Here is a 55200-nt window from a genome sequence, read left to right on the forward strand (position 1 = left end):
TGCGCACCCTCTGGTGGAACTCGCCAATGGATGTCACCAGTACCTGGACGTGGCGGGTAGACCGGCTGGTACGGCTGATGATGCTCGCCAACCGGCGTGCAGTCTGGCATCGCTATCAGCTGGGGCGTCATCAACCACTTCAGCACCGCTCTACCAAGCTGAGTCCGCTTAAACCTGCCCACCGTTACCACCAGGCTCCACTCACCGATAGCGAGCTGGTGGCCCTCTACAAGTTCACCTGCTGCGCCCTGTACCAATCGAGCGAATGGACCGGGAGCCCTGAGCAGGCACCTCGGCTTGTGAAGGTACTACAGCAGTTGCAACAGGCTCTCGCACAAGACGTGCTGACCCGGCTGTCACTGTGGGAGCAAGCACCCTGGGGAGAGATGTGATGGATCTCTACATCACCCTGACAGTGGCAAGCTCGCCACCGAGTTCAATGGCCCACCTAGCCCAACGTGTCGCCGATGACATGGCACACCTGCATCACCGTCTAGGGGATGGGGTGAGCGATGAACTGGGCATCAGTATCAGCTATCTGGTCGAACAGTTTGCGCTGCTGGCAGCTGCTTACCGTTCACCGGAGGAAAAGGAGAAACACCCATGATCGAATTCAACGACAGCTTTAGCCAGGCCTCCGTAGCGGAGGCCATGTGTGCTCACTCAGGGCTTGCCAAGCTCATCAGTCAGCAGTTGATGCTGCCGGGCTTTGCCTATGCCCACGATGTGGAGGGGCGACGTATTGGTGGCCCGCTGGTGGCCCCCAACCCGGTGCTGTACAAGACCATGCTCTTTGTCAGTCCACGTGACATGCGTGAGCACCTGCCACGAGAGATTAACTTCGCCCGCTTTCGCTGCGCCTGTAATGCAGCGGGTCAGCCGGTCGGTGAGTGGCAACGGGTAATTGTCGGGGCCTACGTCAACCACGGTAGTAATGACAAGCCGGATTGGAGTAGTCACACCTGAGCCACGGCCACCAGCACACACAAGACCCCATACAGCCCCTCACTCCGAGGGGCTGTTTGCATTTGAAGGAAGCCCAACCATGCACGACCTGCGTGATTACAAGACCCTGACCGCTCGGCAGATCACCACTGCCATCGGTCAGCTCAACCACAACACCGCGCCGAAGATAATGACCCACCTGGGATTGCGGGCCAGGCAGCCGCAACCACTCGGTAATGGCCGTAGTAGAGCCAAAGCCCTCAAGCTGCTGCGCAGAGTCAAGAAGGCCCACAAGGCGGGGCGTATCCCGTTTGAACTTACAGTGACCGGCTGCCGCATCGACCGAGGGAGCCATCAGGCAGACCGCTACTACTACGACCGAACACTACTGGCCCAGGGCTGGCAGCAATACGACACCGAGGAGGACGCCTGGTACTACGGTATCTGGATTAACACAGAGAAGCTGGAGACCTTTGAATCGCCCCTACTTTCCTAGACACCTTAAGAGCCTCAAACTGAGGTCATTCAGGAGGTGTTATGAGCAAGCAGCAACGTTACACGGAAGAATTCAAACTGGCCGCCGTCAAGCAGGTGACTGAGCGCCATTACCCAGTGGCAGAGGTCGCCGAGCGACTTGGTGTTTCCAGCCACAGTCTCTACGCCTGGCTCAAACGCTACAGCCAGCCCGAAGTGCCGCAACAGCATGACTCCAGCCAGCAAGCAGAGATTCGGCGTCTCAAGGCTGAACTGCGCCGCGTCACCGATGAGCGAGATATCTTAAAAAAGGCCGCCGCGTACTTTGCCAAGCTGTCAGGGTAAGGTACGCCTTCATCCGGGAGCATGCGTCCACACATCCCATCCGCCGATTGTGTCGGATGATGAATGTCCACCCGAGCGGTTATTACGCCTGGCAGCACCAGCCTTTATCTGCCCGCGCGCTTGAAGACCAACGCCTTCTGGGCCAGATCAAGCAATGTTGGCTAGAAAGCGGCGGCGTCTATGGTTATCGCAAGATCCGGGACGACCTGCGAGAGATGGGCGAGACCTGTGGGAAACACCGAGTGGCGCGATTAATGCGTCATGAAGGTTTACGTTCACAAACCGGTTATCGTCGCCGTCCCGGTCATTATAGTGGCCGGCCAACGGTGGTTGCACCGAATCATCTTGAACGCCAATTCGATGTGACTGAGCCAAATAAGGTCTGGGTAACGGACATCACTTATATTCGAACCCATGAAGGCTGGCTCTATCTGGCCGCGGTATTGGATTTGTTTTCACGACAAGTCATTGGTTGGTCAATGGGGCCACGGATCGACCGAGAGTTGGCCATCAGCGCGTTACTGATGGCAGTGTGGCGACGGCGCCCCGAACAGGAAGTGCTGGTTCATTCTGACCAAGGGAGCCAGTTTAGCAGCTATGACTGGCAGGATTTTTTGCGGGATCACCGGCTCAAGGCCAGCATGAGCAGACGTGGCAATTGTCATGATAACGCGGTGGCGGAGAGTTTCTTCCAGCTCCTCAAACGCGAGCGGATCCGACGTAAAACCTATGCGGATCGCGAGGAGGCCCGGCAGGATGTGTTCGATTACATTGAAATGTTTTACAACCCCAAGCGTCGGCACAGTTTCAACAATGGGCTATCGCCAGTAGAGTGTGAGAAGCAATATTTCGAACGGCTCAAAAGTGTCTAGAGAAGCCGGGGCGATTCACTTTACCTATGCCGAGGGGGATACCAGTCATGTGATTGCGCCGAACATCGAGGCGTTTCGTGCCGAGCTGGCGCGGCTCTACCAGTACCACCCGCAAGCACCGGCCTTTATCAGCATCGACCCGAAAGCAGGTGTTGTGACCCACCACTTTGAACGCAAGCCGGAGGTGTGAGATGGCCAAACACATCACCATCAAGGTGCCCGGCAAACATCCACAAACCGGGGAACTCACAACCTTCGAACTCAAAGGCCAGCGCATGGATATCGACATCGGTGGGCAAGCGGTGCCCTTCCTGATTCACGGGAGGGGTATCGGCACCTCGCTCACCCACATCCCGAGTGGCTACCGCATTGCCCTGCTCGGCGGCTGGCTCACCGCTCGTTACGCAATTCCTGAAAATAAGCCCAGCAGAACAGCCTGTGCCCAGATAGCGATGGACCGGCTGGTGGCTCAATACGGCTCGCAGTACCTGCTCAATGGCAAACTGGTTATCAATGAGACAGCTGACTGCGCTCGTTGACGAAAGAGGTCAATGCACACGATGCAACACCGCTTAAGTGACAGATTAGGTCGTATTTAGATAGAAAATAGATTGGCCCCTTGAAGATCCAGACACTTCGCCCCTCTTAACTTAAGAGGTAGTCTTGGAGCTATGTTCAGTACTAGTCACAACGAGAAGATGGTCGAAGTGTTAACAGGGGCCGAGCGCCGTCGACGCCGGACTCCACAAGAAAAGATCGCCATCGTGCAGCAGACCTTTGAGCCCGGGATGACCGTCTCTCATGTTGCTCGCTTGCACGACGTCAACGCAAACCAGCTTTTCAAATGGCGTAAGCAATTCCAAGAAGGGTCTCTCACGGCGATCACCGCCGGTGAGGATGTTGTTCCTGCTTCCGAGTTGGCTGCTGCCATCAAGCAGATCCGAGAGCTTCAGCGTCTGCTCGGGAAGAAGACCATGGAGAACGAGATCCTCAAAGAAGCCGTGGAGTATGGTCGAGCAAAAAAATGGATTGCGCATGCGCCCTTGTTGCCGGGGGACGACGATTAAGTGCTGTGAGCCAGGCTCTTAATGTATCGCGTGCGCAGCTATCCGTTCGTGTTCATCGAAAACCGGGTTGGCAAGATGGTCGTCATCATCGCCAGCGTGATGATGCAGCCTTACTTGGCCGTATCATGGAGGCGATGGCAGAGCTTCCCTCCTATGGCTATCGCCGGGTCTGGGCGCTGTTACGGCGTCAGTCTGAGGCAACAGAACAACCTGTGGTAAACGCTAAGCGGGTATATCGCGTCATGCGCGAACATGGCTTGCTGCTGGAAAGAAAACCAGCTGCACCATTGGCCCAGCAGGCACATAAGGGGCGTGTTGCCGTCAAGGAGAGCAATCGACGGTGGTGCTCAGATGGCTTCGAGTTTCGCTGCGATAACGGTGAAAAACTACGTGTCACGTTCGCCATGGATTGCTGCGATAGGGAAGCGTTGGACTGGGCGGCCAGTACTGGGGGTTACGATAGTGACACTGTGCAAGATGTCATGCTGAGGTCTGTCGAACGTCGCTTTGGGGATTCGTTGCCGGCATCACCGGTGGAGTGGCTGACTGATAATGGCTCGGCGTATCGAGCCCATGAGACCCGCGCGTTTGCACGAGAAATCGGGTTGGAGCCCAGAACGACAGCAGTGAGAAGCCCACAGAGTAACGGTATAGCGGAGAGCTTCGTGAAGACGATGAAGCGAGACTATATCGAGATGATGCCAAAACCGGATAGCCGAACAGCGGTAGGCAATTTGGCCATCGCGTTTGAGCATTATAACGAGCACCACCCGCACAGCGCCTTGGGATACCGTTCACCACGGGAATTTCTGCGCAGTCGGGTATCACAACCCTAAGCGGGAAAAAGTGTCTGGACCTATGGGGTCAAATCCAGAAAATTGATCATTCTCAAGTTTTTTGTTTGTCAAAGCTGAATCAAGGTGTGTTGAAAAGTGCGCCGCTGTAGTATAGAGAGCCTATAGGGTCTGGTGCCAAACGGAGTTATTACTGCTGGTTAGAGGCATAGATTCATTTTTTACAACGTTCGGGGTTTTTGAAGATGAAAATTACTGCTAGACGCACAGCTATTTGTTTAATGGTTTCCGCCAGCCTTATTCTCTCTGGCTGTGCTAGCACTGGGAGCTCGATGACAGGGAATCAACCGGCAACAGATTCAAGACTCACTAATGGCCAAGAGGCTGAATTTTTTAGTGCATCTGGATTCCAGGCGTGTGCCGTTGCGGCAGGTATGGGTGTTGCAGCTTGCATGCTTTTGAAGTCAGAAGAAAAAACTCAGTGTGCAATAAAAGCGGGCATAGCTGCATGTGGTGTTGCGATGGGGGCTAACTACTATCTTGATAGTCGTCGCGCCGAGTATGCCAATACCACCGATCGTTTGCAGGCAATGAACAACGATATTCAAAAAGATACCGAGGTCGTGGTTGCTCGCACCAATACTGCAAAGCAGGTAATTGCTGACAATAGTAAAACCTTGACCCAAATTGCTAAAGATAAAGACCAAGCGGGTTTTGACAAGGCGGTAGCACAGCGCCAGCTCGGCAAAGTCGATGCAGATCTGGCTCAACTCAACAAAGAGTTGACCAATATGCGTAAGAAGGCGGCCGAGTACCAGCAAGTTGCCAAAAGTGAGCAGAGTGAGGCAACAGAGGCAGAGTTGGCGATGGTCAATACCAAAGTGCTTGAGCTGAACAAACAGATTGCAGTATTGGAACAAGAGGTCAATGGCCTTTATGACCAGCGCAGCGCCATCACTGTTGGTTGATTATCAACCACTGCATCATTACCGTTAAGGAAATCGTCAATATCTCGGGTTTACCGGGGTATTGACAGGAAAACGTCATGAAATTTAGAGCCGTCTATCTGAGTAGCTTGCTGGTATTAACTGGTTGTGCCACCACCCCTGCGGATTGCGATCCTGCCAACCGCAGCGCTAGTCTACTCACCAAAATGAGTTGTGATTCCTCTGGAGGATATCGCCAAAAGGTCAACGACCAAGAGCAACAGCTGCAACGAAATCAGGAACTCAATGCACTGTCGCATCAGATCTTGACCGACATGGAAAACCGCAAGCAGCGTTCAAACACGACTCTGGCACAAGAGCAAGCGGATCAGCAGGCACTGAAAGCCTCATTGAGCCAATTGGTGTCCCAACTGAAACTTAAAGTGAGCAACCAAGCCGGTTTACAGCAGCAGATCACCGAGCTGGAGCAGGCCGAACAGCAGTTCACCCCCTCCTCAAATGATAATGCCGCTCAAGTTGCAGCGAGACAAAAAGAAGCCGCAATCCTCGAAGCCAAGGTTAAAGAACTGAATCAGAGCCTGGGTTACTAGACCTGAAATATTCGACCTGGGTTACTGGATTAATCAGGCTTAGCGGACGAGTGATTGCTAGCCAGCACTCTCTAGCCGCCTCTTGGAAGTGAAGTCTCTTTATGCAGCGAATAATATCGGGTACTCCGATTGACGAACAAACGCTCGAAAATTATGAGCAGAGCCTTGCTGTGCTCTGTCGTCATTTTCCTCCCCTCATTACCAGCCTGTTTGCGACGGCGCGTCGTAGCTTTGATGGTAATCTGGAATGGTGGAGCGAGCGTGAAGGGCAACCCATACCGCTGAGTGCACTCCCTGCTACCGAACAAGCCTTGCTGCAGGAGAAATGTCAGCTTCGCCAAGAGGCGATCCGTCAACTGGCAGAAGAGCTGGCTCGCCGTGGTGAGCCAGCTCTTGCCGAGCGACTGCATACCTTACTTAAGCAGACGCCACAACTGTCATGCTACGGCATCAATGGCGAGCCGGTGCTGGTTCACTGGGGGATCCCGCCGCAGCCCGCTGAGCCAATGCGGCTAGAGGAGCCAATACGGTTAGCAGAACCCACCCCGAGGCTTAGCAAGGGGCGCTGGATTACCGCCAGGCATCTTGGCTGTCTGGCGGCGATGTTGTTGGCACTGCTACTCGGGATCCTGCTGCTGCGCTGTTGGCCCGCATTATTCCCATCGGATCTCCCATCTGGCAGTGAGCTGCTGACCGAGCTGACCAAAGAACAGCCCAGCGTCAGCCTAGCCAAACAACATGATTTTGGCCGTATTCGGGTCAACCTCAATTGGACCAATCCTAGCGCAGACAGCGCTATTGATCTGGATGTCGCGGCCTTAGTGCGACTGAAAAATCAGAAAAAAACCGGGGTTGAAGCGCTCAGTCGTTTGTTTGGTGATTATAACAATGCGCCTTATGTGGCGCTGGAAGGGGATGATCGCAGTGGGGACAACAGTCATGGGGAGTGGCTATTTATTAACGGCACTCATTGGCAGCAGATCGATGAGGTACTGATTTATGCCTTCATCTATAGCGGTGCTTCTAATTGGCAAAGTACTCATGCCACCATCACTATCCACATTCCCGATCAGCCATCCATTACGACTCGTTTGACCGAAGGGGGTGATGATAGACCCGTTGGTGTCATCGCCCGGCTAATCAATGTGGATGGCACCATCAAAGTTGAACGGATAAACCAGTATTTCGACGATCGAGAGAGCATCGATCAGGCGTTCGGATGGGGTCTTGAGTGGCACCCAACCAAGGGTAAACGCTGACCTAGCCTGCTGCAACGCAGACTAGATCTCGCAACAGCATAATTAGACTTTTCGAGGGTTTACAGATGCAGGGTTCCATTCAGGGTCCATTACTGCGCAGTGGTCATAATTCCGCGTTTAAGGCGCTCGGTGAGACCGGATTCCCTGTCTACCGCATGGCCTCCCAATTACGGGAGACCATTCGCCGCTTGGATACGGGCCACAATCTTGCGCGCCATTTGGCAATCCCGCAAAACGATCAGGGGGGAGATAGAACTGACTGGTACAGCAGCTTTGCGGGAGATGTGATCCCTTGGAACAGTGCCACGGAGTCTGAGCGAGCAGCGGCTTACTCGCAGTTTGAATCCTTCACGCTGGCGGTGTTGGCACTTAGCGAGCGGCTACTTACCACTGATGACAAGCACAGTGGTGGCGACAAACGGGTCTTCGCGAGTTTACTCAAACAGGTGGTCAATTTTCCGGATCAGGATTTTGTTTATCTGGTGGATGGGGTGTTAGTGATCACGTTTTGGGGATTTGTGCACGATAACGGCGAACAGCGCGACCCAATGCACTGGCTAAGGCCCGTTAGCTCGAGCTCGGTCATGCCGGGAGCGGCCGTTAGTCCCCCCGTCCCTGCGCTTGAGATTGTGCCTGCCACAGGCTCGGCGCAGACGATTCCCGTGTATGTCCAGCCGGTAACACCGACTATTCAGACAGAAGGCTGGTGGTGTCGCTGGCGCTGGCGTTGGTTGCTCTGGCCGCTGTTGTTGCTGGCACTGTTGGCGTTGTTGCTATTTGGTCTACGAGCTTGTGCCCCCAGCATCTCGCTGCCAGGCGTATCATCGACGGGCTTGCCGATGCTCGGGGATAGTACGGTAACGGTTCCATCATCAGGGTACTCGCTGCCTGCGCTGCATAGTGCTGGTGGGAGCGCTGATATGGCAGCTGCGGTGCCTGGCCGGGCATCAGAGCAGGATAAATCTGCGGCTAGCGCCGCTTTAGCGTCAGGTGATCCGCTCACGCCGCCTTCTGCCGCTTTGGCTAACAGTGAGGCATCCGCGCCATCCAATCCCCCGAAAACACCGATGCCAGTCGCGCCAGCCGCTAACCTCACGCCGCCAGCGAGTCCGCCCACCGCTGGCGAAGTGACGAGTAAAAGAGCCCCGCACGAGTTGGCTCCTCAAGATAAGGCGCTGGCGATACCGCCGACCATTGCCAATGGGCCAGCTCAGTTTTTAGACGGTGATTGGAAAGTCAACGGGGGTATTCAGGACACCCAGACCGGTAAGCCCTTGCAACTGCAATACAGCTTCAAAGATGGTAAAGGCCAAGTCAGCCTGCGTCAGTCCAATGGGGTTGTGTGTCAGGGGGCGGCAAACGGAGTGATGGCAGATGGCCAATTGAGTATTAACAATCAGGGGCCGGCTGAGTGCAGTGATGGATCCAGCTATATGATCCCCAAAATCGAATGCCAGCCGGGTACGGACAATGGTACCGACTGCGTGGGTAGCAATGACGGTGAGCAGCAGTTCCCCATCAAAATGCGCCAGAAAACTCCCTAAGGGCAGGAAGAGACAATCATGTTGCCAGAAATAAAACCATTTGATCGTCAGGTCACCCTGGTGGGTGATTCAGGGATCCAGTTTATGGATTTCGGTCTGACACTGGGTCGCGAACAGGCTGGCGAATTTGTGGAGCTGGCCAGCGGCGTGCTCACTCGTCTGCTGTACAACGAAGAGAAGGATTTCCATTTTTTCCAGCCAGGGCCCGACGCCATCGAAAAAGCACGCGCCAAGTACGATATCGCACTCAAGAATAGCCTCGAGTTGCTGGACGGGATCTGGCTGCCGCTACCGCTGTTCCGGTTTAATCCTCCCCACGTCTACAACGAGGGGCCGATCAACTGGTCACGTTTTCGACTGGTGAAACTGCAAGAACCGGATCTGGATGGCCATACCCATCGCCTGACCCTGGTTTTTGATACCCGGATCATGGCCAAGTTACACGGTGCCGCCGATCTGGGACCAAATCAGGAAGATGTCAGTGCGGGAGCCACGTTCCAGATAGCCACCTCGACCTATGCCCTTGGTTGGTATCTGACCCAGCCTTGGCTAAAGGAGTGGCTACTTGAGGTCTTTAATGATGCGAGCAAGGGGCGCGATAGAGAGGAGCGGGAGAGCGAGATACAGCAACAATACCCGGTTGCGCATTACCTTAATCTGCTCTCCTTGCTGGCCAAGCCGGTCGCCGATCAGCAAAGCAAGGAGCCGCCACGGGTCGAGATCCCACAATTCCGCATCATCGCTAACGGCGAAACCAATGCCATCAAACCGATCCCGGTAGATCTAGTGCTCGATGTGGGTAACTCTCGTACTTGCGGCATTTTGATTGAGGATCACGGTCAGTCCGGATCCGGCCTGATGCACAACTATGTGCTGCAACTGCGGGATCTGAATGCCCCCGAGCAGGTTTACAGCCAGCCCTTCGAGAGTCGCATCGAATTTTCACAGGCCTTCTTTGGCAAGGATCACTGCTCGGTACGCAGTGGCCGCCATGATGCGTTCCAATGGCCGACAATCGCTAGGATCGGCAACGAAGCTGGCCGATTGGCCAGCCGCCGTCGCGGCAGTGAAGGCTCTACTGGCCTGTCCAGTCCGAAGCGCTACTTGTGGGATGAGAAGTTCTATGGTCAGGGTTGGCGCTTCAACACGGCCTACCAGCAACACGATACCCATCCGCTGGCAACGGCAGCCCCGTTTGCGAATCTTATCAATGAAAAAGGGGAAGCGTTGCACACCATAGAGGATGAGATGGATCGCATCCCGGTGTTTACGCCGCGCTACTCACGCAGTGCCCTGATGACCTTTATGCTCGCAGAGGTACTGACCCAGACGCTGACCCAAATCAACAGCCCGGCCCAGCGCACTCGCCAGGGTCATGCCGGTATCCCGCGTCAGTTGCGCAATATTATCCTCACCGTACCGCCCGGCATGCCGATGGCAGAGCGCTGCATTCTTGATGAACGGATGCACCAGGCCGTGGGGCTGGTGTGGAAGGCGCTGCGCTGGCATCAGGGGGAACAAGACCCTTACCGTTGTCAGGAAGAGGGGAATGTGCAGGATAACATCCAGGTGCCACTGCCCCGCGTCCGGGTGGAGTGGGACGAGGCCTCCTGTGCCCAACTGGTCTACCTCTATACCGAGATCAACCAAAACTTTGCCGGTCATCCGGAGGAGTTTTTTGCCGCGCTGGGCCGTCCCGACAGAAAGAACCGTGAAAGCATCACCCTTGCATCCATCGATATTGGTGGCGGCACCACGGATCTGGTGATCACCGATTATGCCCTCGATCGCAGCGGGCAACATGGGGCAGGCGTGAATGCCCATATCGTTCCGCAGCAGCGCTTTCGCGACAGTTTCAAAATTGCGGGGGACGATATACTGCTCGATGTGATCCAATTGTTGGTGCTACCTGCGTTGGAGGCCGCGCTAAAGCAGACCGGCGTTGCATCAGTGGACACCCTATTGTCTCAGCTCTGTGGTGCCAACAACGTCAGTGCTGCGGAAGCGGTGCTGCGCCAGCAACTCAACTTGCAGGTATTTGTCCCGATTGCCCTTAATCTGTTGGGTCGCTATGAGCAGTACGATCCGCAGGGGCCTAGTGCGAAAGTGAACGAGAACCTGCGTTATGGCGACTTGCTGCCAGCCAATAATATCAGTGAGGCGGTCGAGGCGTTTGTGCGGCGGGAGGTACAAAAAGCGGGCGGTGGCAGTGATTTAAATTTGTGCGAGGTACCTATCACCTTCAATTTGGCGCAATTGCATCAGGCGCTGCTGTCTGGCCGTTTTAACATCTGTAAGGTGTTAACCGCGCTGTGTGAGGTGATGGCCAATTACCATTGCGACATGTTGCTGTTAACCGGGCGACCCTCTTTGCTGCCGGGCATTCAGGCCTTTATTCGGATGTGTCTGCCACTGCCGCCGGGACGCATTTTACCGCTTCATGGTTACCATACCGGCAACTGGTATCCGTTCCACAAGAATGGCCAAATCGATGATCCGAAGAGTACCGCCTCGGTGGGGGCCATGATCACCTTATTGTGTGCCAACCACAGTATTCCTAACTTCCATTTCCGCACGGCGGCGCTCAAGCCTTACTCCACCATCCGCCATATGGGGATCATCGATCTGCAAAATATCATCCGAGATCATGATGTGACCTACCGTGACATTCAGTCATACGAGGGCCAGATCCGACTGCCTAGCAGCGGTAGTTCAGAGACTGATACCCCAGCTTGGATCATGCGTGGTGATTTGCGACTCGGGTATCGCCAACTCGATACCGAACGCTGGACTGCGGCCCCCCTCTATACCTTGCGTTTCAGTGACGAGGGACGGGCCAAATATACCCAGGCCAAGTCCACGGATGGCAGCTCGCCTTATCTCGAGGTAAAGCTGGCCATTGGCAAGGATAACCGGGCCAGGGCATTGGGACTTATCAGTGACAAGCTGGTGGTCAGCGAGGTGAGCAGCAACACCGACAAAACGTTCAATAAGCGGGATCTCGAACTGGAGCTCAACACCATGCCAGATGCCGGACTCATCGATAGCAGACACTGGCTAGATAGCGGGAGTGTAAAACAACAATGAAGCCTCAACAGGAGATCCTAAGCCAGGGCTGGGCAACCATCGAACGCAGCGCCCTAGATGCACTTGCCTGGGTCGATGCAGTACGCCATGACTCCCATCGTCTCGACAACGAGGCGGATAAGCTCAACCTCAGTCTGCACAGGGCCCGCAATCTGGCTAGCAGCCTCAAACGGGTGGCTGGCACACCCATGACGGTGGGGTTTTTCGGCATTTCCCAAGCCGGTAAATCCTATCTGATCTCAGCCTTGGCTGCGGGCTGCAATGGCGCGCTGGAGGGACGCTATGGGGAGCGTCCGGTTGACTTCATCAAGGAAGTTAACCCGGTGGGCGGCGGCAAAGAGGCCACCGGTCTGGTCACGCGGTTTACCCGTGCCAAGACCACAGCCCCGGCGAATTACCCGGTGCCCTTGCAGCTGTTTAGCGAAATAGACTTGGCCAAGATCCTGGCCAACACCTGGTTCAACGATTTCAACCACGAGCTGCTGAGCTATCAGCTCGATGAAGCGCGCATCGAGGCGCGGCTGCGACCGTTTGAGGATCGCCCCATCAACCCAGTGGCCAACAACGGTGTCAGCCGTGATGATGTGGTGGCACTGTGGGACTATCTGAACGGCAGTTTTAGAAAATCGGTGGAAAAGCTCGAGCATGGCTATTGGCCGCGGGTATTGCAGCTGGCACCCACCCTGACGCCCACCGAGCGGGCCGAGTTGTTCTCCCTGTTGTGGGGGGAGCAAGCTGAGCTGACCGAGACTTATCGCAGCCTAGCGACCAGCCTTGCCAGACTGGGGCATGCCAAGACGGTCTATGCCCCCCTTGATTGCCTGTTGAATCAAGGTAGCGGCAGCGTCAGTATCATGAACGTGGATAGCCTCAGCTTGTTGGGATCCGCCCAGAACAGGAACATCGAGATCTGTTGCCAGGGGGATGATGGCCGGCACACGCCCGCATCGATTGCCCAGGCCCAGCTGGCAGCCCTTACCACCGAACTGATCTTTCCAATGGTCGAGGGGTCAGAGGATAGCTTGGTGGAGCAGGTGGATCTGCTCGATTTCCCCGGCTACCGAGGTCGCCTTGCTATTAGCAAGCTGGAGGAGGCCACCAGCGCAGGCGGCAGCCCTATTTCTCAGCTTTTGCTGCGCGGCAAGGTGGCATATCTCTTCGAGCGTTATACGGATAACCAGGAGATGAATGCCTTGGTGGTCTGTGCCAGTGCCGCCAAGCAGAGTGACGTGACCAGTGTGGGCCCCGTGCTCACTCGCTGGGTAGAGAAGACCCAAGGCAAGAGCGCCAATGAGCGGAAGAGTCGCAAACCCGGCTTGTTTTGGGCGCTGACCATGTTCGACATGCGAATCAACAGCGGGCTCAACTTGACGCAGGCTCAGCTCAAGGAAGGGTGGGATGGCCTGATGCAGCAAACCCTGCTGGAGCGTTTTGGCCAATATGACTGGATCCAGGAGTGGGCGCCGGGTCAGGCATTTAATAACTGTTTCTTGGTGCGTAAACCCGGTATGCCGGTCCCTTTCTTGAGCATGGAAGGGGGGCGAGAAGTGGATGTTGCGCCTCAATACGCCGGCGTCCTGCAACAGATGGCTACCTCCTTCGTGACAGGAAAAGGCGTGGCACAGCATCTGGCCGATCCCAAGGCGGCGTGGGAGGCCATGCTTTCGCTTAACGATGGGGGTATGACCCGGCTTGGCTGCGAACTGAGGGGGGTGGCTCATCTTGAATTCAAGCTCGACCGGATCCAACAGCAGCTGCACGCCAAGCGCAAAGAGCTGGCGGAGCACCTGCTGGGTCGTTGGTATGAGCAAGATGGTGACGGCCAACTGGCGAAAAAGCGGGAGATAGGCAAGCTGCTCTGGACCGGGCTCGGGGCCCGCGTTAACTCCCTCGGTGAGCTGATTAGCCAGCTGGATCTGCCCGCAGCGGAGTTGAGCAATATCTACCTCAGTATTCGCGAGGATGCATCCAGAGAGACAGGGGCAGAACCGACTGCTATTTCGCCCTATGGCAGTAGCCCTGCCAGTCCATTTGGGCAGATGCCATTTGGCACGAGTCCTTTTGATAGCAGCCCCTTCGAGCCGGCTGATGTCGCCGTGGTGAGCACCGCCGCCAAGGCTGAAGCTCGGGTAGGCCAGGATGATGGCTTCGCCCGTGAGGCGTTCAAGGCGTGGGTCGCTCATTTGCGTGATTTGCCCACGCAGAAAACCCTGCTGGCTCAGCTTGGTATCGAGACCGAATTGATCGATTTGCTCACCGAAGAGCTGGTGACAGCGGCCAACCGTTTGGATCTGGAAGGTATGTTGAAACTAACCTTGGCCGGGCAGGAGCAGGCGGGCGTGCGGCGAGAACAACAGCTGGCACGGCAAGTGATGAAGGCTCAGTTCACCTTGCGTGATTTCGTGGCTTGGTTTGGTTTTTTGGGCATGCCACCAGAGAAGGTGCCAAACAGCTTTACGGGCGTTAAGGGCAAGCTGTTTGCCCGTGGCGCTGAAATAGGCCCGAACGAGTTGCCTTGCCTACCCCCTACCCCGCTCAGCCCTGCCATGGCGTATTTGGGGGACTGGCTCTCTTCCCTGGTACTGATCACGCAAGATAACGCAGGCCACAGTGCCACACGGGACATTTCTCACGATCAGAATCAGCGTCTGGGTCAGATCATCCATCAATTAAAACAAGAGTAAGCACCATGCTAGCCAAAATAATTGCTACCGACCCCGCTGTGCCAGGCGAAGCCCAACTACTGATCCGGCTACGGGGCGTCACCGATCTGGTGGAGAGTCTCGAATTTGCCCTGCTCAATAATCAGCAGAACTATTTACAAGAGGGGGACCAGTGGAGCCCGGCTCCCCATTGGTTCAGCATCAGCGGCGGTTATCCACTGCAAAGCGGTAGCGGTTTTCGCGTGGGTGCCGCGATAGTGGATCCCTTGCTGGTCAACCAGAGTCCGATCCAGCTCCACGTCAAGCTGGCCTCTGGCGAAGACCGTCATACCACCTTGCAAGTAGCGCGCGAGGCAGTGCTCCCTTCCAGTGCCCGAGGAGAGGTGGGTGAATATGGCGGCAGTAGTGTCATTAGCACGCCCGTGGTTGAAGCTCCTCAGGTACCAGAGCTAGCGCCTGTTGGGGTGCCGGTTGAAATTGAGCTGCCAGCCTTCAGTGCCGAACCCGAACCCGAACCCGAACCCGAGGTCGAAGCAGAACCAGAGCCCGTGCCGGTGGCTACGCCCTTACCAATGGCCTCTACGGCTGCGCCCAAATCCAAGACCCCACTGATCCTTGGTGGTGTCGTGCTGTTGCTGCTGCTCGGTGCTCTGATCTTCTGGTTTAGCCGCCCGGCAGATGCACCATCCGCCGCTGCGCCGGTAACCGATTCCATTGCTGACACGGCTGCCGAACCGGTGACCGATCCCACTGCTGAAACAGCTGCCGAACTGGTTGCTGCAGAGCCGGTGGTTAATGAGGCCAGCGGTGAGGCAACGGATGATGGTTGCAGTGCAACTAACTTGGCAACCAAGAGCGAATTAGCGTTTGTGCAGGCCTGTATCGCAGAGCAACCGCCAACCGATGCCTTATTGGCAGTGATCCAGAACGCCAAGTCCGCCCAGAAATGTGGGGTGGCGCAGCGCCTTTATGCCAACCGTGCGCAGGGGGGGGACAGCAAGGTGGCCCTGGCCTATGCCCGTGAATATGATCCCAAGTTCCACCAGTCGAACGACTGCTTCAAAGAAGCCGACAACGCCACTGCCGCTTACTGGTATGACACCGCACTTCAGGTTGAGCCCGATAATGCCGAGGCAAAACAGCGCTATGAGGAGTTAAGCAAGTGATGGCAACAACCAGATCATTGCGTTGCTCGGCAGCACTCCTACTGCTGTTGGGCGGTACAGGTGCTGTCGTGGCCGAGACGACATCCGAGCATCGCCCGTTGTTACAGGAGGGAAAAAAGAGCCTTTATCAGCGAGTCTTGACCACCCCAGGTTGCGAGCTGGTGGCCGAGGCGGGTCAAGCGTCAGGGGTGCTGCAGCCAGCCTTCAGCAGCTTCTATGTCTATGAGCACGTAAATGCCAAGGGGGCCGGTTGGATTAAGGTCGGCCCTGACAGTTATGGTCAGAGTATCGGTTGGCTGCCCAAGTCTTGTACCGTGGATTGGAAGATGCAGCTGACCCTGGCTTTCACCAATCCTGCCAACCGGGATCGCCTGCTCTTTTTCAAGGAGCGAGATCAACTCAACCAGATCCTGGAGGCGGCGGATCCGGTCGCTAAGGTAGCACCGCTGCGCGCTGCATTGAAGAAGCAGGGCAACGCCGCCGGGGTACTGGCACAAGAGCCTGAATACTTTGTCGATCTGCAGCAACAGTTTTATCTGCTACCCATCCTCAGTGGTGAAGAGGTCATGACCGAGGATGGCTTCTACACCCGCTTGCTCAATGTGGCCTCGGTCAGTAAGGCTGATACGGCCACGGTTGAACCAAGCGCCAAGGTGAGCCAGCTCAAAGAGTTCAATGCCGCAGTGGTGTTCGTGGTGGATTCCACCATCTCGATGGGACCTTATATCGAACGTACCCGCGAGGCCGTGCGCAAGGTCTATGAGCGGATCAACAAGGAAAATCTGGGGCAGCAGGTGAAGTTTGGCATGATCTCCTTTCGCTCCAGTACCAAGGAGGTACCGGGTCTGGAGTACACCACCCGCATGTATGCCGACCCCAATGAAATCAAAGGCGGTGCCGATTTCTTGAAAAAAGTGGCCGACCTCAAGCAGGCTACCGTTTCTAGCAAGCTGTTCAATGAAGACGCGTATGCGGGGGTAATGCAGGCGATAGACCAGATCGACTGGAGCCGTTTTGGGGCCCGTTATGTGGTGCTGATCACCGATGCAGGGGCTATCGAAGGGGATAACAAGCTGTCTACCACTGGATTGGATGCCAAGCAGATCCGGTTGGAAGCCGCCAACCCTGGGGTGGCGATATATACCCTGCACCTGAAAACTGCGGCGGGTAAGAAAGATCACGCCAATGCCGCAAGCCAATATCAGGAGTTATCAACTTACAGTGGCACCAATACCTCGCTTTACTACCCGGTTAATGCTGGTGATGTTAACGAGTTTGGTAACAAGGTTGATGCATTGGCTACCGCCATTACCGATCAGGTGAAAGCATCCTATTTTGGTGAGCCGGCCGTAGGCAGCGCCAGTAACGCCAAAGAGGAGGGCACGCTCACCCCGGCGCAAAAATTGCTGCAAGATACAGCACTGATCGGTCATGCCATGCAACTCTCCTACCTCGGTAAAAAGAGTGGAACTCAGGCTCCCTTGGTGTTCGAGGCCTGGATCAGCGACCGGGATCTGATCAAGCAGAATATCCCTACCACCGAGGTCAGGGTGCTGCTCACCAAGGGCCAACTTAGTGACCTTAGCGATGTGGTGAAACAGATTTTGGATGCGGCCAATGAAGGTATGATCTCACCGGCCAAGATGTTCGAGCGACTACGCTCGGTGGCGGCGACCATGGGCGCAGATCCTAACCAGCTCAAGCAGTTGGATAACACCAGCATCACGGATCTTGGAGTGATGGGGGAATACCTTGCCGATCTGCCTTATCGCAGTGATGTGCTCAATCTGGATGAGGAGACCTGGAAGAGTTGGGATGGATTGGCACAGGAGAAGTTTATCCGCACCCTCGCGACCAAGCTGCGCCATTACCAGCGTTACAACGCCGATGTCGATCGCTGGGTGGCGCTAGCCAAGGATAGCGATCCCCGTGATCACGTCTATCCGATTCCCCTGGAAATGATGCCCTGATGCTATGTATCGAAGATATGAGCATAGTGCGGGGCAGCGGTGAACAGGCCCACCGGGTCTGTTTGCCCGCACTGACCTTGCCTCTGGGACAAGTAGTGGCCGTGACGGGCGAAAGTGGCTGCGGCAAGAGCACCCTGCTTGAGGTGATTGGGCTATTACTGAGCCCCAGTCGCGTTGGCCGTTTTGAGATGGACTTCATTGACGCCGCCCCAGCTGTTGTCGATATTGCCCACTTGCTGGCGGCTAACGATCAAGCGGCATTAGCCGACATCCGCGCCGCCAGAATTGGCTTCATGTTGCAAAGTGGCGGCCTGCTGCCCTTCCTGACGGTGAGAGACAATATCCGGTTACCCTGCCAACTACTGGGCATAGCGGAAGATGAGCATTTACTCACGCGGGCTGTCCAGACCCTCAAGTTGGAGGGATTGCTGCACAAGAAACCAGCCCAGCTTTCTATCGGGGAGCGGCAGCGAGTCGCTTTTGTGCGGGCGGTGGCGCACCGCCCAAAGCTACTACTGGCCGATGAACCCACCGCGTCTCTTGATCCCCACACAGCCAGGTTGCTCTTTGCGCTCTTTATCGAGTTGGTACAAGAGTGGGGCATTGCGGCGCTGGTGGCCTCTCATGATTGGGGTTTGGTTAAGACGTTTGGCTTACCCTGTCTCAAGGCTAATTTAACGCAGGGAGAGACCCATTTTGCGTTCTCATAAACGCGGACTACTGTTGCGCTTGGCCATGCAAGATCTTTGGCATGATCGTTCGGTATCATTTTGTATTGTTTCCTCACTGATCGCCGTGATAGCCCCGCTGCTGCTGATGTTTGGTCTGCGTTATGGGGTGGTGAGCCAGTTGCAGCAGGATCTCGCGCGAGATCCGCGCAATCTGGAGATCCGCATGGTGAGTAGTGGCCACTATTCAGCAGAATGGATCGCCGCCTTGCGGCAAAAATCGGAGGTAGGCTTTGCCATCGGCCAAACCCGATCCCTCAATACCCAAGCCGATTTGCTGAAAGATATGAGCCATTTCATTGAAAATGCCGAGGTAATCCCGACCGTTCAGGGCGACCCTCTGTTAGGAACATTGCAACTGGGGAGCGAGGATGAGGTGATCCTCAGTGCCGAGGCTGCACGCCGCTTGGCGGTCAGTGCTGGTGAAACCATCCGCTTGCGCGTCATGCGCCAGCTCGAAGATCGGCGAGAGTGGGGGGAGCGTACCTTAACTGTGGGAGCAATATTGGCGCCCACTTATTTCAACCGTCCCGCTCTGTTCGTGCATGAGCCCTTGCTGCTGGCGCTGGAGTCTTTTCGTGATGGCTATCGCATCCCTATGCTGGGGATTAGCACAGGTCAGCCGTTAACGGATAAACCGCCGATATTCGCCCGCGCCCGTCTTTATGCCAACAGCATTGACCAAGTGGCAGCTCTCGATCTCTGGCTCAAGCAACAGCGCATCGAGACAGTGAGCCGGTTGGCCGATATCGAGAACATAAAGAGTATCAACCGGGTACTTAGCCTCATCTTCAACGTCATCGCTGGCACCGCGCTGATCGGCTGTGTCGCATCCTTGATCGGCGCCTTCCTCGCGAACGTGGATCGCAAGCGCAAGCATATTGCTGTATTGCGCTTACTGGGATTTACCAGCCCGGCGGTGGGCCTCTATATCATCCTTCAGGGGGTGATCCTGACGTTGCTTGCCTATGGTGGTGGCCTCTTGCTCTACCTGAGCGGCAGTGCACTGTTTAATCGGACGCTGGCCAGCAGCCAGAGTACTGAACAGATGATCTGCCGGATAACCCCATTACACAGCTTACTGGCCCTGCTCCTGGCCCTGACGGTGGCCATTCTAGTGGCCATTATTGGTGCGAGACGGGCCATTGCCATTCAACCTGCGGAGAGTTTGCGTGAACTCTAAGAAGACCTTATCCCGGCTCATCATCATGGGATGTGCCATGTCCAGCGGCAGCACATTCGCCGAACCATGGCCAGATAAAAATTACAATCCGAAACCCGATGTGGAGGATGTGATCCTGCCGATGCCGTGCGAGGGGGCCATGGCCTTTCGGCGAGTGCAGGTACCGGTCAACGGCCCGCTGGAAGACTTGCCGATCCAGGTAGGTCAAGACGGCGGTGACTGGGGCTTTATCGAGCACGCTCATCCTGCTTTTATTGCTGGTAGTTTCACCCAGCCGGCTAAGGAGCAGGGCCGCTATTACCTGATGGCCAAATATGAGCTGACTCAGCTCCAATATCAGGCACTTACCGCAGATACCTGCCCCACACAGTCGAAAAAGCTGAGCCTCCCGGTAAGCGCTATTAGCTGGTTCGACGCGGTTGCGGCAACCGATAAATACAATCTCTGGTTGAGACAGCATGCCGCTGACCAGATCCCCAAAGAAGATGGTAAAGCGGGGTTTGTACGCCTGCCGACTGAAATTGAGTGGGAATTTGCCGCGCGCGGTGGGCTCAAGGTCAACAGCGCCGATTTTCGTGACATCCGATATCCCATGAACGATCTCAAAGAGCATGAATGGTTTGCCGGAGCCCAGTCAGCCAATGGCCGCTTACAACTGGCGGGGCTGCTGGCTCCTAACCCTCTCGGATTGCACGACATGTTGGGTAACGTGGACGAGATGATGTTTGAACCCTTCTATCTCAACAAGCTCGATCGCCAACATGGTCAGGCCGGTGGTTATGTGGTGCGCGGTGGTAACTATCTCACTGAGCAGGCTGCCTTGCGCAGCGCAGCCCGCAAAGAGGTGAGTTACTACGATGAGGATCGCCACTTTACCAGCAAGAGTACTGGGCTGCGGTTGGTATTGGTCTCCCCAACCATGACATCGACGCAGCGAGTCAAGAGTATCGAAAGCAGTTGGCGGCAACTGGGATCAAACAAACCAGCGGGGGAGGCCAGCGACAAGAAGGATGCGGTCAGCGAGTTAAGCACGCTGGCCTCTGGGGTTGACGATGAGGCGCTCAAGCAGAAACTGAAAAACCTGGAAGGGCAGCTTAGGGCGAGCAACCAAAAGCAGCAGGAAGAGCGTGCTCAGTCGATTCGCGCCAGCCTTAACTTGGGTGCCTTCCTCTGCACCAAGTTACAAGATGATGGCAAGTTCTTGGATTTTCTTAGCTCCAACTATGAGCTGCTCTGTAGCGATAAAGCCGATAAAAACTGCGCGGTTCGCAAGACCAAGCTGGATGAGCAAAAAGAGCGGCTCAGCCAACTTACGGGCTATTACGCCAGTGGTTTGGTCGAGTCTGCATCCCTATATGGTGAGGACCCAATTAAAGAACAAGTTTCAGTATTTAATCAAATGCTGACAATTAATAAAAAGCTGTATGGACTTAGACCATTTCTTGCAACTCATTGGGCAAACCAGCAGCGTTATCTACAAAATGGAAAAATTGATGCTGTAATGTGGTTGGAAAACTGTAAGAAGTTGCAATGACTTAATTGAATTTAAAAATGCTTAGCCTATTTGAGCAATAGCGAGGTCATGTTCTGAATTCCAATATCTATGAGTCCCCATGCGAAGGGGTCATCACGCCCCTAAAGATGAAGGGATTACCCAAAACCAATGGAGAAAATCATGACCCACTTTTTGACCGAAATATTACGCGTGGCCTTATTTAGTATTCTGTTGACATGTTCGGTGGCCACCTTCGCTGCTGATGGTACTTTTGAGATTGAGACCAAGGTGCCTGCAACTCTGAGTGGAAAACTGAGCTATGCCAGCATGAAATTCTGGGTCGAAGTATCAGGGAAAGATGCTGTGGAGCTATGGTTCAACGATGAGGATTACACTGCTCTAATGGAACTTGTGGGAACTCAGGTAGCATTTGATGGCTCTATGGTGACTTACACCAATGGGAGTGTCTATTTTCAGCCCAAGCTGGTAAAAGCATCGGCTGGATTTACTGTACGCAAAAATGACGAATTGAACTTTGATGTGCTGCTCAATGGTGAGCTACTGACTCATCACGACAGTTATGCCGGTGTCGATGTGGCCCACCAGTTTGCAATACCCGATGGTAAAGCCGCACTTCTTGAGCTGTTCAGCGGTGGTGTGGGTTGCCCCGTGCTCTACCAGCTGGTTGTGGTCAGACAAGACTCACCCACCATGATGTCTGAAGCATTTGGTACCTGTAGTGACCTAGGCAAACTGAGCCCCACCACCAACGGCTTTACCCTCAATCTGCCCGGTAATCCCAGTGAGCGTTGGGTATGGGATATCAACAGCGTGATGCTACGCAAGAACTGACAACTACCACGGAAAAAATTTCATGAATAGTTCATGGAGCAATTATGTTGGGAAATGGAAAACGCGGTGGTAAAATTGACAAAATTGGAAAGATATACTCCTGATGCGTGGGGTAAATAGAGGAGGATGTTTCGATCTTTTTGAGCGTACATCATCGTATGCGGTTTAATTTTCATAAATAACGATCATATAAAAAGGGAGCTTATATGTCAGATATGGTTTTTTGTCGTGGGTGCGGTAAAGAAATTCACAAAACAGCGACATCATGTCCCCATTGTGGAGCGGTATATGGCGCAAGCAAGAGCCGGATCACTGCCGCCCTGCTCGCTTTTTTCCTTGGTGGGATTGGCATTCACAAGTTTTACCTTGGCAAGGCCCTGCAAGGGTTCCTATATCTAATCTTTTGCTGGACGTTTATACCGGCAGTCATCGCCTTTATTGAGTTCGTCATGTACATCTGTATGTCTGATGAAAAGTTCGCAGAGAAGTACGCCAAAGCGTAGCCAGGAGTTGGTGCTCACTTAAGCCTGCCTACACGGCGGGCTTTTTAGGTTCAGGATTTACCATTTACCTCAATTGGAACTATCAACAATGATGTCTAGTTGAGTAGGTGTGGGTTCAAATGTGGGTTCAAAACTAAAAAAGCACTTTCATTAATATGAAAGTGCTTTTTTTCAATAGCTTAGTTGTTATGGCTTAGTTCATGCCGTAGAGAACAACATGTTTTATCACCCTTGATATCTTAGCCGCCAAAGGTTGTTTGGGGGTCGAATGAGTCATCTTGGTGTTGTAACACTTTCCTTCATGAACACAGCTTTACCCGACTAAGGGAATACATTGAGATAATGTGGCACTCTCCGTTAGGAAGGCCCTTAGGGAGTAAGGTTAGTTCCTACCTCGTGCCAAATGTGGTACCCCATGTGGTACCCAAGACAAAAATCTACAATTTTTCAGCCATGTGGAAATCATAAATCATTGTTTTAAATGGTGCCGGAAACAGGAGTCGAACCTGCGACCTTCGCATTACGAATGCGCTGCTCTACCAACTGAGCTATACCGGCGTGGTTCCCGATCATAGGAAAAAACCATTCTCAGTCAATGGCTTGTTCTAAAAAATTTACCCTGGTAGCCAGATCGCCTGATTTTTATTCAGCGAAAAATATCAAATTCGGCAATGCGGGGATGGCCGCGGCGCTCCAGAAAACCGAGCAGGCTCTCCGGGCTGGTAGCCAGCAGTCGCTCGCGGGGGAAGCGAGCTACGTCCACTAGAGCGTGGCAGTGTTCGAAATCCCCCAGGGTAAAGGCGACGTGAGAATCAGAGCCAAAGGCAAGCCAGGCACCGAGATCGCGCGCCGCCTCGACGATGGCGCGGCAGTTGGCCTCGCTGCCCTTGCGTGAATGGGCGAAGGAGGAGTTGTTGATCTCAAGGGCGACCTGGTGCTCGGCGGCGGCCCTGACGACGGCGTCGATATCGATGGGGAAGGCGGGGTTACCTGGGTGGCTGATGATATCGACCTTGCCGCTGCGGATGGTGTTGATCATGGCCCGGGTGTGACTCTCTCTGTCGCGAGGGGGGAAGACGGGCTCGTGGAAGCCGGCCAGCACGATGTCGAGCTCTTGCAAGTGGGGATCGCCGAAGTCGATCTCGCCCTGTTCGTTTTTGATGTTGGCCTCGATGCCACGCAGGATCCCCACCCCATCAACCACGCGTGGTAACACCCTGAGGTTCACAAAGTGCCAGTAGTGGGGGGCATCGGCCATGGCCGGCCCGTGATCCGTGGTGGCAAACAAGGTGATCCCTTTGGCCTTTGCAACCGGCAGATAGTCGTGGATGGTGCTGTAGGCGTGGGTGCTGGCGACGGTGTGGGTATGGGTATCGACACGGTACATGAGGGCCTCCTCTCTCTTGGCGAGGGGCTGCTCACACCCCGTTACGAATGGTCTTGGCGGTGGACCTGCGAGTGGACGCCGGAAGGCTTGTTATGGTGTCGGCCTTCCGGCAATCAGAGCGTTTACTTCTTGAACATGTGGTCCAGCTTGCTGGCCTTGGTGTTGAGGTAGAACTCGTTGTAGGGGTTGCGTCCCTCTTGCAGCGGTACTCGCTCAGCCACGGGAATGCCGTAAGATTCCATCGCCTTGACCTTGCGCGGGTTGTTGGTCATCAGCTTGAGGGATTTGACTTCCAGCAACTTGAGCATGTCGGCGCAGATGGTGTAGTCGCGCATGTCGGCGGCAAAGCCGAGCGCAACGTTGGCCTCGACGGTATCGGCGCCTTGATCTTGCAGATGATAGGCACGGATCTTGTTCAAAAGGCCGATGCCACGCCCTTCCTGGCGCACATAAAGCAAGACGCCGCGGCCGGCCTTGGCAATGTTTTGCAAGGCGGCTTGCAGTTGGAAACCACAATCGCAGCGCAGGCTGAACAGGGCATCACCAGTCAGGCATTCAGAGTGAATGCGGCCAAGCACGGGCTCATCGCCCTTGATATCGCCCATGACCAGGGCGACGTGATCCTTGCCACTGCCGGCTTCTTGGAAACCGACCATGGTAAAGACCCCCCAGGGGGTGGGAAGTTTGGATTGCGCGACCAAGGTTACGCTACTCACGTGTGGCTCCTTTACTGCTGCCAAATTCGAGTGAAGGGGTGCAGTTTAACGCGGGCATTGAGGATGAGCTACCACAACAAAGCCATGAAAAAACTCGGGTCTTGTCGTCGCGATGGCTAAAAAGGCGGCGACTGAGCCGTTGATGATGCAATCGGTTCTCCCTCGGACGACGGTTTCCGATATAATCCCGCACCATGATCACCTGCCGCTTGCCGGCCTTTGTTGAGGAGGATGTATGCCCAATCAGGCTCCCGTTATGACCATTGATGGCCCCAGTGGGGCAGGTAAGGGAACCCTTTGTCTGTTGCTTGCCGAACGGCTGGGCTGGCATCTGCTCGACTCGGGCGCCATCTATCGGGTACTGGCGCTGGCGGCACTGCACCATGACGTCGATTTGGAGTCAGAAGAGGCGCTGGCCCCGCTGGCGGCCCACCTCGATATCCAGTTTGTAGTGGAAGAGGGGCAGGTGCGTGCCGTGCTGGAAGGCGAGGATGTCTCCCGTACCATTCGCACCGAGCAGGTCGGCAATGCGGCGAGCAAGGTGGCCGCCTTCCCTCGCGTACGCGAAGCCTTGCTGCGCCGTCAGCGGGCGTTTCGTCAGGCGCCCGGACTCATCGCCGATGGTCGCGATATGGGGACGGTCGTCTTCCCCGATGCCGAGGTGAAAATCTTCCTCGACGCCAGCGCCGAGGAGCGGGCCCAGCGGCGACTCAAGCAGTTGCAAGAAAAGGGTTTTGATGTTAATTTTGAGCGTCTTTTGACCGAGATTAAGGAGCGTGACGACCGCGATCGCAATCGCGCCGTTGCGCCGCTGCGTCCGGCCGAGGACGCACTGGTGGTGGATTCCACCAGCATGACCATCGACGAGGTGGTTGCCGAGGTCATGGCTTACGCTGTGAGTAAATTAGGTGATGCCAGTTCGCGCTGACATCGGTTGTCTGATCCAAGGAGTGGATCAGACTAGTAAAAACAGCCCCGCTTGAGCCGGATTGCCAAGTGGATGTTTACATTTGTGACATAAACAATGACTGAATCTTTTGCTCAACTCTTTGAAGAGTCCCTGAAAGCCGTAGAAACCCGTCAGGGCTCTATCGTTAAGGGTACCGTAGTTGCCATCGAGAACGGTTTCGTTCTGGTTGACGCTGGTCTGAAGTCCGAATCCGCCATCCCGGCAGAAGAGTTCAAGAACGCCGCTGGCGAGCTGGAAATCAATGTTGGTGATCTGGTTGATGTGGCTCTGGACTCCATCGAAGATGGTTTCGGCGAAACCAAGCTGTCCCGTGAAAAAGCCAAGCGCCACGAAGCCTGGCTGCAGCTGGAGAAGGCCTACGAAGAGCAGGCTACCGTTGTCGGTATCATCAACGGCAAGGTCAAGGGTGGTTTCACCGTTGAACTGAACGGCATCCGTGCCTTCCTGCCGGGCTCCCTGGTTGACGTGCGTCCGATCCGTGACACCGCTCACCTGGAAAACAAAGAGCTGGAATTCAAGGTCATCAAGCTGGACCAGAAGCGCAACAACGTTGTGGTTTCCCGTCGTGCCGTGATCGAGACCGAGAACACCTCCGAGCGCGAAAGCCTGCTGGCTAACCTGCAAGAAGGTCAAGAAGTTAAGGGTATCGTTAAGAACCTGACCGACTACGGTGCCTTCGTTGATCTGGGCGGCGTTGACGGCCTGCTGCACATCACCGACATGGCCTGGAAGCGCGTTAAGCATCCGTCCGAGATCGTGAACGTCGGCGACGAAATCACCGTCAAGGTACTGAAGTTCGACCGCGAGCGTACCCGTGTATCCCTGGGTCTGAAGCAACTGGGCGAAGATCCCTGGGTTGCTATCGCCAAGCGCTACCCGGAAAGCACCCGCCTGACCGGTCGCGTGACCAACCTGACCGACTACGGCTGCTTCGTTGAGATCGAAGAAGGCGTTGAAGGCCTGGTTCACGTTTCCGAGATGGATTGGACCAACAAGAACATCCACCCGTCCAAGGTTGTTAACGTTGGTGACGTGGTAGAAGTCATGGTTCTGGACATCGACGAAGAGCGTCGTCGTATCTCCCTGGGTCTGAAGCAGTGCAAGGCTAACCCGTGGCAGCAGTTCGCTGAAACCCACGCCAAGGGTGACCGCGTCTCCGGTAAGATCAAGTCCATCACCGACTTCGGTATCTTCATCGGTCTGGACGGCGGCATCGACGGTCTGGTTCACCTCTCCGACATCTCCTGGAACAACCAGGGCGAAGAAGCTGTTCGCGAGTTCAAGAAGGGTGACGAGATCGAAGCCGTTGTGCTGCAAGTGGATCCGGAGCGTGAGCGCATCTCCCTGGGCGTGAAGCAGATCGAAGAAGACCCCTTCAATAAGTACCTGTCTGATAACAAGAAAGGTGCTATCGTGAAGGGCAAGGTAACTGAAGTTGACGCTAAGGGTGCAGTGATCGAGCTGGCCGACGGCGTTGAAGGTTACCTGCGTGCTTCCGACGCTGCTCGTGACCGCGTAGAGGATGCCACTCTGATCCTGTCCGTTGGTGACGAAGTTGAAGCCAAGTTCATGGGCGTTGACCGTAAGAACCGCACCGTAAGCCTGTCTGTCCGTGCTAAGGACGAGGCTGACGAGCGTGTTGCTATGGACAACCTGAACCAGCAAGATGATGCCGTGTTCAGCAACGCTATGGCTGAGGCTTTCAAGGCCGCTAAGGGTGAGTAAACCCTAAAGCCATAAAAAGGGCGGCACTGCGCCGCCCTTTTTTATCTCGGACTTCACTTGTGATTGGGAGAGGAGATTGAACGCCATGACCAAATCAGACCTCATCGAGCTACTGGCAGCCAGCCGCATGCACATGCCGGCCAAGGATGTTGAGGCCGCCGTCAAGGAGATCCTGGAACAGATGGCATCGACCCTGCAAAAGGGTGATCGTATCGAGATCCGGGGCTTTGGCAGTTTCTCCCTGCACTATCGTGCTCCGCGCGTCGGGCGTAATCCCAAGACGGGCGACAAGGTGGAACTGACCGGTAAGTATGTTCCTCACTTCAAGCCGGGCAAAGAGTTGCGCGAGCGGGTCAATTTCTCCGAGTGAGTGTTGCAGGAAACGGCATACGAAAGTATGCCTTTTTTGTTTTTACCAGACGGTTTTCTCCCTCCTGTGGCCTGTTTCCCCTGCCAGATCTGCTTTCCTGCTAGAGTCCGCTCCCTTTTTTAGGGATAATCATTAAGTTAACTGTCGCAACGGGGAAAACCTATGAAACGTATCGTGGCCCTGCTTGTTCTGGCCTTGGTGTTTGTCGCGGCGCTGGCGTTAGGCTCTCAAAACGGCCAGACCGTGGTCTTTAACTACCTGCTTGCACAGGGTGAATTTTCCTTAGCCGCGCTGCTTGGCCTGTTCTTCGGCCTTGGTTTTGTGGTGGGCTGGGTGGTCTTTGCCTTTCTGCTGCTGCGCCTCAAGCTGGAAAACCGGGCGCTTGGCCGCAGTGTGCGCCGCCAGTCCCGCGAGCTGGATGCTATGCACAGACCCGAGGCCGCCAAGGAATAATCGTCCTCAATGCTAGAACTACTCTTCCTGCTGCTGCCGATCGCTGCCGGCTATGGCTGGTACATGGGGCGCAGGAGCGTTCGCCAGGATACCCAGAAGCAGAGCAACCAGTTCTCCCGCCAATATGTGGCGGGTCTGAACTATCTGCTATCTGACCAATCGGATAAGGCGGTTGACCTCTTCATCCAGTTGCTTGAGGTGGACAGCGAAACCATTGAGACCCACCTCTCTCTCGGCAACCTGTTTCGCCAGCGTGGTGAAGTTGACCGTGCCATCAAGATCCATCAGAACCTCATCACCCGCCAGCTCACCATGGAGCAGCGCCAACTCGCGTTGCAGGAGCTGGCGCGCGACTTTCTGGCCGCTGGCCTGCTCGATCGGGCGGAGAAGCTGTGGCTGGAGCTGACCGAAGACAGCGACTTCGAAGAGACGGCGCTCTCCCAACTGCAACTCATCTATCAGCAGCTGCGCGACTGGGAGAAGGCGATCGGGGCTGCTGAGCGGTTGATGAAGTTTCAAGGCAAGAAACTGGCTCCCACCGTCGCCCATTACCACTGTGAGCTGGCCGATACGCAGCTGCGTGACAACCAGCGCAAGCAGGCCCATGCCCGTTTTCGCAAGGCGCTCTCGGTCGATCCCGGCTGTGTTCGCGCCTCCCTTGGTTTGGGCTGGCTGGCGCTGGGGGAGGGCGATCATGCTACCGCAGCCCGTGAGTTTACTCGGGTGCTGGAGCAGGATGTGGACTTTGCCGGTGAGGCGTTGGGTCCGTTGTGCGAGTCGCTGGAAAAAAGTGGTGAGCCGGAGCGGATCCGCCCCTTGTTGCAGCAAGCCCAAGAGGGGAAGGCGGGCTTTTGTGTCACCCTCAAGCTGGCTGAATATGTCGAGCGGGAAGAGGGGCGCCAGTCCGCCTCCGAGCTGGTGCTGCGCCAGCTTCGGCGCACCCCGTCCCTGCGTGGCTTCCACCACCTGATGGTGCTGCAACTGCGCGGCGCCGAAGAGGGGCAGGCCAAGGAGAGTCTCGCCATGCTCAAGGATCTGGTCGGCGAGCAGATCAAGATCAAAGCGACCCACAAGTGCCGTCAGTGCGGTTTTGCCACCCACTCCCTGTTCTGGCAATGCCCCTCCTGCCGGCAGTGGGGCACCATCAAGCCGGTCCGCGGTCTGGACGGCGAATGACAATACCCAAAGGAAGAGAGATGAACGATCCGAAAGTAGTGGTCGCGCTGGATTTTGCGCGCGAAGAGGATGCCCTGGCTCTGGTGGCACGCCTCTCCCCGGCCGAGTGCCGGCTCAAGGTGGGCAAGGAGATGTTCACCCTGTTTGGACCTGCATTCGTGCGTCGCTTAGTGGCGCAGGGGTTTGATGTTTTCCTCGATCTGAAATTCCACGATATCCCCAACACGGTGGCCAAGGCCATCGCCGCCAGTGCCGAGCTGGGGGTGTGGATGGTCAACGTGCATGCCAGCGGTGGTCGGCGCATGATGGAGGCCGCCAAGGCGGCATTGGCCCCCTATGGTGACAAGGCTCCCCTGCTCATCGCGGTGACCGTGCTCACCAGCATGGAGCAATCCGATCTGAACGAGCTCGGTGTGACCCTGAGTCCGGCCGAGCAGGTGCTGCGGTTGGCACGGCTGGCCAAGGATGCCGGTCTGGACGGTGTGGTCTGCTCCGCTCAGGAGGCTGAACTGCTCAAGGGTGAGCTGGGCGCCGCGTTCAAGCTGGTGACGCCGGGCATCCGGCCGGCTGGCAGCGAGCAGGGCGATCAGCGCCGCATCATGACCCCCAGCCGCGCCGTGGCTGCGGGCTCTGATTACCTGGTGGTGGGCCGCCCCATCACTCAGGCGGCCGATCCGGCTCAGGTGTTAGCGCACATCAACGGCGAGCTGGCCAGCTTAGGCTAACCAGAGCGAGCACTAACCCCGCCATGCTTCCCAGCAGGTGGGAGCCCACATGCACCCGGGCGCCGATCAAGGCTGCGCTCGGGCTGCTCTCCCCGCCGCCCAGCCAGTCAAGCAGCAGCTTGATGGCAAAACCCAGCAGCAATAGCCGGGCGCCGCGCCGCTTGAAATAGAGATCCCGCATCAGCCCCCAGACAAACAGGCCGTGCAGTGCACCGGAGAGACCCATGTACCACTGGGTTTGCGGGCAGAGCAGCCAGATCCCGATGGTGACGCCCAATGCACCGCTGCCGAGCACCAGCAGCAGGCGGGCCGCATCGAGATCGCGACTAAACAGGGTGACCAGCACCCAGAGGCCGCAGAGGTTAAGTAGCAGGTGCCAGCCGTTGGTGTGAGCCAGGTTGCCTGTTATCATGCGCCACCATTGCCCGCCGGCGATGGCGGAGCGCTGGAACGAGATCGCATCGTTCGGCACCCAGATCCACAGCACCCATAACAGCAATGAAAGGGCGGCGGCTGCCACCCATCCGGATTTTTCAGTGAACACGACGCAAGGCTCCCGACAGGCTTCCAGCCGCTACTGTACCGATTGTGGGCGCGCACTCAAGGCCTGCCTGTGCGCGCACTTGCCCCGTATCGATAATCCGACGGCGCTGCTGGTGCTGCAGCACCCCAATGAGGCGACCCACCCCAAGGGGACGGCGCACCTGCTGACGGGGAGCCTGCGGCGGGCCGAGCTGCGGGTGGGGGACGACTGGGAGCGGGATAATACCCTGATGGCGGCGCTGACCGCATCCCCTCACTATCTGCTATGGCCGGATGAGACGGCGCAGCCGCTCAGTGCGTTGCCGGCTGAGCCGGCAGCCCGTTTTGTGCTGCTCGATGGCACCTGGCGCAAATGTTACCGGATGCTGATGGAGAACCCGACGCTGGCGGCGTTGCCACGGGTTGCGATAGCGCCTCGTCGCGGCCACTACCAAATTCGTAAGGCCCCCTTCGACGGGGCCCTTTCCACCCTGGAGGCGGGCTATCATCTGCTGTGCGAATGGGAGGGTGAGTCTGCACGTTATGCACCGCTCTGGCGCCTGTTCGAGCGTTTCAATGCCCAGTGGCTCGCCTTCAGCCAAGCCAAACGAGGAGAATGAGATGGGAATTGCCGTCGTGGTATTCAGTGGTGGGCAGGACAGCACCACCTGTCTGGTGCAGGCATTGCAGCATTATGACGAAGTTCACGCCATCACCTTTGACTATGGCCAGCGCCATGTGGCCGAGATCGAGGTGGCCAAGGCATTGGCCGTGCGCCTCGGCGTCAAGGCCCACAAGGTGATGGATGTCTCCTTGCTCGGCGAGCTGGCCCTCTCGTCGCTCACCCGTGACGACATTCCGGTCAGCCGTGAGTTGCAAGACAACGGCCTGCCCAACACCTTCGTGCCGGGACGCAACATCCTGTTTTTGACCCTGGCCGCCATCTACGCCTATCAGGTTGGGGCCGAGGCGGTGATCACCGGGGTATGCGAGACCGATTTTTCCGGCTACCCGGATTGCCGCGATGAGTTCGTCAAGGCGCTCAACCACGCCGTGGCGCTGGGGATGGATCGGCCGGTGCGTTTCGAGACCCCGCTGATGTGGCTCGATAAGGCGGAAACCTGGGCCCTGGCCGACCGCTATGGCCACCTCGACACAGTGCGTCAGCACACACTCACCTGCTACAACGGTATCCAGGGGGATGGGTGTGGCGAGTGCCCGGCCTGCTTGTTGCGCGCCCGTGGCCTGAACGAATACCTGGAGCAGGGAGAGGCCGTCCGTGCCCGCCTTGCCGCCAAACTGGCGGCCGCCTGAGCCGTCCCTTCACTCTTTTCAGACAGACATTGATGATTCACTACCCGATCAACGAAATCTTCCAGACCATACAGGGGGAGGGGGTCAATACCGGCCTTCCCGCCATTTTTGTTCGCCTGCAGGGCTGCCCGGTGGGGTGCCCCTGGTGCGATACCCGCCATACCTGGGTGGTCGACCCGGCGCGCCAGGTGGCGAGTCAGCAGGTGCTCGATCGCTCCAACGAGTCCGATGGCTGGAGCCCGATGAGCGCCCCTGAGGTGCTCGAGAGTTTCCGTCGTCTCGGCTACACGGCCCGGTTGGTGGTGATCACCGGTGGCGAGCCCAGCCTCTATGACCTGCGCGAACTCTCGACCCTGTTGTTGGGGGAGGGGTATGCGGTGCAAGTGGAGACCAGCGGCACCCACGAGGTACGGGTGCACGACGCCGCCTGGGTCACGGTCTCTCCCAAACTCGGTATGAAAGGGGGCTTTGCCGTGCTGCCCCAGGCGCTGGCCCGGGCTAACGAGATCAAGCATCCGGTGGCCACCGAGCGCCATATCGAGGAGCTCGACGAGCTGCTGCATTTCGCCACGCTGCGCCCGGATGTGCAGATTGCCCTGCAACCCATCAGCCAGAAGCGACGCGCCACCGAGCTGGCGATGAGGGTCTGCATCGAGCGCCATTGGCGTCTGTCGATTCAGACCCACAAGTATCTGGATATCGACTGATGGAGATGGACAGCCATATCCTGCTGCAACTCAATATGCCCATGCCTTATGGGAAATACCGTGGCCGGCGTCTGATTGAATTACCTGAGCCTTACCTGGTATGGATGGCACGGCAGGGATTTTCTGCCGGTAAATTGGGGCAGGCGCTGGCGCTGGCCCACGAGATCAAAGTCAATGGACTGGAGCAGATGTTATTACCACTGCTCAATGGAAGAGCACCATGAGAATATATACACGACAAGGTGACCAAGGTCAGACTCGTTTGGCCGATGGTTCCTGCTTGAGCAAAACCCATATCCGCGTCGAAAGTTATGGGCTGGTGGATGAACTCAATTCTCAAATTGGTTTGCTAATTGCGAATCTGCCGGAAAATGCGACGGTTTTATCTCCCATGCTGCAATTAATTCAGCAAGAGATGTTCGATGTCGGGAGTGAATTGGCATTTCCTTGCAAGGCTCAGAATAGCGCCTTGTGGCAGGTGTCGGAAATATGGACTCGGCGGCTGGAGGCGGAGATGGATCAATTTTCCGAGACGCTGCCCCCCCTGCGGCAGTTCATTCTACCGGGCGGTTCACCAGCGGCGGCTCAGGCTCATGTGGTTCGTACCCTGACGCGGCGCTGCGAGCGGCAGCTGGTGCTGCTAAGCCAGCATGAGCCGCTCAATCCGGCCCTGCTACCCTATATCAACCGCCTCAGCGACTGGTTCTTCGTGCTGGCCAGGGTGCTGCTGCAACGTGAAGGGAAACCGGAGATCGTCTGGCGCAAGGCCAGCGAGCGCTAAAACAAAAAAACCTCGCCATCTGGCGAGGTTTTTTCATGCAAAGGTACTCAGATGGCAAAATCTTCCAGGGATTTGCCCTCTTCGTTAACGGCCTTGGCAATAGCAGAGGGCATGCGGCCCTGACCGGTCCAAGTTTTTTCCTGGCCGTTATCCATATAACGGTATTTGGCCGGACGCGGTGCTCGCTTGCTGCTTTTGGCTTTGCTGGGGGCGCTGACAGTGGCAACCAGTTCGTTCGGATCAATACCGGCCGCCTTCAGCATGTCGCTATATTCTTGCAGTTTGCGTTGATGCTCTTCACGGGCGGCGCGCTCGGACGCTTCATCTTGCTGACGCTCTTCAATGATGCCGGTCAACTTTTCCAGCCCTTCTTGCAACTGCTCCAGCGTCAATTCACGGCAGGCGGCACGTAGGCTGCGAATATTCAAGAAAACTTTCAGAAACTCATTCATAGGGATACCACTCAAGCTGTTATTGATAATTAGGCCGACAAATAGAGCACCGTTTTGGGAAATTTAAACAGTCAGAATGTTTCTCGTCAAGTTAATAAGCGCCATTGTGGAATATTTAAAATAAAACCAAGAAATATTTTGGAGGATCGTGATGTTAATGCCGCTGCCGATGGAGTTACATGAGTCATTAGGGGGTGTTGCGGTATTTTCTGCTGGCTCCTGTCGTCAGGGTAGCCAATGTGCTGACAAGGTGGTTATGGCTTGCGATTAATCGTCTGCTTGATAAAATGTCCCCCGAATACCTTTAAGTAGAGGCGCGCTGCCTATGAGTATCCGAGCGGAGGGTGATGCCGTTGATGTTCGGGGAAAGGAGTCAGCGCCGAAGTCGCCAGGCCATCATACCGGGCTGCTGGTTCTGCATTTAAGAAGTGCAGGACTGCCATAGTCATCCACTATGGAGCGCTACCTGAAGGAGCTGAGGAGTATGCCCCCCCACTGGGTCCTGTTTCTTTGATCCTACGGTAGATCTCCACCTTGTCTTTTTAGGTGTAAAGAGATCATGGACATCATTCATTTTGCGGACTCGCCCTGGTCCGTGGTACCCCCGCTGCTGGCGGTCGCGCTGGCGATCACGACGCGCCGTGTGCTGCTCTCCCTCGGAGTTGGCATCCTGGCTGGCGGCCTGCTGCTCAATCACTTCTCCCCGCTCGACTCACTGCACTACCTGATGGGTACCGTGCTGAAGATCTTCTGGGTCGACGGCGCCTTCAACCACGACAACATCAACATGATCCTGTTCATGTTCCTGCTCGGTGGGCTCATCAGCCTGATGACCGCCTCCGGGGCGACCCGCGCCTTTGCAGAATGGGCCGAGCGCCGCGCCAAATCCCGTCAGGGAGCCAAGGCATTGACCGGTCTGATGGTGTTTGCCTTCTTCATCGACGACTTCTTCCACAGCTTGTCGGTGGGGGCTATCTGCCGCCCGGTGACCGATCGCTTCCAGATCTCCCGCGCCAAGCTGGCCTACCTGCTCGACTCCACCGCCGCCCCGGTCTGCGTACTGATGCCGATCTCATCGTGGGGGGCCTACATCATCGCCCTGGTTGGCGGCATCATGGCGGCCCACGGGGTCTCCGATGTGAGCCCCATCTCCGCCTTTGTGCAGATGGTGCCGATGAACCTCTATGCGGTCTTCACCCTCATCATGGTGCTGGTGGTGATTGCGTTTCAGCTCGACATCGGTTCGATGCGCCAGCATGAGCAGTGGGCCCTTGAAGGCAAGCTGTGGGATGAGTCCAAGGGGCGTCCGCTCGGTCTGGACATGGAGGCGCCCAAGGATAGCCGTGGCAGCATGCTCGACATGGTGTTGCCGATCCTGACCCTGACCGCCGCCACCGTCTACTTCATGATCGACTCCGGCACTGCCGTACTGGCCGAAAATGGCGAGCCGTTCAGCCTGCTCGGCTCGTTTGAGAACACCAATGTCGGCTCTTCCCTGGTCTATGGGGCCCTGTGCAGCCTGGCGGTCTCCATCGCGCTGGCCCTGCGCCTCAAGCTCGATGCCAAGACCTGGCTGCGCACCGCGCCGCAAGGGGTGATGGCGATGCTGCCGGCCATCAACATCCTGCTGTTTGCCTGGACCATCGGTGCCGTGGTGCGCGATGTGGAGACCGGTAAGTACTTAGCCAGCCTGGCCAACGGCAACCTGCCGATCGAGGTGCTGCCGGCCGTGGTGTTCGTGCTCTCCTGTGCCATGGCGTTTGCCACCGGTACCAGCTGGGGCACGTTCGGCATCATGCTGCCGCTGGCCGGTGACATGGCGGCCGCCAGCGACATCGCCCTGTTGCTGCCGATGCTGGCGGCGGTGCTGGCCGGCGCCGTGTTTGGCGACCACAGCTCGCCCATCTCCAGCACCAGCATCCTCTCCGCGACCGGGGCGGGCTGCCATCACATCGATCACGTGATGACCCAGCTGCCCTACGCCCTCTCGGTGGCCTTCGGCGCGGCGCTCGGTTACCTTGCCATGGGGCTGATGCACTCCGTGCTGGCCGGCTTCCTGGTCAGTGCCCTGTGGTTCGTGCTGTTCTGCGTCTACCACATCCGGCGTAACCAGCCGGTGCTGGCGACCGCATAATGACGCGAGGGGGCCTTAAGGGCCCCTTCGCTTTTGTGATAGACTCCGCGGCTGAATTTTACTGGCGGGATCCCTGATGGCCTCTTTGCATTACAAATTTGCCGCGATGAACTCCGGCAAGTCGACCCAGCTTATCCAGGCTCACTTCAACTATCTCGAGCGCGGCATGCGCCCGCTGGCCATGACGCCGGCCATCGACGATCGCTTCGGGGTGGGGGTCATCTCGGCTCGGGTTGGCCTTGAGCTGAAGGTGGAGGTGTTCAGTGAAAGCAGCGATCTGCTGGCGCTGATCCGTGAGCGCCATGCCCGCGAGCCCATCGATGTCTTCATCGTCGACGAGGCCCAGTTTCTCACCCGTGAGCAGGTCTACCAGCTGGCCAGCATCGTCGATGGTCTCAACATTCCGGTCATCGCCTATGGCCTCAAGACCGACTTTCGCGCCGAGCTGTTTCCCGGCTCCTACCACCTGCTCTGCCTGGCCGACAAGGTCGAGGAGCTCAAGAGCATCTGCTGGTGTGGCAACAAGGCCCACATGAACGCCAGGGTCAGTGAAGCCGGCGAGGTGATGCGCGACGGCGCTCAGGTCGAGATCGGTGGCAATGACCGTTATGTCTCCCTGTGTCGCAAACACTATCTGGATGGCAAGGCCTATCTCGACTGACACCAAGGTTGAGGGGGGCGCCGTCTCGCACGTTTATCGTGGCGACGCCAGAAAATGGCGATTTCCCCCCTGAATCGGATTTGTTCGGTATCGACAATGCTTTACCATGATGCACTGTTCTTCTGCCAGCGTTATGAGTCCACCATGCGTCACCTGCTTTTTCTCTTCTCACTGACCCCTTTTCTCTATGCCTGCAGCAGTGAGCCGCAGCCGCCTGCACCGCAGCAGCCGCCCGCGGTGGTGAAGGGGGGCTTCCTGCTTGAGCCCTCCCATGTGCAGGGCACGCTCGGCGGCGACTTTGCGTTCAACCAGAATGCCAACCGCTTCATCGACAAGATGGTGCAAAAGCACGGCTTCGATCGCCAGCAGTTGCACGACGTGCTCTCGCAGGCTGAGCGGCTGGATTGGGTCATTCGCCTGATGGACAGGCAGGCCCCCACCACCCGGCCGCCGAGTGGCCCGACCGGTGCCTGGGTGCGTTACCGCAACCAGTTCATCACGCCGCAGCAGATCGCGCTGGGCAGTGACTTCTGGAACCAGTATGAGGATGCCCTCAACCGCGCCTACGCCGAATATGGGGTACCGCCCGAGATCATCGTCGGCATCATCGGGGTTGAGACCCGCTGGGGACGGGTGATGGGCAAGACCCGCATCCTCGATGCGCTGGCTACCTTGGCGTTCGACTATCCGCGCCGGGCGGCCTTCTTCGAAGGGGAGCTCGAGGTGTTCCTGCTGATGGCCAGAAACGAGGGGGTCGATCCGCTCGATCTGCGTGGCTCCTACGCCGGTGCCATGGGCTATGGCCAGTTCATGCCCTCGTCGTTCAAGGCCTATGCGGTCGATTTCAACCACAACGGTCACACCAACCTGTGGGACCCGGTGGACGCCATCGGCAGCGTGGCCAACTACTTCAAGGCCCATGGCTGGCGCAAGGGGCAACCGGTGGCGGTGCCCGCCAGCGGTCAGGCGCCTGGGCTCGAGCACGGCTTCCAGACCCGCTACAGCATGGCGACCCTGGCCTCGGCCGGCCTCACGCCGCAGGGCTCGACCGGGAGCTACAAGGAGGCGAGCCTGCTGCGCCTGGATATGGGCAGCGGCTACCAGTACTGGTACGGCCTGCCCAACTTCTACGCCATTACCCGTTACAACCACAGCACTCACTACGCCATGGCGGTGTGGCAGCTGGGCGAGGCGGTGCGCAAGGCGCGGCACGGCTACTGATGCCGGCAGATGAGAAAGGGGCCCATAAGGGCCCCTTTTTTGTGGGGAGCTGCGAGCCCCTACTTCCAGGGCAGCGGCGGGGAGATAAGACGCGCCCCGTCATAGCCAGGCACTGGGCCAAAACGGCGGCTGCCGCTGCGCCACTCTTCATCGGCCTGAATGATGGCGGCGCGATCGCGGCTGACGAAGTTCCACCAGATGGTGGGCTCGAGGGCCAGCGGCTCGCCGCCGATGAGCAGCAGTCGGGCACCGGGGGCGAGCTGCACCTCGACACTCTGTTGCTCGGGGGCCAGATAGGCCAGGTGCTCGGCGGCCAGCGGGGTGCCATCAATGGTCACGCTGCCCTCGAGGGGGAACAGGCCATGCTCGAAGTGAACGTTGAGGGGCAGGGTCAGCCGGGCGCCAGCCGGGGCGTGAATATCCAGCCCGATGAGGGGAGAGAAGGCGAGGGTGGGGGCCTGCTGGCCGTCATGCTCGCCGATGAGCAGCGTCAGCTCGGCCCCCTGCTCCTGCCAGCGCGGCAGGGTCGGGTAGTGATCGAAGCGCGGCGCCATCTCTTCTTGCTCTGGCGGCAGCACCAGCCACAGCTGGGCGGCGTGCAGGCGGGCCGTGTCTGGCACCGACTCCTCGGTGTGAACGATGCCGTGCCCTGCGCTCATCAGGTTGACCTGGCCCGGGCGGATCAGTTGCAGGCTGCCGAGGCTGTCTTTGTGCAGGATCTCCCCCTCAATCATCCAGGTGAAGGTCTGCAAGCGGATGTGGGGGTGGGGGCCGACATCGAGGCCGCGTTCGCCCGGGGCAAACTCGGCCGGGCCGATGTGATCGAGAAAGCACCAGGGGCCTATGGTGCGCCGCTCCTTGACCGGCAGCACTCGGGCGACCGGGATGCCGCCCACGTCAGTGGTGCGCGGAGAGATAGATTGCCAGTGGGACATGAAGAGCTCCGGATAGTGGGGTTCGGCACCAGTGTAGCCGCTCTTGCTGCTCGATAACGGGATCTCTGGCGTACGGTGCGACAGCGGTGAACGCACTCAGGCCAGTCGTCCCCAGCCCCAGATGAGCAGACCGGCGGCCAGCGTCCAGATCAGGGTGGCACTGAGCAGGGTGACGGTGAGGCTGGTGCGCACCGACAGATACCAGACCGCCAGCAGATAGAGGGCGTAGGGGAGCAGGGCCGCCAAGCCGAACAGGGCGGTGCCTTGCAGCAGCGCCGGGCCCCGCTCACGGCCGACGATGGCGTGGGCGATCAGGGCGAAGGTGGGAAACAGCGGCACCAACCCGGCCAGCATGGCGTGACGGCTCTGGGAGAGCAGGGCGATGAGCAGCACGGCAAGGGCGCCGAGGGATGATTTCAACAGCAGCGGGATCATGAGGCCTCCATGGCAGAGGGCCCATGCTAGCGCTGCGCCTGCTCGCTCGCAATCGGCCTCTCTTGCGGCGCCAACGTGGGGCGAACGCCCCCCAGGCCGCCCTTGGCGTGGGGTGAAAAAAACGGGCCCAGTGGCCCGTTTGGTCTCTCTTATTTCTGGTGGCGCTGGTTGAGGCACTGCACCACGTCTTGCAGAGCCAGCCCCTCGTTTTGCAGCAGCACCGTCAGGTGATAGAGCAGATCCGCCGACTCGTTGATGAGCTCTTCCCGATCCTTGGCCATGGCGGCCAGTGCCACCTCGACCCCCTCTTCACCCACCTTCTGGGCGATGCGCTTGGTGCCCTTGCCGTAGAGGCGAGCGGTGTAGCTGCTCTCGGGGTCGGCCCCCTTGCGCGCGGCCAGCAGCTGCTCGAGCTCGGCCAAGAAGCCCAGCGGCGGCACGGGGTGCCCCTCGAAGCAGGAGACGTTGCCCAGATGGCAGGTGGGGCCGACCGGCTCGGCGGCGATCAGCAGGCTGTCGCGGTCGCAGTCGGTGGTGATGGCCTGGAGGGCGAGCACGTGGCCCGAGCTCTCCCCCTTGGTCCAGAGCCGCTGCTTGCTGCGGCTAAAGAAGGTCACCTGGCCGGTGGCGAGGGTCTTGGCCAGGGCTTCTTGGTTCATGAACCCTTGCATCAGCACCTGGCCGCTGTGGGCGTGTTGCACGATGGCCGGGATCAGGTTGTCACACTTGGCCCAGTCCAGGCTCTCGATAGCAAAAGCGATAGTCATGTCACGCCTCCTTAACTGCGAATGGCGATGCCTTGGCCCTTGAGCCAGGACTTGAGTTCGGGAATGGGGATGATCCCCTTGTGAAAGACGGACGCGGCCAGGGCGCCGTCCACATCGGCCAGGGTGAAGGCGTCGCGAAAGTGCTCCATGGCGCCGGCGCCGCCCGAGGCGATCAGCGGCACCTTACACAGGGCGCGCACCGCCTTGAGCTGTTCGATGTCATAGCCCTGGCGCATGCCGTCCTGATTCATGACGTTGAGCACTATCTCCCCGGCGCCGCGTTGTTGCACCTCCTGCACCCACTCAGGGGTGGTCCAGGTGGTGGTGCGGGTGCGGCTCTCGTCACCGGTGAACTGCTTGACCTGATACTGGCCGGTTTGCGCGTCGAAATAGGAGTCGATGCCGACCACCACACATTGCACGCCGAAGCGCTCGGCCAGCCGGGTGATGAGGGTCGGGTCGGCCAGGGCCGGCGAGTTGATGGAGACCTTGTCGGCGCCAAACTCGAGCACCTGGCGGGCATCCTCGATGCTCTTGATGCCGCCGGCGACGCAGAAGGGGATGTCGATCACCTCGGCCACCCGGCTGACCCAGCTCTTGTCGACCACCCGGGCATCGCTTGAGGCGGTGATGTCATAAAAGACCAGCTCGTCGGCCCCCTCGGCCGCGTAGCGGCGGGCCAGCTCGACGATATCGCCCATCACCTCGTGGTTGCGAAACTGCACCCCTTTGACCACCACGCCATCTTTGACGTCGAGGCAGGGAATAATACGGCGTGCCAGCATCAGCGTACCTCCTGGCTGGCCCAGCAGGCGATTGCTTCGGCCACGGTGAATTTCCCCTCGAGCAGGGCGCGCCCGAGGATGATGCCCCCCACGCCCGACCCCTTGAGGGCCTCGATGTCGGCGAGCGAGCCGATGCCGCCGGAGGCCTGGAAGGCCACCTGCGGGAAGCGGGCGCAGAGATCCCGGTAGAGCTCTACATTGGTGCCGGCCAGGGTGCCGTCACGGCTGATGTCGGTGCACAGCACGTGCTTGAGCCCGGCGGGCAGGAAGGCTTCGATGAGCGATTCGATGGTGGTGTCGCTCTGCTCCTGCCAGCCGGCCACCGCGATGCGGCGCACGCCGTCGGGGCCGATGTTGACATCGAGAGCCAGCACGATGCGCTCGGCGCCGTACTTCTCCATCCACCCCATCACCATGGCCGGGCTCTTGACGGCGGTGGAGCCCACCACCACCCGGTTGGCGCCGGCGTCGAGCAAATCGACCAGATCCTGCTCGCTGCGCACGCCGCCGCCGATCTGCACCGGTGCCGCGGTATGGGCCAGCAGCTCCCGGATCAGGGGCAGCTGGCGCGCCGCCGTGTTCTTGGCGCCGTCGAGATCGACTAAGTGCAGTTGGGCGGCGCCCTGCGCCACGTAGTCGTCAAAGCGCCCCTGGGGGTCGCTCGAGTATTCGGTCTTCTGGCCGTAGTCCCCCTGATAGAGGCGCACCACCTGACCGTTAATCAAATCAATGGCGGGAATGATCATCCTTGTCACAGCTCCAGAAAGTTTTGCAAAAGGCGGGCCCCGACGGCGCCGGAGCGCTCCGGGTGAAATTGCGCGCCGAAGAAGTTATCGCGCCCGGCGATGGCGGTGAACGGCTGGCCGTAGTCGCAGGTGGCCAGGGTGGCCTCGGTCACCTCGAGGGCGTAGGAGTGCACGAAGTAGAAGTAGCTGCCGCTTGGGATCCCCTTGAGCAGCGGGTGGGTCTCGTCGTGCCACACCTGGTTCCAGCCCATGTGGGGCAGGCGCAGATCACCCACCTGCATCAGGCAGATCTTGCCCGGAATGATGCCGAGGCACTCGATGTCGGCATCGCTCCCCATGCGCTCCTCGGAGGATTCAGCCAGCATCTGCATGCCGAGGCAAAAGCCGAGCAGCGGCTGGGTGGCCGCACGAATAAGGGGCACCAGCCCCCGCTCGTTGAGATTGCGCATGGCCGCCACCGAGGTGCCGACACCCGGCAGTACCAGCTTGTCGGCGGCGGCGATGACGTCGGCATCGCGGCTCACCTGCGGGGTGACGCCGAGGCGCTCGAAGGCCATGCGCACCGAGGCGAGGTTGGCGCAGCCCGTGTCGATGATCACCAGCTTCATTTACAGCACCCCCTTGCTGGAGGGGAGGTCGTTGCCCTCGACCCGCACCGCCTGGCGCAGGGCGCGGCCGAAGCCCTTGAAGAGGGCCTCCACCTGATGGTGGGTGTTGCCGCTGCCCACCTTCATCTGCAAGGTGATGGCCATGGCATCGGCCAGGGAGCGGAAGAAGTGCGGCACCATCTCGGTGGCGAGATCGCCCACCTGATCGCGGCCAAAGCCGGCAGGGCAGTCAAAGACGAAGTAGGGGCGGCCGCTTAAGTCGAGCGCCGTGCTCACCTCTTGCTCGGTGAGGGGGCGGGCGTCGATGACCGCCTGCACCTCATCCATGGCGAGCACGAAGCCGAAACGGCCGATGCCGCGCTTGTTACCGAGCGCCGCCTTGAGGGCCTGACCCAGGGCGATGCCGGTGTCCTCGACCGTGTGGTGATCGTCGATGTGCAGATCCCCCTCGACCGCCACCTCCATGTGAATGCCGGCGTGGGTGGCAATCTGATCGAGCATGTGGTCAAAGAACCCCAGGCCGGTGCTGATGCGGTTGCCGCCGGACTGGTCGAGATCCACCGCGATGCGGATGCGGGTCTCCTTGGTGTGGCGCTCCACCTCGGCCTGACGGCCACGGCCGAGCAGCCGATCGCGGATGGCGAGCCAGTTGCACTCGCTCGGGTGGTAGCGAATGCCGGCGATCCCCATGTTCTCGGCCAGCTGGAGGTCAGTTTCGCGATCGCCGATGACAAACGAGTTGCTGCGATCGAGGCGGCCCGAGGCGAGGTACTCCTTGACCAGCCCGAGGTGGGGCTTGCGGCAGCTGCACCCGTCGGTGGGGAAGTGGGGGCAGATCAGCACCTGCTCCCAGGTGACGCCCTGGGATTCAAACAGGTGCATCATCAGATCGTGGGGCGGCTGGAAGTGCTCCAGGGGCAGGCTGTCGGTGCCCAGCCCGTCCTGGTTGGTGACCATCACCAGGGTGTAGCCGGCGGCTTGCAGCTCGCGCAGCACCGGGATCACCATGGGCTCGAAGCGCAGCTTGTCGAGGCGGTCGACCTGCTTGTCGCTGACCGGCTCCTCGATCAGGGTGCCGTCGCGGTCGATGAAGAGAATGGGTGTGCTCATGGGGTCTCCTTACCGGATGTCACGCAAAACGTTGAGGACTGCATCCATCTCGTCCTGATAGCCGATGGTGATGCGAATGGCATCGGCCAGACCCGGCTTGCTGGAAAAATCGCGCAGTATGATGCCGGCCTGCTTCATGGCGGCGAAGACTCGCTCACCATCACTAAAGCGCACCAGAACGAAGTTGCCCTTGTCCTCGAAGATCTCGGTGACACAGGGCAGGGCCTGCAACTCGGCCTTGATGCGCACCTTTTGGGCGTTGAGCTCACCGACCCGCTCCTGCATCAGGGACAGGCCGCTTGGCGAGAGGGCCTCGGCGGCGATCTGGGCCACCGGATCCGGAATGGGATAGGGGGCGATCACCTTGGCCAGCATGCCGATGACCTCCTGCGAGGCCAGGGTGAAGCCGCAGCGGATCCCGGCCAGGGCGAACGCCTTGGAGAGGGTGCGGGTCACCACCAGGTTGGGGTAGCGCGCGATGAGATCGACCACGCTCGCCTCGGGGCAGAACTCGATGTAGGCCTCGTCCACCACGATGAGGGCGCGGTCGGTGGCGGCCTCGAGCAGATTGATGAGGCCGTCGCGGCCCACCAGATCCCCGGTCGGGTTGTTGGGGGAGCAGAGAAACACCACCTTCACGTCGGAAAGGCGGCTCTTAATTTCGCTCCAGTCCGGCTGGCGGGAGGGCTTGAGCGGCACCTCGACGATGCCGACCCCGCAGGTCTCGGCGCTGATGGCGTACATGCCGTAGGTGGGGGGGCAGATCAGAACCTGATCCTGCCCGGCCTCGCAGAAGGTGCGGATCACCAGCTCAATGGCCTCATCGGCGCCGCGGCTGGCCAGCACCTGCTCCGGCTGCACCCCGGCATAACCGGCATAGGCGGCAATCACCTGGGGGGGCTGGCACTCGGGATAGCGGTTGAGGCGGGCCGGATCGATGGTGAAGGGGTAGGCGATGGGGGCCTCGTTGGCATTGAGCCAGACGTTGCCTTTGCCACCGATGCGGCGCGCCGACTGATAGGGGGTGAGGGCGCGCACTGCGCGCCGTGCCAAATCCTTGATACTCATGCGGTTGTCCTTATCACTTCAGTGCGGCGAGGCGCAGGGTTACGGCATTTTTGTGGGCGCCGAGCCCTTCGGCCTCGGCAATGCGCTCGACCACAGGGCCCAGGCCCTTGAGCCCTTCGGCGCTTAGTTCTTGCACCGTGTAGCGGCGCTGATAGTCGGCGAGCCCCAGGCTCGAGCAGGTGCGCGCATAGCCATAGGTGGGCAAGGTGTGGTTGGTGCCGCTGGCGTAATCGCCGACCGACTCCGGCGTCCAGGGGCCGAGGAAGATGGAGCCGGCGTTCTCGAGCTTGTCGAGCAGGGCGCGCGGCGCACGGGTCTGCACGATGAGGTGCTCGGGGGCGTAGGCGTTGGAGATGGCGCATGCCTCGTCCAGATCGCGGCACAGCAACACCAGGCTGCCGCCGAGTGCCGCAGTGGCGATGTCACGGCGATCCAGCGCCGCCAGTTGGCGGGCCAGCTCGTCCTGCACGCCGTCGGCCAGGGCAGGCGAGTCGGTCACCAGCACCACCTGGCTGTCGGCGCCGTGCTCGGCCTGGGAGAGCAGGTCGGCGGCGACGAAGGCGGGGTTGGCCGTCTCGTCGGCGATCACCAGCACCTCGGAGGGGCCGGCCGGCATGTCGATGGCAGCGCCGCGCACATCCTGGCTGACCTGGCGCTTGGCCTCGGTCACGTAGCTGTTGCCGGGGCCGAAGATCTTGTCGACCTTGGGAATGCTCTCGCTGCCATAGGCCATGGCGGCGATGGCCTGGGCGCCGCCGATGGCGAACACCTTCTCAACGCCACAGGCGCGGGCGGCAAACAGGATCTCGTCGCTGGCCGGGGAGGGAGTGCACAGCACCACTTCGCGGCAGCCGGCGATGGCGGCCGGGATGGCCAGCATCATGACGGTGGAGGGGAGCGGTGCGCTGCCCCCCGGCACGTAGAGACCGACCCTGGCAATCGGCTGGGTGCGCAGCTCGCACACCACGCCGGGCTGAGTTTCGAGGCGCAGCGCCGGCTGGGCCTGGGCGGCGTGGAAGGCGCGGATATTGCCGATGGCCTGGCGGATGGCCGCTTTGATGTCGTCACCGAGGCGAGCCTCGGCGGCGTCGAACTCGGCAGCGCTTACGCGCAAGGTGTCGCGCGGGGCGCGCTCGAAGCGGGCAGAGAGCTCGCGCAGGGCGGCGTCCCCCCGGCTGCGCACCTCGCCGATGATGCCGCGCACCGTGCTCTCGAGGGAGTCGGCATTGGCCAGCGCCGGGCGGGCCAGCAGGTCGCGTTGCTGCTCGGGAGCGAGCGTATTCCAGATGAGGGTCTGCATGGCCTTACTCCATCATCTTCTCGATGGGCAGCACCAGGATGGAGCTGGCACCGAGGGCCTTAAGGCGCTCCATGGTCTCCCAGAACAGGGTTTCGCTGGAGACCACGTGCAGGGCCACCTGGTTGGTGTCACCGGCCAGCTGCATGATGGTGGGACGCTCGGCGCCCGGCAGCAGGGAGGTGATGGCTTCGAGCCGCTCTTTCGGGGCGTGCAGCATGATGTATTTGCTCTCGCGCGCTTGCAGCATCCCTTGGATGCGCGGCATCAACTTGTCGATGAGCTGCTGCTTGCTGCTTTCAAGCGGCTGCGCCGCCTGGATCAGGGCCGCCTTGGAGCGGTAGATGACCTCGACCTCTTTGAGGCCGTTGGCCTCCAGCGTGGCGCCGGTCGACACCAGATCGCAGATGGCGTCGGCCAGTCCGGCGCGCGGGGCCACTTCCACCGAGCCACCCAGCATCACGCTCTTGAAGGGCAGGCCGCGCTCATCGAAGAAGCGTTGCAGCAGGCCGGGGTAGGAGGTGGCGATGCGCTTGCCGGCCAGGCACTCGGCGCCGGTGTAGTTCATTTCACGCGGCACGGCGAGCGACAGTCGGCAGCTACCGAAGTCGAGCTGCTTCAATACCTTTACCTCGGCCGCCTGACCGAGGGCCTGGCGGCGCAGCTGCTCCTCTTCCAGTACGTTCTCACCGATGATGCCAAGATCGACCACGCCATCCATCACCAGACCCGGGATGTCGTCATCGCGGACTCGCAGAATATCGATAGGCATATTTTCAACGTGGGCAATCAGGCGCTGCTCGAGCAGGTTGATCTTGAGACCACAGCTTTTGAGCAGGGCCTGGGAGTCCTGGCTGAGGCGCCCGGACTTTTGCATTGCGATACGCAGACGTTGAGTTTCCATTGCTTCTTTTTCCTTCGTATTTAAAAACAAAAACCCTCGAAAGCGGTGCTTCCGAGGGTTTGCAGATGCGGGGGTCTGCGTGGAAGTCACCTTTATTGGTCTTCCAGCAGCCAACCTCCTGAAAGACTATTCGGGATGATGGTGACGGTGGTGAGCTTTCAGCAGGTTGAACATGATGTAAATCTCTCTTTACTAATAGGGTTGCCGTTCTTTACGAACCGATGGCGTGGTTTTTAACTTACCTGTCTGGTTAAAAATTGCAACCCCGGCGAGAGAAAAGGGTGAAAAAATAAAGCAATCGTTTTTCCGGCCGATAGCCAGTTAAAGGTCAACCCGCTTTATCGGCGTTGGGCACGGACGCAGGAGAACCGCCATGGCCAATCAGGATCTGATCTATTCCATATTGCCTCGTCCGCCCGCCGTACCAGGCAGCAGTGGGGTGGCCGGTGAGATCCGCCAGGTGCGCCAAGTCACCGGGCTCGACAAGAAATCGCGTATCGAGGCGAGCCGCGAGGATCCCGATCGGCGTCAGCAGCAGACGCCTCCCCATACGGCGACGGTCGCGCCTGCTGCGCCGGTTGAGACGGGAGGGGAGGTGCCGCCGGATCCGCCACATCAGATCGATCTCTTCGTCTGAGCGGTGCTTTTGGTATAATCGGCCTTTTCGCCGGAACGCCTGCCTTGACCACTGTCTCGACCCTGTTTGCCCCCGAAGGCCCCCTCTCGCGCCATATCGATGGCTTTGTCGCCCGCGCCCCCCAGCTGGAGATGGCCAGTGCGGTGGAGCGCGTCATCGACAGCCACGGCCGCCTGCTGGTGGAGGCGGGCACAGGTACCGGCAAGACCTATGCCTATCTGGTGCCGGCGCTGCACTCGGGTAAGCGCATCGTCATCAGCACCGGCTCCAAAAACCTGCAAGAGCAGCTCTATCACAGGGACTTGCCGACCATCATGGGGGCCCTCGACTACGCCCGGCCGGTGGCCCTGCTCAAGGGGCGCAGCAACTACCTGTGCCTGGAGCGCCTCAACAACCTGATGAGCGAGTCGCACCTGCAAAAGGCCGAGGTGCTGGCCGATCTGGTCAAGGTGAAATCCTGGTCGGGGACCACCAATACCGGGGACGTGGGCGACATTTCGGGCTTGCAGGAGAACGCCGAAATCCTGCCCCACATCACCAGCACCAACGACAACTGCCTCGGGCGCGACTGCCCCTATTACGAGGATTGCCACCTGGTGATCGCCCGTCGCCGCGCCATGGAGGCGCAGGTGGTGGTGATCAACCATCACCTCTTCTTCGCCGATCTGGCGGTGAAAGACACGGGATTTGGCGAGCTGGTGCCGGAGGCTCAGGTCTACGTATTCGACGAGGCGCACCAGTTGCCCGAAATAGCCACCAGCTATTTTGGCAAGTCCCTCTCCAGCCGCAGCGTTCAGGAGTTGGCTCAGGATATCCAGCTGGCCTATCGCAGCGAGGCGCAGGACATGAACCAGCTCGGCAAGGCGGCGGATCGGTTGCAGATCGTCAGCCAGGATCTGCGCCTGGCGTTTGGTATGGAGAGCGGGCGCGGCAATACCCGTGACATGATGAAAAACAGCCACTGGGGACAGGCGCTGGCGCGTCTGACCGATGCGCTTTCGCTCTGTTATGACGTATTGAAGCTGGCGCTCGGGCGTGGCGAGCGGCTCGATCAGTGCTTTGAGCGGGTCAGCGAGGTGAAAAGCCGCCTCAGCGAGCTGCTCGCACTCAATGAAACCGGCTGCTCCTACTGGTTTGAATGCACGCGGCTCCACTTTTCGCTCAACCTGACGCCGCTCTCGGTGGCCGAGCGTTTCAACGCCGAGGTGCAGCGCCCCGAGGTGAGCTGGGTGTTTACCTCCGCCACCCTGACGGTGGACGGCCACTTTGCCCACTTTGCCGGCGAGATGGGGCTGGCCGGTAGCGCCGAGCTGACCTTGGACAGCCCCTTCGATTACAGCGAACAGGCGCGCCTGTGCGTGCCGCGTTTTCTGCCCGAGCCCAACGCTTTCGGCCGTGGTGAGCGGCTGGCCGCCATGATGATCCCGCTCATCAACCGTACCCCGGGCGGCTGTTTTTTCCTCTGCACCAGCCATCAGGCGATGCGCCAGGTGGCCGAGGTGCTGCGCCGTGAAATAGGGCGCACCGTGCTGATGCAGGGGGAGGAGAACAAGTCGCAGCTGCTCAAACGCTTTGTCGAGAATGGCCGCGCCGTGCTGGTGGCCACCGCCAGCTTCTGGGAGGGGATCGACGTGCGGGGGGCGGCACTTTCGTGTGTTATCATCGACAAACTGCCGTTTGCCTCCCCGGATGACCCCCTGCTCAAGGCGCGAGTCGAGGACTGTCGCCTGCGCGGCGGCGATCCCTTCTCCGACGTGCAGCTGCCCAAGGCGGTCATTGCCCTCAAGCAGGGGGTGGGCCGCCTCATCCGCGATCGGGGGGATCACGGGGTGCTGGTGATCTGCGATCCGCGCATGGTCAACCGCGCTTATGGCGCCACCTTTATCAAGAGCCTGCCCGCCATTCCCCGCACCCGGGATTTGGCGCGGCTGGGCGAGTTTTTCCGCGAGGGCGATGGGCCCTCGATCGCTAGCAATGTTTAAGGAAACTGTGTGTTGAAGATCCTGGCCGTCGATACTGCCACCGAAGCCTGCTCCGCCGCCCTGCTGGTGGGCGAGCAGGTGTTTGCCCGTTATGAAGAGGCGCCCCGCGACCACACCCGCAAGATCCTGCCCATGGTGCAGTCCCTGCTCGATGAGGCCGGGCTGGCCCTGAGCGATCTCGATGCCATCGCCTTTGGCCGTGGCCCCGGCTCGTTTACCGGTGTTCGCATCGGGATCGGGGTTGCCCAGGGGCTGGCGCTTGGCGCCGACAAACCGCTCATCGGTATCTCGACCCTGGCCGCCATGGCGCAGGGGGCTTATCGTCGTGACGGTGCCGAGCAGGTGTTGGCCGCCATCGACGCGCGCATGAATGAAGTCTATTTCGGTCGCTTCACCCTGAGCGAAGGATTGATGGTGCCGCAACAAGAGGAGTGCGTGATTGAGCCCACTCTGCTGGCCGAGCAGATCCACTTGGAGGGCCGCTGGCACACCATAGGCACCGGTTTTGTCACCTACGACGCGGTGTTGCAGCTGGCCGAACAGCAGGTGCCGGCCTCCGCCCCCTGCCTGCCGATGGCCGAAGACATGCTGCCGCTGGCGCGTGCCGCCTGGCTGGCTGGCGAGGCGGTAGCGGTCGAGGCGGCCAGCCCCGTATACTTGCGCGACAAGGTGACCTGGAAGAAGCTGCCGGGTCGCGAGTGATCCCGAGGGGGACTCCCCTCACTGCCGGAGGGGGAAATATGTCTCATCTGTCCATGAGGTTCACTGGCCGCACGCTGTGGCTGGGGCTCGCCGCCTGGCTGCTCTCGGCCTGCGGCACCGTGCCGCGCGAGCTGGCCTACGAGCCCGAGTCGGCCCTGGTGCCGTTCGCGCCGGGGCTGTCCCAACCTGGCGCCATGGCTCGCTGGAGCGGGGTCATCGCGATGGTGCATAACGAGCCGGCACGCAGCGTCATCGAGGTGGTGGTGCTGCCGCTCAAATCCAACGGTGTACCGCTGCAAACCGAGCAGAGTCCGGGCCGTTTTCTCGCCATCATGCCGGGGTTTGTCGATCCTGCCCTCTATGCCAAGGGGCGCTCGCTGAGTGTGCTGGGTCAGGTGGCGGCGCCGGTCGATGGCAAGATAGGGGAGCACCCCTATCGCTTTGCCGTGCTCGATAGCGCCAAGAGCAAGCTCTGGCCACCGGTCAAGGAGGTCGAGGTGCGCTATGTCGACCCCTTCTTCCACGATCCCTTCTATGACCCCTACTGGCCGCGCCGACCGCTGCGCCCGTTACCGCGATGACGACGTCAGGGGAGATCCGGCTCGATGATGGGCGCCGCGTCGCCTACCTGAGCTGGGGCAAGCCGGAAGCCCCCCTGGTGTTGGCGCTGCACGGCTGGCTCGACAACGCCGAGAGCTTTCGGCCGCTGGCGGCCCACCTCAACGGCGTGCACCTGGTGGCCCTCGATCTACCCGGTCACGGCCACTCGAGCCACAAGGCCACCCCCTATGTTTTTGTCGACTGGCTCGACGATCTCTACCGCATCACCCGCGCGGCGGGCTGGCAGCGCTTCATCCTGCTCGGTCATTCCCTCGGGGCGCTCATCGGCTCGGCCTATGCCGGGGTGTTTCCCGAGCAGGTCTCCCAGCTCATCATGCTGGAGGGGATGGGGCCGCTCAGCCAGCCCGATCATGAGGTGCCGGGGCAGATCCGGCGGGTGCTGGAGCGGCGCTCGCGCACCGCTTTGCGCCGCCATCCGGGCTTTGAGGAGGTGGCGCAGGCGGTGGCGGCCCGTTGTCAGGTCAGCGACATGCAGGTTGACGCGGCGCGTCTCATCGTGCAGCGCAATCTGGAGGAGCGGGAAGGGCGTTGGCACTGGCGCAGCGATCCGGCCCTGCGTGAACGCACGCCGCTGCGCATGAGCGAGGGACAGGCGCTGGCGCTGCTCTCGGCCATCACGGCGCCGGTACTGCTGCTGCGGGGCGAACATGGCTATCCGGAGCTGGCGCAGCAATGGGCGGCACGGGGTGGGGCGATCGCGGCACTGGAGTGCGCAATGGTGCCGGGCGGGCACCATTTCCACATGGAAGATCCTGCGCTGACGGCACTTCATATCGAAAAATTCTGCCGACTTCGCTAGAATGCGTGCTCTACATCACTATTCTATCAATTCAATCCAGTCTCACTCTGTTAATTTTCTGTTAACTAGCGTTGCCTTGTGTCACCATATCGCAACCTTAGAGCTCATGCTCGAAACAGCTGATTGAATAACCCGGTGATCCAGGGACGGAGGGAACACAGTGAGCGCACAGGTCCTTTATATGCAGGAGAATCACGTGGAAAAAGTCTGGCTCAAGCGTTATCCGGAGGGCGTTCCCGCCGAGATCGATCCAGACAAGTACGGCTCTCTGGTCGAGATGTTCGAAGAGTCGGTGGCCAAGTTCGCCGACCTGCCCGCCTTCGTCAATATGGGGCAGACCATCACCTATCGCCGCCTTGAAGAGCAGTCACGGGCCTTTGCCGCCTACCTGCAAAACGAGTTGAAGCTGGAAAAGGGCGACCGGGTCGCGGTCATGATGCCCAACCTGCTGCAATACCCCATCGCCGTGTTCGGCATCCTGCGCGCCGGTATGACAGTGGTCAACGTCAACCCCCTCTATACCCCGCGCGAGCTGGAGCACCAGCTCAAAGATGCGGGCGCCAAGGCGATCGTCATCGTCTCTAACTTTGCCCACACCCTCGAGAAGGTGGTCTACGACACCCCGGTCAAGCACGTGATCCTGACCCGCATGGGGGATAACCTGGGCCTGGCCAAGGGCACCTTAGTCAATTTCGTGGTGAAGTACGTCAAGAAGCTGGTGCCGAAATACAATCTGCCGGGGGCCAGCTCCATGCGTCATGCGCTCGCCAAGGGGCGCTATCTGCAATACATCAAGCCGACCATTAAGAGTGGCGACATCGCCTTCCTGCAATACACAGGGGGAACCACGGGGCTCTCCAAGGGCGCCATGCTGACCCACCGCAACATGCTTGCCAACGTCGAGCAGTGCCTCGGGATTTACGGCCCGCGCCTGCAGGAGGGCAAGGAGTTTGTGGTGACCGCACTGCCGCTCTACCACGTCTTCGCCCTGACGGTGAACTGCCTGCTGTTCATGCGCATCGGCGGCTATAACCTGCTCATCAGCAATCCGCGCGACATCCCGGGCTTTGTCAAAGAGATCAAGAAGTATCCCTTCACCTGTATCACAGGGGTGAACACCCTGTTCAACGCCCTGATCAACAATCCCGACTTTGCGGCCATCAACTTCGATCGCCTGAAGCTGACCATAGGCGGCGGCATGGCGGTGCAGCGCGCGGTGGCCGAGAAGTGGCAACAGATGACCAAGGTGCCCCTGCTCGAGGGCTATGGCCTGACCGAGTGCTCGCCGCTGGTGAGTGTCTGCCCCTACGATCTGGTGCAGTACAACGGCTCCATCGGCCTGCCGGTCTGCTCGACCGAGATCCGTCTGGTCGATGACGAGGGCAATGTGGTGCGCGAACTCGGCCAGCCGGGCGAGATGCAGGTGCGCGGCCCGCAGGTGATGGCCGGTTACTGGCAGCGTCCTGAGGCGACCGCCGAGGTGATCCAGGATGGTTGGCTCTGCACTGGCGATATCGCCACCTGTGATGAGCAGGGCTTTTTCAAGATCGTCGATCGCAAGAAGGACATGATCCTGGTCTCCGGTTTCAACGTCTATCCGAACGAAATTGAAGACGTGGTCGCCATGCATCCGAAGGTGATGGAAGTCGCCGCCGTCGGTGTGCCGCACAAGGTCTCCGGCGAGGTGGTGAAGCTGTTTGTGGTGCGCAAGGATCCCTTGCTCAGCGAAGAGGACATCATCGCCCATTGCCGCAAACATCTGACTGCCTATAAGGTGCCGAAACTGGTAGAATTCCGCGACGAACTACCCAAGACCAATGTGGGCAAGATCCTGCGCCGCGAACTGCGCGATGAGGAGCTTGCCAAAGCGCAATAAGGTCCCTGCCTTCCCGTGCGCCGTGGTTCCCACCACGGCGCTTTCGTTTCTGGGGCCGGCCACCACAAGGCAACACCATGCATTACCAATTGATTTCCAATCAGGCCGATCTTGCGGCCTACCTCTCCACCCTGGCCGAGGGTCCGCTCGCCGTTGACACCGAGTTCGTGCGTACCCGCACCTATTATCCCCAGCTCGGCCTGTTTCAGATCTACGACGGTCACCAATTGGCGCTGATCGACCCGCTGGCCGTCGACATGACGCCGCTGTGGCAAGTGCTGGGAGCGAAGGGGCGCCTCAGCGTGCTGCATGCTTCCGGTGAAGATCTTGAACTCATTCAGCACGAGGCCGGCCATCTGCCGGCGTTGATGCACGATACCCAGCTGGCCGCCGCCTTTCTCGGTTACGGGGTTTCGGTAGGTTTTGGCGCCCTGGTGAAGGATTTTCTCGGGGTGGAGCTGGTCAAGGATCAGGCGCGCACCGACTGGTTGGCTCGCCCTTTGAGCGCCCGCCAGCTCGATTACGCGGCGGCCGATGTCTTCTATCTGGTGCCCCTCTACCAGCAGGTGATGGCGCGCCTGGTCGAGAGTGGCAAACTGGCCTGGTTTGAGGAGGAGTGCCGCAGCCACTGCGCTCGCAAGGTCGCCATCAGCGATCCCTATCAGGCCTATCTTGATTTTGGCAACGCCTGGCAGCTGGGACGGCGTGAACTCGCCATCTTGCGCGAGCTGGCGGCCTGGCGCCAGCAGGAGGCGGTGCGCCGCGATCTGGCGGTCAACTTCGTGGTCAAGGAGCTGCACCTTTACAAGGTGGCCGAGCGTCGTCCGAGTTCGCTGCGCGATCTCAACGAGCTGGGACTGCTGCCCATCGAGATCAAGATCCACGGCAAGCGTCTGCTCGATATCGTGGCCAAGGCCGAGGCCAGCGATCCGGATTCATGGCCCGAGCGCATCCGCCGTCTGGTGGAGTTTCCCCAGTACAAGGGCGAGCTCAAGCGGATCAAGGCGCTGGTGGAGGAGCAATCCAAGGCGTGTGGCGTGCCGCCCGAGCTGATCGCCAGCAAGAAGACCATCCACCAGTACTTCACCTGGAGCTGGCGTCTGAGCGACGAAGAGCGCGCAGCCGTCGAGCCGCCTGCACTGCTTACCGGGTGGCGTGGTGAACTGGTGGGGCGTCTGTTGTAACGCTGTCGCTGAGGGTGGGGAAAGAGAAAAGGCCCCGCCCGATGCATCCTATCGGGGGGCAGGGGGGTCAGAGTTCGCGGGTGTGATCACCCTTGCGATAACGGGCTTCGCAGCGTGGGCAGCGCTGCATGGCGGGATCGTTGTCCAGCTCAATCGGGTTCAGGGGCTCCTCGCAGTCGGAGCAGAGGCCGTAGAGGCCGAGATCCATCTGACAGAGGGCCGCATCCAAGTGCAGCAGCCGAGCGATCGGCGCCTCTACCCCTGGGCCAAGTACGGTTCTGGCCATAGCCACCAGCGACTCCACCTCACACTGAGCCGGACTGACGCCGATATCATCCAGACGGGCAGCCTCCAGCTCGGCTATCAGTTGCTGACGGATCTGTGTCCAGTCGGCTTCGAGTCGGCGTCGCCAGCCAGACAGCTGCTGCTCGCTCAATTCACACACAATGCCTCCAATAGCTTGCCAAAGAGTGGACTCAGTATAGGGAGGCAGCCTGCCGGGCAAGATGACATGCGTCAAGTTCGCCGTGCATTGGTCTCACTTTTGCTTTTCACCGTGGCGGGCTTGCCGCCCAGCAGATAGATCACCCCCATCACCAAACTGGCCACCCCGAGCAGGGTGCTGGCCGGTGGCCACGCCTCGCGCAAGAGAAACGCATAGAGCAGTCCCGCCAGGGTCTCGAACACGATAAGCGGCCCCACTAGCACGGTGGGCAGCCGTTGGCTCGCCTCGTTCCAGCACAGGGTGCCGAGCCAGGAGCACAACAGCCCTAGCGCCCCCATCAGCAGCATGAAACGCAGCGGCGTCGGCCCCAGCGGCAGGGGGAAGGCCGGCGCCGTCAACGCCAGATGGCCGAGGCTGCCCAGGTAAGCGAGCAGCGCCACCGGCAGGGTCACCAGTCCCTGGGCGGTGGCCCAGATGGCGGGGCTGCGCCCTGGGTGGGAG

At 59.1% G+C, this 55200-nt stretch carries 57 protein-coding genes, 1 tRNA gene, 1 pseudogene, 1 riboswitch and 1 other annotated feature; of the genes and pseudogenes, 42 read left to right on the forward strand and 17 right to left on the reverse strand.

Features of this window, described 5'->3' with window-relative positions:
- The 21 genes from BN1134_RS00605 to BN1134_RS00715 form a co-directional block, all read left to right on the forward strand.
- The coding region (locus BN1134_RS00605) for a hypothetical protein (protein WP_042044627.1) at positions 1-392 on the forward strand (392 nt) is incomplete at its 5' end.
- Positions 392-607, forward strand: a complete 216-nt coding sequence (locus BN1134_RS00610; protein WP_029303599.1) for a hypothetical protein — start codon at positions 392-394, stop codon at positions 605-607. The genes BN1134_RS00605 and BN1134_RS00610, both read left to right, overlap by 1 nt.
- The gene (locus BN1134_RS00615) at positions 604-966 is read left to right on the forward strand and encodes a hypothetical protein (protein ID WP_042044629.1); all 363 of its coding nucleotides are present in this window, start codon (positions 604-606) and stop codon (positions 964-966) included. The genes BN1134_RS00610 and BN1134_RS00615 overlap by 4 nt, the downstream gene beginning before the upstream one ends.
- A 79-nt stretch (positions 967-1045) precedes the next feature.
- Positions 1046-1441: a hypothetical protein gene (locus BN1134_RS00620; protein ID WP_232300572.1), complete on the forward strand. Its 396-nt coding sequence runs from the start codon at positions 1046-1048 to the stop codon at positions 1439-1441.
- 41 nt (positions 1442-1482) lie between these two features.
- A protein-coding gene (locus BN1134_RS00630) for an IS3 family transposase (protein WP_156991611.1) occupies positions 1483-2636 on the forward strand; the annotation gives its coding sequence in 2 pieces (ribosomal slippage) (positions 1483-1720 and positions 1720-2636; 1155 coding nt in all).
- Positions 2629-2826 (forward strand): hypothetical protein, encoded by a 198-nt coding sequence (locus tag BN1134_RS00635; protein WP_042044632.1) that lies wholly within the window; start codon positions 2629-2631, stop codon positions 2824-2826. Before BN1134_RS00630 ends, BN1134_RS00635 begins: the two co-directional genes overlap by 8 nt.
- Before the next feature lies 1 nt (position 2827).
- A complete protein-coding gene (locus tag BN1134_RS00640) occupies positions 2828-3175 on the forward strand; it encodes a hypothetical protein (RefSeq protein WP_042044633.1) in 348 nt (115 codons plus the stop codon).
- A gap of 159 nt (positions 3176-3334) precedes the next feature.
- A protein-coding gene (locus BN1134_RS19010) for an IS3 family transposase (protein WP_100654772.1) occupies positions 3335-4539 on the forward strand; the annotation gives its coding sequence in 2 pieces (ribosomal slippage) (positions 3335-3653 and positions 3653-4539; 1206 coding nt in all).
- 203 nt (positions 4540-4742) lie between these two features.
- Complete coding sequence (locus tag BN1134_RS00655) at positions 4743-5465, forward strand: hypothetical protein (RefSeq protein ID WP_042044634.1); 723 nt, start codon at positions 4743-4745, stop codon at positions 5463-5465.
- A 77-nt stretch (positions 5466-5542) separates the two neighbouring features.
- Complete coding sequence (locus tag BN1134_RS00660) at positions 5543-6034, forward strand: hypothetical protein (protein ID WP_042044635.1); 492 nt, start codon at positions 5543-5545, stop codon at positions 6032-6034.
- 101 nt (positions 6035-6135) lie between these two features.
- Positions 6136-7293: a hypothetical protein gene (locus BN1134_RS19520; RefSeq protein WP_042044636.1), complete on the forward strand. Its 1158-nt coding sequence runs from the start codon at positions 6136-6138 to the stop codon at positions 7291-7293.
- A gap of 65 nt (positions 7294-7358) precedes the next feature.
- Entirely contained in the window at positions 7359-8837 is a 1479-nt protein-coding gene (locus BN1134_RS00670) for an SrfA family protein (RefSeq protein WP_084214656.1), read from the forward strand.
- Positions 8838-8855: 18 nt separating this feature from the next.
- Positions 8856-11924: a virulence factor SrfB gene (locus BN1134_RS00675; RefSeq protein ID WP_042044637.1), complete on the forward strand. Its 3069-nt coding sequence runs from the start codon at positions 8856-8858 to the stop codon at positions 11922-11924.
- Complete coding sequence (locus BN1134_RS00680; protein WP_042044638.1) at positions 11921-14608, forward strand: putative virulence factor; 2688 nt, start codon at positions 11921-11923, stop codon at positions 14606-14608. The genes BN1134_RS00675 and BN1134_RS00680 overlap by 4 nt, the downstream gene beginning before the upstream one ends.
- A 5-nt stretch (positions 14609-14613) precedes the next feature.
- The gene (locus tag BN1134_RS00685) at positions 14614-15753 is read left to right on the forward strand and encodes a hypothetical protein (RefSeq protein WP_042044640.1); all 1140 of its coding nucleotides are present in this window, start codon (positions 14614-14616) and stop codon (positions 15751-15753) included.
- 68 nt (positions 15754-15821) lie between these two features.
- Complete coding sequence (locus BN1134_RS00690) at positions 15822-17723, forward strand: vWA domain-containing protein (RefSeq protein ID WP_232300573.1); 1902 nt, start codon at positions 15822-15824, stop codon at positions 17721-17723.
- Positions 17723-18433 carry an ABC transporter ATP-binding protein gene (locus BN1134_RS00695; RefSeq protein ID WP_042044643.1) on the forward strand — a complete coding sequence of 237 codons (711 nt, stop codon included), beginning with the start codon at positions 17723-17725 and terminating at the stop codon, positions 18431-18433. The genes BN1134_RS00690 and BN1134_RS00695 overlap by 1 nt, the downstream gene beginning before the upstream one ends.
- 25 nt (positions 18434-18458) lie before the next feature.
- On the forward strand, positions 18459-19634 hold the full coding sequence (locus BN1134_RS00700) for an ABC transporter permease (protein ID WP_042044644.1): 1176 nt from the start codon (positions 18459-18461) through the stop codon (positions 19632-19634).
- Entirely contained in the window at positions 19624-21168 is a 1545-nt protein-coding gene (locus BN1134_RS00705; RefSeq protein WP_156991612.1) for a formylglycine-generating enzyme family protein, read from the forward strand. The genes BN1134_RS00700 and BN1134_RS00705 overlap by 11 nt, the downstream gene beginning before the upstream one ends.
- A gap of 141 nt (positions 21169-21309) precedes the next feature.
- Positions 21310-21981: a hypothetical protein gene (locus tag BN1134_RS00710; protein WP_042044645.1), complete on the forward strand. Its 672-nt coding sequence runs from the start codon at positions 21310-21312 to the stop codon at positions 21979-21981.
- Between the two features lie 206 nt (positions 21982-22187).
- A complete protein-coding gene (locus tag BN1134_RS00715; RefSeq protein ID WP_042044646.1) occupies positions 22188-22484 on the forward strand; it encodes a TM2 domain-containing protein in 297 nt (98 codons plus the stop codon).
- Between the two features lie 482 nt (positions 22485-22966).
- Here the strand turns inward: BN1134_RS00715 and BN1134_RS00720 are convergent.
- The 3 genes from BN1134_RS00720 to ribA all read right to left on the reverse strand — a co-directional run bounded on the left by BN1134_RS00720 (position 22967) and on the right by ribA (position 24587).
- Positions 22967-23042, reverse strand: a tRNA-Thr gene (locus tag BN1134_RS00720).
- Positions 23043-23130: 88 nt separating this feature from the next.
- Positions 23131-23871, reverse strand: coding sequence for a phosphatase (locus tag BN1134_RS00725; RefSeq protein ID WP_042044647.1), 741 nt, complete (start codon positions 23869-23871; stop codon positions 23131-23133).
- A 122-nt stretch (positions 23872-23993) separates the two neighbouring features.
- Positions 23994-24587: a GTP cyclohydrolase II gene (gene ribA / locus BN1134_RS00730; protein ID WP_042044648.1), complete on the reverse strand. Its 594-nt coding sequence runs from the start codon at positions 24585-24587 to the stop codon at positions 23994-23996.
- 235 nt (positions 24588-24822) lie between these two features.
- Between ribA and cmk the strand changes: the two genes are divergently transcribed.
- The 6 genes from cmk (at position 24823) to pyrF (ending at position 30006) form a co-directional block, all read left to right on the forward strand.
- Entirely contained in the window at positions 24823-25515 is a 693-nt protein-coding gene (cmk, locus tag BN1134_RS00735; protein WP_042044649.1) for a (d)CMP kinase, read from the forward strand.
- A 96-nt stretch (positions 25516-25611) separates the two neighbouring features.
- The gene (rpsA, locus tag BN1134_RS00740) at positions 25612-27282 is read left to right on the forward strand and encodes a 30S ribosomal protein S1 (protein WP_042044650.1); all 1671 of its coding nucleotides are present in this window, start codon (positions 25612-25614) and stop codon (positions 27280-27282) included.
- An 85-nt stretch (positions 27283-27367) separates the two neighbouring features.
- A complete protein-coding gene (ihfB, locus tag BN1134_RS00745; RefSeq protein ID WP_042044651.1) occupies positions 27368-27652 on the forward strand; it encodes an integration host factor subunit beta in 285 nt (94 codons plus the stop codon).
- Between the two features lie 162 nt (positions 27653-27814).
- On the forward strand, positions 27815-28105 hold the full coding sequence (locus BN1134_RS00750; protein WP_042044652.1) for a LapA family protein: 291 nt from the start codon (positions 27815-27817) through the stop codon (positions 28103-28105).
- 9 nt (positions 28106-28114) lie between these two features.
- Complete coding sequence (lapB, locus tag BN1134_RS00755) at positions 28115-29281, forward strand: lipopolysaccharide assembly protein LapB (RefSeq protein ID WP_042044653.1); 1167 nt, start codon at positions 28115-28117, stop codon at positions 29279-29281.
- Positions 29282-29301: 20 nt separating this feature from the next.
- Positions 29302-30006 (forward strand): orotidine-5'-phosphate decarboxylase, encoded by a 705-nt coding sequence (pyrF, locus tag BN1134_RS00760; RefSeq protein ID WP_042044654.1) that lies wholly within the window; start codon positions 29302-29304, stop codon positions 30004-30006.
- Here pyrF and rrtA read toward each other — a convergent pair.
- Complete coding sequence (gene rrtA, locus BN1134_RS00765) at positions 29978-30550, reverse strand: rhombosortase (RefSeq protein WP_042044655.1); 573 nt, start codon at positions 30548-30550, stop codon at positions 29978-29980. The two genes, pyrF and rrtA, sit on opposite strands and share 29 nt — an antisense overlap.
- Here rrtA and BN1134_RS00770 point away from each other — a divergent pair.
- The 5 genes from BN1134_RS00770 to BN1134_RS00790 are packed head-to-tail and all read left to right on the forward strand — an operon-like array spanning position 30441 to position 33330.
- The gene (locus BN1134_RS00770; RefSeq protein ID WP_084214673.1) at positions 30441-31148 is read left to right on the forward strand and encodes a tRNA-uridine aminocarboxypropyltransferase; all 708 of its coding nucleotides are present in this window, start codon (positions 30441-30443) and stop codon (positions 31146-31148) included. The two genes, rrtA and BN1134_RS00770, sit on opposite strands and share 110 nt — an antisense overlap.
- Position 31149: 1 nt before the next feature.
- Entirely contained in the window at positions 31150-31842 is a 693-nt protein-coding gene (queC, locus tag BN1134_RS00775) for a 7-cyano-7-deazaguanine synthase QueC (RefSeq protein ID WP_042044657.1), read from the forward strand.
- A gap of 32 nt (positions 31843-31874) precedes the next feature.
- A complete protein-coding gene (gene queE, locus BN1134_RS00780; RefSeq protein ID WP_156991614.1) occupies positions 31875-32549 on the forward strand; it encodes a 7-carboxy-7-deazaguanine synthase QueE in 675 nt (224 codons plus the stop codon).
- A complete protein-coding gene (locus tag BN1134_RS00785; protein ID WP_042044658.1) occupies positions 32549-32773 on the forward strand; it encodes a DUF3820 family protein in 225 nt (74 codons plus the stop codon). The genes queE and BN1134_RS00785 overlap by 1 nt, the downstream gene beginning before the upstream one ends.
- On the forward strand, positions 32770-33330 hold the full coding sequence (locus tag BN1134_RS00790) for a cob(I)yrinic acid a,c-diamide adenosyltransferase (RefSeq protein ID WP_042044659.1): 561 nt from the start codon (positions 32770-32772) through the stop codon (positions 33328-33330). The genes BN1134_RS00785 and BN1134_RS00790 overlap by 4 nt, the downstream gene beginning before the upstream one ends.
- Before the next feature lie 47 nt (positions 33331-33377).
- Here the strand turns inward: BN1134_RS00790 and BN1134_RS00795 are convergent, their stop codons facing one another.
- A complete protein-coding gene (locus tag BN1134_RS00795) occupies positions 33378-33782 on the reverse strand; it encodes an H-NS family histone-like protein (protein WP_042044660.1) in 405 nt (134 codons plus the stop codon).
- Positions 33783-34083: 301 nt separating this feature from the next.
- Positions 34084-34255: riboswitch (Lysine riboswitch) on the forward strand.
- An 86-nt stretch (positions 34256-34341) separates the two neighbouring features.
- On the opposite strand from BN1134_RS00795, the gene BN1134_RS00800 reads away from it, so the two are divergent.
- The 3 genes from BN1134_RS00800 (at position 34342) to mltB (ending at position 37798) form a co-directional block, all read left to right on the forward strand.
- A complete protein-coding gene (locus tag BN1134_RS00800; RefSeq protein ID WP_042044661.1) occupies positions 34342-35916 on the forward strand; it encodes a Na+/H+ antiporter NhaC family protein in 1575 nt (524 codons plus the stop codon).
- Positions 35917-35992: 76 nt separating this feature from the next.
- On the forward strand, positions 35993-36577 hold the full coding sequence (locus tag BN1134_RS00805) for a thymidine kinase (RefSeq protein ID WP_042044662.1): 585 nt from the start codon (positions 35993-35995) through the stop codon (positions 36575-36577).
- A gap of 144 nt (positions 36578-36721) precedes the next feature.
- Positions 36722-37798, forward strand: coding sequence for a lytic murein transglycosylase B (gene mltB, locus BN1134_RS00810; RefSeq protein ID WP_042044843.1), 1077 nt, complete (start codon positions 36722-36724; stop codon positions 37796-37798).
- 59 nt (positions 37799-37857) lie between these two features.
- Here the strand turns inward: mltB and BN1134_RS00815 are convergent, their stop codons facing one another.
- The 10 genes from BN1134_RS00815 to hisG all read right to left on the reverse strand — a co-directional run bounded on the left by BN1134_RS00815 (position 37858) and on the right by hisG (position 46453).
- On the reverse strand, positions 37858-38733 hold the full coding sequence (locus BN1134_RS00815; RefSeq protein WP_042044664.1) for a pirin family protein: 876 nt from the start codon (positions 38731-38733) through the stop codon (positions 37858-37860).
- A 96-nt stretch (positions 38734-38829) separates the two neighbouring features.
- Positions 38830-39168, reverse strand: a complete 339-nt coding sequence (locus BN1134_RS00820) for a GlpM family protein (protein ID WP_042044665.1) — start codon at positions 39166-39168, stop codon at positions 38830-38832.
- A 149-nt stretch (positions 39169-39317) separates the two neighbouring features.
- Positions 39318-39935 carry a bifunctional phosphoribosyl-AMP cyclohydrolase/phosphoribosyl-ATP diphosphatase HisIE gene (hisIE, locus tag BN1134_RS00825; protein WP_042044666.1) on the reverse strand — a complete coding sequence of 206 codons (618 nt, stop codon included), beginning with the start codon at positions 39933-39935 and terminating at the stop codon, positions 39318-39320.
- An 11-nt stretch (positions 39936-39946) separates the two neighbouring features.
- Positions 39947-40720 carry an imidazole glycerol phosphate synthase subunit HisF gene (hisF, locus tag BN1134_RS00830; RefSeq protein ID WP_042044667.1) on the reverse strand — a complete coding sequence of 258 codons (774 nt, stop codon included), beginning with the start codon at positions 40718-40720 and terminating at the stop codon, positions 39947-39949.
- Positions 40720-41466, reverse strand: coding sequence for a 1-(5-phosphoribosyl)-5-[(5-phosphoribosylamino)methylideneamino]imidazole-4-carboxamide isomerase (gene hisA / locus BN1134_RS00835; RefSeq protein WP_042044668.1), 747 nt, complete (start codon positions 41464-41466; stop codon positions 40720-40722). The genes hisF and hisA overlap by 1 nt, the downstream gene beginning before the upstream one ends.
- Positions 41467-41471: 5 nt before the next feature.
- Positions 41472-42074 carry an imidazole glycerol phosphate synthase subunit HisH gene (hisH, locus tag BN1134_RS00840; protein WP_042044669.1) on the reverse strand — a complete coding sequence of 201 codons (603 nt, stop codon included), beginning with the start codon at positions 42072-42074 and terminating at the stop codon, positions 41472-41474.
- Positions 42075-43184, reverse strand: a complete 1110-nt coding sequence (gene hisB / locus BN1134_RS00845) for a bifunctional histidinol-phosphatase/imidazoleglycerol-phosphate dehydratase HisB (RefSeq protein WP_042044670.1) — start codon at positions 43182-43184, stop codon at positions 42075-42077. It abuts the gene before it with no gap.
- 9 nt (positions 43185-43193) lie between these two features.
- On the reverse strand, positions 43194-44252 hold the full coding sequence (gene hisC, locus BN1134_RS00850) for a histidinol-phosphate transaminase (protein WP_042044671.1): 1059 nt from the start codon (positions 44250-44252) through the stop codon (positions 43194-43196).
- Positions 44253-44265: 13 nt separating this feature from the next.
- Positions 44266-45552: a histidinol dehydrogenase gene (hisD, locus tag BN1134_RS00855; protein ID WP_042044673.1), complete on the reverse strand. Its 1287-nt coding sequence runs from the start codon at positions 45550-45552 to the stop codon at positions 44266-44268.
- Between the two features lie 4 nt (positions 45553-45556).
- Positions 45557-46453 carry an ATP phosphoribosyltransferase gene (gene hisG, locus BN1134_RS00860; RefSeq protein WP_042044675.1) on the reverse strand — a complete coding sequence of 299 codons (897 nt, stop codon included), beginning with the start codon at positions 46451-46453 and terminating at the stop codon, positions 45557-45559.
- 24 nt (positions 46454-46477) lie between these two features.
- Positions 46478-46604: a sequence feature (His leader region), on the reverse strand.
- Positions 46605-46826: 222 nt separating this feature from the next.
- Here hisG and BN1134_RS00865 point away from each other — a divergent pair.
- From BN1134_RS00865 to rnd, 7 genes are all read left to right on the forward strand, one after another.
- On the forward strand, positions 46827-47090 hold the full coding sequence (locus BN1134_RS00865) for a hypothetical protein (RefSeq protein ID WP_042044678.1): 264 nt from the start codon (positions 46827-46829) through the stop codon (positions 47088-47090).
- Between the two features lie 131 nt (positions 47091-47221).
- Positions 47222-49072, forward strand: coding sequence for a DNA repair helicase YoaA (locus tag BN1134_RS00870; RefSeq protein WP_232300577.1), 1851 nt, complete (start codon positions 47222-47224; stop codon positions 49070-49072).
- A gap of 12 nt (positions 49073-49084) precedes the next feature.
- Positions 49085-49774: a tRNA (adenosine(37)-N6)-threonylcarbamoyltransferase complex dimerization subunit type 1 TsaB gene (gene tsaB, locus BN1134_RS00875; RefSeq protein WP_084214657.1), complete on the forward strand. Its 690-nt coding sequence runs from the start codon at positions 49085-49087 to the stop codon at positions 49772-49774.
- A 38-nt stretch (positions 49775-49812) separates the two neighbouring features.
- Positions 49813-50355, forward strand: coding sequence for a Slp family lipoprotein (locus BN1134_RS00880; RefSeq protein ID WP_232300575.1), 543 nt, complete (start codon positions 49813-49815; stop codon positions 50353-50355).
- Positions 50352-51194: an alpha/beta fold hydrolase gene (locus tag BN1134_RS00885; RefSeq protein ID WP_042044682.1), complete on the forward strand. Its 843-nt coding sequence runs from the start codon at positions 50352-50354 to the stop codon at positions 51192-51194. The genes BN1134_RS00880 and BN1134_RS00885 overlap by 4 nt, the downstream gene beginning before the upstream one ends.
- 196 nt (positions 51195-51390) lie before the next feature.
- Positions 51391-53070: a long-chain-fatty-acid--CoA ligase FadD gene (gene fadD / locus BN1134_RS00890; RefSeq protein WP_156991615.1), complete on the forward strand. Its 1680-nt coding sequence runs from the start codon at positions 51391-51393 to the stop codon at positions 53068-53070.
- A gap of 77 nt (positions 53071-53147) precedes the next feature.
- On the forward strand, positions 53148-54254 hold the full coding sequence (gene rnd, locus BN1134_RS00895) for a ribonuclease D (protein WP_042044684.1): 1107 nt from the start codon (positions 53148-53150) through the stop codon (positions 54252-54254).
- Positions 54255-54321: 67 nt separating this feature from the next.
- Here the strand turns inward: rnd and BN1134_RS00900 are convergent, their stop codons facing one another.
- Complete coding sequence (locus tag BN1134_RS00900; RefSeq protein ID WP_042044847.1) at positions 54322-54690, reverse strand: hypothetical protein; 369 nt, start codon at positions 54688-54690, stop codon at positions 54322-54324.
- A gap of 80 nt (positions 54691-54770) precedes the next feature.
- Positions 54771-55200 (reverse strand): annotated as a pseudogene (locus tag BN1134_RS00905) (EamA/RhaT family transporter); the annotation flags it as partial.

It is taken from the genome of Aeromonas simiae (assembly GCF_000820125.1).
GTDB classification, from domain to species: Bacteria; Pseudomonadota; Gammaproteobacteria; order Enterobacterales; family Aeromonadaceae; genus Aeromonas; species Aeromonas simiae.

Excerpts from the sequence above, each read along its gene's own strand:
- BN1134_RS00610 (WP_029303599.1), top strand. The coding sequence starts at position 392 with ATGGATCTCTACATCACCCTGACAGTGGCAAGCTCGCCACCGAGTTCA.
- BN1134_RS00615 (WP_042044629.1), top strand. The coding sequence starts at position 604 with ATGATCGAATTCAACGACAGCTTTAGCCAGGCCTCCGTAGCGGAGGCC.
- BN1134_RS00620 (WP_232300572.1), top strand. The coding sequence starts at position 1,046 with ATGCACGACCTGCGTGATTACAAGACCCTGACCGCTCGGCAGATCACC.
- BN1134_RS00640 (WP_042044633.1), top strand. The coding sequence starts at position 2,828 with ATGGCCAAACACATCACCATCAAGGTGCCCGGCAAACATCCACAAACC.
- BN1134_RS00655 (WP_042044634.1), top strand. The coding sequence starts at position 4,743 with ATGAAAATTACTGCTAGACGCACAGCTATTTGTTTAATGGTTTCCGCC.
- BN1134_RS00660 (WP_042044635.1), top strand. The coding sequence starts at position 5,543 with ATGAAATTTAGAGCCGTCTATCTGAGTAGCTTGCTGGTATTAACTGGT.
- BN1134_RS19520 (WP_042044636.1), top strand. The coding sequence starts at position 6,136 with ATGCAGCGAATAATATCGGGTACTCCGATTGACGAACAAACGCTCGAA.
- BN1134_RS00670 (WP_084214656.1), top strand. The coding sequence starts at position 7,359 with ATGCAGGGTTCCATTCAGGGTCCATTACTGCGCAGTGGTCATAATTCC.
- BN1134_RS00675 (WP_042044637.1), top strand. The coding sequence starts at position 8,856 with ATGTTGCCAGAAATAAAACCATTTGATCGTCAGGTCACCCTGGTGGGT.
- BN1134_RS00680 (WP_042044638.1), top strand. The coding sequence starts at position 11,921 with ATGAAGCCTCAACAGGAGATCCTAAGCCAGGGCTGGGCAACCATCGAA.
- BN1134_RS00685 (WP_042044640.1), top strand. The coding sequence starts at position 14,614 with ATGCTAGCCAAAATAATTGCTACCGACCCCGCTGTGCCAGGCGAAGCC.
- BN1134_RS00695 (WP_042044643.1), top strand. The coding sequence starts at position 17,723 with ATGCTATGTATCGAAGATATGAGCATAGTGCGGGGCAGCGGTGAACAG.
- BN1134_RS00700 (WP_042044644.1), top strand. The coding sequence starts at position 18,459 with ATGCAAGATCTTTGGCATGATCGTTCGGTATCATTTTGTATTGTTTCC.
- BN1134_RS00710 (WP_042044645.1), top strand. The coding sequence starts at position 21,310 with ATGACCCACTTTTTGACCGAAATATTACGCGTGGCCTTATTTAGTATT.
- BN1134_RS00715 (WP_042044646.1), top strand. The coding sequence starts at position 22,188 with ATGTCAGATATGGTTTTTTGTCGTGGGTGCGGTAAAGAAATTCACAAA.
- BN1134_RS00725 (WP_042044647.1), bottom strand. The coding sequence starts at position 23,871 with ATGTACCGTGTCGATACCCATACCCACACCGTCGCCAGCACCCACGCC.
- cmk (WP_042044649.1), top strand. The coding sequence starts at position 24,823 with ATGCCCAATCAGGCTCCCGTTATGACCATTGATGGCCCCAGTGGGGCA.
- rpsA (WP_042044650.1), top strand. The coding sequence starts at position 25,612 with ATGACTGAATCTTTTGCTCAACTCTTTGAAGAGTCCCTGAAAGCCGTA.
- ihfB (WP_042044651.1), top strand. The coding sequence starts at position 27,368 with ATGACCAAATCAGACCTCATCGAGCTACTGGCAGCCAGCCGCATGCAC.
- BN1134_RS00750 (WP_042044652.1), top strand. The coding sequence starts at position 27,815 with ATGAAACGTATCGTGGCCCTGCTTGTTCTGGCCTTGGTGTTTGTCGCG.
- lapB (WP_042044653.1), top strand. The coding sequence starts at position 28,115 with ATGCTAGAACTACTCTTCCTGCTGCTGCCGATCGCTGCCGGCTATGGC.
- pyrF (WP_042044654.1), top strand. The coding sequence starts at position 29,302 with ATGAACGATCCGAAAGTAGTGGTCGCGCTGGATTTTGCGCGCGAAGAG.
- BN1134_RS00770 (WP_084214673.1), top strand. The coding sequence starts at position 30,441 with ATGGCGGAGCGCTGGAACGAGATCGCATCGTTCGGCACCCAGATCCAC.
- queC (WP_042044657.1), top strand. The coding sequence starts at position 31,150 with ATGGGAATTGCCGTCGTGGTATTCAGTGGTGGGCAGGACAGCACCACC.
- queE (WP_156991614.1), top strand. The coding sequence starts at position 31,875 with ATGATTCACTACCCGATCAACGAAATCTTCCAGACCATACAGGGGGAG.
- BN1134_RS00785 (WP_042044658.1), top strand. The coding sequence starts at position 32,549 with ATGGAGATGGACAGCCATATCCTGCTGCAACTCAATATGCCCATGCCT.
- BN1134_RS00790 (WP_042044659.1), top strand. The coding sequence starts at position 32,770 with ATGAGAATATATACACGACAAGGTGACCAAGGTCAGACTCGTTTGGCC.
- BN1134_RS00795 (WP_042044660.1), bottom strand. The coding sequence starts at position 33,782 with ATGAATGAGTTTCTGAAAGTTTTCTTGAATATTCGCAGCCTACGTGCC.
- BN1134_RS00800 (WP_042044661.1), top strand. The coding sequence starts at position 34,342 with ATGGACATCATTCATTTTGCGGACTCGCCCTGGTCCGTGGTACCCCCG.
- BN1134_RS00805 (WP_042044662.1), top strand. The coding sequence starts at position 35,993 with ATGGCCTCTTTGCATTACAAATTTGCCGCGATGAACTCCGGCAAGTCG.
- mltB (WP_042044843.1), top strand. The coding sequence starts at position 36,722 with ATGCGTCACCTGCTTTTTCTCTTCTCACTGACCCCTTTTCTCTATGCC.
- BN1134_RS00815 (WP_042044664.1), bottom strand. The coding sequence starts at position 38,733 with ATGTCCCACTGGCAATCTATCTCTCCGCGCACCACTGACGTGGGCGGC.
- BN1134_RS00820 (WP_042044665.1), bottom strand. The coding sequence starts at position 39,168 with ATGATCCCGCTGCTGTTGAAATCATCCCTCGGCGCCCTTGCCGTGCTG.
- hisIE (WP_042044666.1), bottom strand. The coding sequence starts at position 39,935 with ATGACTATCGCTTTTGCTATCGAGAGCCTGGACTGGGCCAAGTGTGAC.
- hisF (WP_042044667.1), bottom strand. The coding sequence starts at position 40,720 with ATGCTGGCACGCCGTATTATTCCCTGCCTCGACGTCAAAGATGGCGTG.
- hisA (WP_042044668.1), bottom strand. The coding sequence starts at position 41,466 with ATGATCATTCCCGCCATTGATTTGATTAACGGTCAGGTGGTGCGCCTC.
- hisH (WP_042044669.1), bottom strand. The coding sequence starts at position 42,074 with ATGAAGCTGGTGATCATCGACACGGGCTGCGCCAACCTCGCCTCGGTG.
- hisB (WP_042044670.1), bottom strand. The coding sequence starts at position 43,184 with ATGAGCACACCCATTCTCTTCATCGACCGCGACGGCACCCTGATCGAG.
- hisC (WP_042044671.1), bottom strand. The coding sequence starts at position 44,252 with ATGAGTATCAAGGATTTGGCACGGCGCGCAGTGCGCGCCCTCACCCCC.
- hisD (WP_042044673.1), bottom strand. The coding sequence starts at position 45,552 with ATGCAGACCCTCATCTGGAATACGCTCGCTCCCGAGCAGCAACGCGAC.
- hisG (WP_042044675.1), bottom strand. The coding sequence starts at position 46,453 with ATGGAAACTCAACGTCTGCGTATCGCAATGCAAAAGTCCGGGCGCCTC.
- BN1134_RS00865 (WP_042044678.1), top strand. The coding sequence starts at position 46,827 with ATGGCCAATCAGGATCTGATCTATTCCATATTGCCTCGTCCGCCCGCC.
- BN1134_RS00870 (WP_232300577.1), top strand. The coding sequence starts at position 47,222 with ATGGCCAGTGCGGTGGAGCGCGTCATCGACAGCCACGGCCGCCTGCTG.
- BN1134_RS00880 (WP_232300575.1), top strand. The coding sequence starts at position 49,813 with ATGTCTCATCTGTCCATGAGGTTCACTGGCCGCACGCTGTGGCTGGGG.
- BN1134_RS00885 (WP_042044682.1), top strand. The coding sequence starts at position 50,352 with ATGACGACGTCAGGGGAGATCCGGCTCGATGATGGGCGCCGCGTCGCC.
- rnd (WP_042044684.1), top strand. The coding sequence starts at position 53,148 with ATGCATTACCAATTGATTTCCAATCAGGCCGATCTTGCGGCCTACCTC.